At 59.8% G+C, this 57,671-nt stretch carries 44 protein-coding genes, 2 tRNA genes, 1 other RNA gene and 1 pseudogene (2 of these 48 running past the window's edge); 12 read left to right on the top strand and 36 right to left on the bottom strand.

Translation table 11 applies throughout. From position 1 onward, the window contains the following. Nucleotides 1–501: the beginning of a diguanylate cyclase gene (locus tag HMPREF1494_RS08745; protein ID WP_034522167.1), read on the bottom strand. It extends 627 nt beyond the left edge of the window; the window shows 501 of its 1,128 coding nt (coding positions 1–501); the start codon lies at nucleotides 499–501; the stop codon falls past the left edge of the window. Between the two features lie 128 nt (nucleotides 502–629). Beyond that, nucleotides 630–1,886 (bottom strand): sensor histidine kinase, encoded by a 1,257-nt coding sequence (locus HMPREF1494_RS08740; protein ID WP_231495387.1) that lies wholly within the window; start codon nucleotides 1,884–1,886, stop codon nucleotides 630–632. A 154-nt stretch (nucleotides 1,887–2,040) separates the two neighbouring features. Between HMPREF1494_RS08740 and HMPREF1494_RS08735 the strand changes: the two genes are divergently transcribed. Next, entirely contained in the window at nucleotides 2,041–2,982 is a 942-nt protein-coding gene (locus HMPREF1494_RS08735) for a response regulator (RefSeq protein ID WP_034522166.1), read from the top strand. A gap of 41 nt (nucleotides 2,983–3,023) precedes the next feature. On the opposite strand, the gene HMPREF1494_RS11810 is transcribed toward HMPREF1494_RS08735, so the two are convergent. The 4 genes and pseudogenes from HMPREF1494_RS11810 to leuC all read right to left on the bottom strand — a co-directional run bounded on the left by HMPREF1494_RS11810 (nucleotide 3,024) and on the right by leuC (nucleotide 5,987). Further along, nucleotides 3,024–3,317, bottom strand: coding sequence for a winged helix-turn-helix domain-containing protein (locus HMPREF1494_RS11810; protein WP_231495389.1), 294 nt, complete (start codon nucleotides 3,315–3,317; stop codon nucleotides 3,024–3,026). Nucleotides 3,318–3,575: 258 nt separating this feature from the next. Next, a pseudogene (locus HMPREF1494_RS12010) lies at nucleotides 3,576–3,695 on the bottom strand (ATP-binding protein); the annotation flags it as partial. A 161-nt stretch (nucleotides 3,696–3,856) separates the two neighbouring features. Continuing rightward, nucleotides 3,857–4,546: a 3-isopropylmalate dehydratase small subunit gene (gene leuD, locus HMPREF1494_RS08725; RefSeq protein WP_003837653.1), complete on the bottom strand. Its 690-nt coding sequence runs from the start codon at nucleotides 4,544–4,546 to the stop codon at nucleotides 3,857–3,859. A gap of 37 nt (nucleotides 4,547–4,583) precedes the next feature. Beyond that, nucleotides 4,584–5,987, bottom strand: a complete 1,404-nt coding sequence (gene leuC, locus HMPREF1494_RS08720) for a 3-isopropylmalate dehydratase large subunit (protein ID WP_003837654.1) — start codon at nucleotides 5,985–5,987, stop codon at nucleotides 4,584–4,586. A gap of 311 nt (nucleotides 5,988–6,298) precedes the next feature. Here leuC and HMPREF1494_RS08715 point away from each other — a divergent pair, with 311 nt between their 5' ends. Beyond that, nucleotides 6,299–7,093 (top strand): IclR family transcriptional regulator, encoded by a 795-nt coding sequence (locus tag HMPREF1494_RS08715; protein WP_065467421.1) that lies wholly within the window; start codon nucleotides 6,299–6,301, stop codon nucleotides 7,091–7,093. Between the two features lie 12 nt (nucleotides 7,094–7,105). Here the strand turns inward: HMPREF1494_RS08715 and HMPREF1494_RS08710 are convergent, their stop codons facing one another. From HMPREF1494_RS08710 to gltX, 4 genes are all read right to left on the bottom strand, one after another. Further along, on the bottom strand, nucleotides 7,106–8,542 hold the full coding sequence (locus HMPREF1494_RS08710; RefSeq protein ID WP_034522164.1) for a metallophosphoesterase: 1,437 nt from the start codon (nucleotides 8,540–8,542) through the stop codon (nucleotides 7,106–7,108). 117 nt (nucleotides 8,543–8,659) lie between these two features. Then, a tRNA-Gln gene (locus HMPREF1494_RS08705) sits at nucleotides 8,660–8,734 on the bottom strand. Between the two features lie 38 nt (nucleotides 8,735–8,772). Further along, a tRNA-Glu gene (locus HMPREF1494_RS08700) sits at nucleotides 8,773–8,845 on the bottom strand. 162 nt (nucleotides 8,846–9,007) lie between these two features. Continuing rightward, complete coding sequence (gene gltX, locus HMPREF1494_RS08695; protein ID WP_034522161.1) at nucleotides 9,008–10,528, bottom strand: glutamate--tRNA ligase; 1,521 nt, start codon at nucleotides 10,526–10,528, stop codon at nucleotides 9,008–9,010. Nucleotides 10,529–10,725: 197 nt separating this feature from the next. On the opposite strand from gltX, the gene HMPREF1494_RS08690 reads away from it, so the two are divergent. Then, entirely contained in the window at nucleotides 10,726–11,727 is a 1,002-nt protein-coding gene (locus tag HMPREF1494_RS08690; RefSeq protein WP_003837660.1) for a DUF805 domain-containing protein, read from the top strand. 116 nt (nucleotides 11,728–11,843) lie between these two features. Here HMPREF1494_RS08690 and HMPREF1494_RS08685 read toward each other — a convergent pair whose 3' ends face one another. Together HMPREF1494_RS08685 and HMPREF1494_RS08680 are read right to left on the bottom strand one after the other, a co-directional pair. Continuing rightward, on the bottom strand, nucleotides 11,844–12,854 hold the full coding sequence (locus HMPREF1494_RS08685) for a hypothetical protein (protein WP_034522160.1): 1,011 nt from the start codon (nucleotides 12,852–12,854) through the stop codon (nucleotides 11,844–11,846). Between the two features lie 108 nt (nucleotides 12,855–12,962). Further along, on the bottom strand, nucleotides 12,963–13,622 hold the full coding sequence (locus HMPREF1494_RS08680) for a histidine phosphatase family protein (protein ID WP_003837663.1): 660 nt from the start codon (nucleotides 13,620–13,622) through the stop codon (nucleotides 12,963–12,965). Nucleotides 13,623–13,962: 340 nt separating this feature from the next. Here HMPREF1494_RS08680 and HMPREF1494_RS08675 point away from each other — a divergent pair, with 340 nt between their 5' ends. Continuing rightward, on the top strand, nucleotides 13,963–15,387 hold the full coding sequence (locus HMPREF1494_RS08675) for an MFS transporter (protein WP_034522159.1): 1,425 nt from the start codon (nucleotides 13,963–13,965) through the stop codon (nucleotides 15,385–15,387). Nucleotides 15,388–15,509: 122 nt separating this feature from the next. Here the strand turns inward: HMPREF1494_RS08675 and HMPREF1494_RS08670 are convergent, their stop codons facing one another. Further along, on the bottom strand, nucleotides 15,510–16,046 hold the full coding sequence (locus HMPREF1494_RS08670; protein ID WP_003837666.1) for a GtrA family protein: 537 nt from the start codon (nucleotides 16,044–16,046) through the stop codon (nucleotides 15,510–15,512). A gap of 107 nt (nucleotides 16,047–16,153) precedes the next feature. Here HMPREF1494_RS08670 and HMPREF1494_RS08665 point away from each other — a divergent pair, with 107 nt between their 5' ends. Continuing rightward, nucleotides 16,154–16,501 carry a phenylpyruvate tautomerase MIF-related protein gene (locus HMPREF1494_RS08665; protein WP_003837669.1) on the top strand — a complete coding sequence of 116 codons (348 nt, stop codon included), beginning with the start codon at nucleotides 16,154–16,156 and terminating at the stop codon, nucleotides 16,499–16,501. Nucleotides 16,502–16,661: 160 nt separating this feature from the next. Here HMPREF1494_RS08665 and HMPREF1494_RS08660 read toward each other — a convergent pair whose 3' ends face one another. The 4 genes from HMPREF1494_RS08660 to ptsP all read right to left on the bottom strand — a co-directional run bounded on the left by HMPREF1494_RS08660 (nucleotide 16,662) and on the right by ptsP (nucleotide 22,471). Next, nucleotides 16,662–18,179 (bottom strand): formate--tetrahydrofolate ligase, encoded by a 1,518-nt coding sequence (locus HMPREF1494_RS08660; protein WP_034522156.1) that lies wholly within the window; start codon nucleotides 18,177–18,179, stop codon nucleotides 16,662–16,664. Between the two features lie 90 nt (nucleotides 18,180–18,269). Then, entirely contained in the window at nucleotides 18,270–19,868 is a 1,599-nt protein-coding gene (locus HMPREF1494_RS08655; RefSeq protein WP_003837673.1) for a C69 family dipeptidase, read from the bottom strand. 124 nt (nucleotides 19,869–19,992) lie between these two features. Next, nucleotides 19,993–20,550 carry a YbhB/YbcL family Raf kinase inhibitor-like protein gene (locus HMPREF1494_RS08650; protein ID WP_012901831.1) on the bottom strand — a complete coding sequence of 186 codons (558 nt, stop codon included), beginning with the start codon at nucleotides 20,548–20,550 and terminating at the stop codon, nucleotides 19,993–19,995. 268 nt (nucleotides 20,551–20,818) lie between these two features. Then, nucleotides 20,819–22,471, bottom strand: coding sequence for a phosphoenolpyruvate--protein phosphotransferase (ptsP, locus tag HMPREF1494_RS08645; RefSeq protein WP_012901830.1), 1,653 nt, complete (start codon nucleotides 22,469–22,471; stop codon nucleotides 20,819–20,821). A gap of 284 nt (nucleotides 22,472–22,755) precedes the next feature. Between ptsP and HMPREF1494_RS08640 the strand changes: the two genes are divergently transcribed. Continuing rightward, a complete protein-coding gene (locus HMPREF1494_RS08640) occupies nucleotides 22,756–23,016 on the top strand; it encodes an HPr family phosphocarrier protein (RefSeq protein WP_003837678.1) in 261 nt (86 codons plus the stop codon). A gap of 143 nt (nucleotides 23,017–23,159) precedes the next feature. Further along, nucleotides 23,160–24,173 (top strand): LacI family DNA-binding transcriptional regulator, encoded by a 1,014-nt coding sequence (locus HMPREF1494_RS08635; RefSeq protein WP_012901829.1) that lies wholly within the window; start codon nucleotides 23,160–23,162, stop codon nucleotides 24,171–24,173. 49 nt (nucleotides 24,174–24,222) lie between these two features. Here HMPREF1494_RS08635 and HMPREF1494_RS08630 read toward each other — a convergent pair whose 3' ends face one another. The 5 genes from HMPREF1494_RS08630 to ffs form a co-directional block, all read right to left on the bottom strand. Further along, on the bottom strand, nucleotides 24,223–25,374 hold the full coding sequence (locus tag HMPREF1494_RS08630) for a DNA polymerase III subunit delta' (RefSeq protein ID WP_034522153.1): 1,152 nt from the start codon (nucleotides 25,372–25,374) through the stop codon (nucleotides 24,223–24,225). After that, a complete protein-coding gene (gene tmk, locus HMPREF1494_RS08625; RefSeq protein ID WP_034255860.1) occupies nucleotides 25,371–26,102 on the bottom strand; it encodes a dTMP kinase in 732 nt (243 codons plus the stop codon). The genes HMPREF1494_RS08630 and tmk overlap by 4 nt, the downstream gene beginning before the upstream one ends. A 68-nt stretch (nucleotides 26,103–26,170) precedes the next feature. After that, the gene (gene topA, locus HMPREF1494_RS08620; RefSeq protein ID WP_034522148.1) at nucleotides 26,171–29,185 is read right to left on the bottom strand and encodes a type I DNA topoisomerase; all 3,015 of its coding nucleotides are present in this window, start codon (nucleotides 29,183–29,185) and stop codon (nucleotides 26,171–26,173) included. Between the two features lie 100 nt (nucleotides 29,186–29,285). Then, complete coding sequence (locus HMPREF1494_RS08615; RefSeq protein ID WP_231495388.1) at nucleotides 29,286–30,371, bottom strand: phosphatase PAP2 family protein; 1,086 nt, start codon at nucleotides 30,369–30,371, stop codon at nucleotides 29,286–29,288. Between the two features lie 73 nt (nucleotides 30,372–30,444). After that, nucleotides 30,445–30,535: signal recognition particle sRNA small type (gene ffs / locus HMPREF1494_RS11315), an RNA gene on the bottom strand. Between the two features lie 157 nt (nucleotides 30,536–30,692). Here ffs and glf point away from each other — a divergent pair. Next, a complete protein-coding gene (glf, locus tag HMPREF1494_RS08610; RefSeq protein WP_034522139.1) occupies nucleotides 30,693–31,871 on the top strand; it encodes a UDP-galactopyranose mutase in 1,179 nt (392 codons plus the stop codon). Nucleotides 31,872–32,253: 382 nt separating this feature from the next. On the opposite strand, the gene HMPREF1494_RS08605 is transcribed toward glf, so the two are convergent. Continuing rightward, nucleotides 32,254–33,396 carry an inositol-3-phosphate synthase gene (locus tag HMPREF1494_RS08605; RefSeq protein WP_034522134.1) on the bottom strand — a complete coding sequence of 381 codons (1,143 nt, stop codon included), beginning with the start codon at nucleotides 33,394–33,396 and terminating at the stop codon, nucleotides 32,254–32,256. Between the two features lie 230 nt (nucleotides 33,397–33,626). On the opposite strand from HMPREF1494_RS08605, the gene HMPREF1494_RS08600 reads away from it, so the two are divergent. Continuing rightward, entirely contained in the window at nucleotides 33,627–35,888 is a 2,262-nt protein-coding gene (locus HMPREF1494_RS08600) for a transglycosylase domain-containing protein (protein WP_034522130.1), read from the top strand. A gap of 121 nt (nucleotides 35,889–36,009) precedes the next feature. Here the strand turns inward: HMPREF1494_RS08600 and HMPREF1494_RS08595 are convergent, their stop codons facing one another. From HMPREF1494_RS08595 to HMPREF1494_RS08565, 7 genes are all read right to left on the bottom strand, one after another. Then, nucleotides 36,010–37,086, bottom strand: a complete 1,077-nt coding sequence (locus HMPREF1494_RS08595) for a glycoside hydrolase family 43 protein (protein WP_034522127.1) — start codon at nucleotides 37,084–37,086, stop codon at nucleotides 36,010–36,012. 147 nt (nucleotides 37,087–37,233) lie between these two features. Next, entirely contained in the window at nucleotides 37,234–38,187 is a 954-nt protein-coding gene (locus HMPREF1494_RS08590; protein WP_003842807.1) for a carbohydrate ABC transporter permease, read from the bottom strand. A gap of 27 nt (nucleotides 38,188–38,214) precedes the next feature. Next, complete coding sequence (locus tag HMPREF1494_RS08585) at nucleotides 38,215–39,198, bottom strand: ABC transporter permease (protein WP_034522124.1); 984 nt, start codon at nucleotides 39,196–39,198, stop codon at nucleotides 38,215–38,217. Nucleotides 39,199–39,347: 149 nt separating this feature from the next. Then, entirely contained in the window at nucleotides 39,348–40,943 is a 1,596-nt protein-coding gene (locus HMPREF1494_RS08580; RefSeq protein WP_034522119.1) for an extracellular solute-binding protein, read from the bottom strand. Between the two features lie 228 nt (nucleotides 40,944–41,171). After that, nucleotides 41,172–42,194, bottom strand: coding sequence for a glycoside hydrolase family 43 protein (locus HMPREF1494_RS08575; RefSeq protein WP_034522117.1), 1,023 nt, complete (start codon nucleotides 42,192–42,194; stop codon nucleotides 41,172–41,174). A gap of 180 nt (nucleotides 42,195–42,374) precedes the next feature. Then, nucleotides 42,375–43,448 (bottom strand): LacI family DNA-binding transcriptional regulator, encoded by a 1,074-nt coding sequence (locus HMPREF1494_RS08570; protein ID WP_003842810.1) that lies wholly within the window; start codon nucleotides 43,446–43,448, stop codon nucleotides 42,375–42,377. 98 nt (nucleotides 43,449–43,546) lie between these two features. Next, on the bottom strand, nucleotides 43,547–45,661 hold the full coding sequence (locus HMPREF1494_RS08565; protein ID WP_034522111.1) for a family 43 glycosylhydrolase: 2,115 nt from the start codon (nucleotides 45,659–45,661) through the stop codon (nucleotides 43,547–43,549). A 107-nt stretch (nucleotides 45,662–45,768) separates the two neighbouring features. On the opposite strand from HMPREF1494_RS08565, the gene HMPREF1494_RS08560 reads away from it, so the two are divergent. Continuing rightward, nucleotides 45,769–47,313, top strand: a complete 1,545-nt coding sequence (locus tag HMPREF1494_RS08560; protein ID WP_231495386.1) for a glycoside hydrolase family 43 protein — start codon at nucleotides 45,769–45,771, stop codon at nucleotides 47,311–47,313. Nucleotides 47,314–47,437: 124 nt separating this feature from the next. On the opposite strand, the gene leuA is transcribed toward HMPREF1494_RS08560, so the two are convergent. After that, nucleotides 47,438–49,348 carry a 2-isopropylmalate synthase gene (leuA, locus tag HMPREF1494_RS08555; RefSeq protein ID WP_003837714.1) on the bottom strand — a complete coding sequence of 637 codons (1,911 nt, stop codon included), beginning with the start codon at nucleotides 49,346–49,348 and terminating at the stop codon, nucleotides 47,438–47,440. A gap of 184 nt (nucleotides 49,349–49,532) precedes the next feature. Between leuA and HMPREF1494_RS08550 the strand changes: the two genes are divergently transcribed. Next, nucleotides 49,533–51,053 carry a metallophosphoesterase gene (locus HMPREF1494_RS08550; protein WP_171843641.1) on the top strand — a complete coding sequence of 507 codons (1,521 nt, stop codon included), beginning with the start codon at nucleotides 49,533–49,535 and terminating at the stop codon, nucleotides 51,051–51,053. A gap of 237 nt (nucleotides 51,054–51,290) precedes the next feature. On the opposite strand, the gene HMPREF1494_RS08545 is transcribed toward HMPREF1494_RS08550, so the two are convergent. Next, nucleotides 51,291–51,911 (bottom strand): DUF5701 family protein, encoded by a 621-nt coding sequence (locus HMPREF1494_RS08545; protein ID WP_003837717.1) that lies wholly within the window; start codon nucleotides 51,909–51,911, stop codon nucleotides 51,291–51,293. 303 nt (nucleotides 51,912–52,214) lie between these two features. Here HMPREF1494_RS08545 and asd point away from each other — a divergent pair, with 303 nt between their 5' ends. After that, nucleotides 52,215–53,309: an aspartate-semialdehyde dehydrogenase gene (gene asd, locus HMPREF1494_RS08540; RefSeq protein ID WP_003842815.1), complete on the top strand. Its 1,095-nt coding sequence runs from the start codon at nucleotides 52,215–52,217 to the stop codon at nucleotides 53,307–53,309. Nucleotides 53,310–53,726: 417 nt separating this feature from the next. Here the strand turns inward: asd and HMPREF1494_RS08535 are convergent, their stop codons facing one another. The 4 genes from HMPREF1494_RS08535 to dnaX all read right to left on the bottom strand — a co-directional run. Further along, the gene (locus tag HMPREF1494_RS08535; RefSeq protein WP_003837726.1) at nucleotides 53,727–54,290 is read right to left on the bottom strand and encodes an ACT domain-containing protein; all 564 of its coding nucleotides are present in this window, start codon (nucleotides 54,288–54,290) and stop codon (nucleotides 53,727–53,729) included. Nucleotides 54,291–54,334: 44 nt separating this feature from the next. Beyond that, nucleotides 54,335–55,096: an aspartate kinase gene (locus tag HMPREF1494_RS08530; RefSeq protein WP_003837728.1), complete on the bottom strand. Its 762-nt coding sequence runs from the start codon at nucleotides 55,094–55,096 to the stop codon at nucleotides 54,335–54,337. Between the two features lie 182 nt (nucleotides 55,097–55,278). Continuing rightward, nucleotides 55,279–55,881, bottom strand: coding sequence for a recombination mediator RecR (recR, locus tag HMPREF1494_RS08525; protein ID WP_003837730.1), 603 nt, complete (start codon nucleotides 55,879–55,881; stop codon nucleotides 55,279–55,281). A 30-nt stretch (nucleotides 55,882–55,911) separates the two neighbouring features. After that, on the bottom strand, nucleotides 55,912–57,671 hold the 3' portion of the coding sequence (gene dnaX / locus HMPREF1494_RS08520; protein ID WP_034522101.1) for a DNA polymerase III subunit gamma/tau. It continues 796 nt past the right edge of the window; only the last 1,760 of its 2,556 coding nucleotides appear in the window; its start codon lies off the right edge, out of view; its stop codon occupies nucleotides 55,912–55,914.

Below are 57,671 nucleotides of genomic sequence, written 5' to 3'. Positions count from 1 at the left end.
GCTGCCGGCGGCCTCGATCGCCTTCTTCATATCCGGCTGCCATTCATCCGGGTCTCGCGAAGGAACGCCGAAACTGTTGGAAATCGAAATCGGCAGCTCGTAACGGGTGTCGGCCAGCACACCCTCATCCAGCTCGGCGCTGCCGGGAATCAGCGATCCGTCGGCATTTTTCGGATGCACGGCGAGCACGTTCGGAAAGGCGTTGCAGCCCCACGCACGCGAGCGCACGGTCTTGTAAACGGCCAGATCGAAGCCCATGCGGAAGGCGGCGGTCGTGAACCTCTCATTGAGCAGCGGCCCGGCGGGGATGCCGAACGGCAGGTTCACGTGGAAGCCGAGGAAATCCTCACCCGAAGCGGTCTGGACGGGTGCGGAAGACTGTGCGGCCGAAGGACCGCGATCCTCCTGCAGCACTTTGGCGAACGCACCGAACGGCCCTTGCAGATAATTGTCTTCATACGTGCGATTGACGTCATAGAACGGCGCGAATCCTTGGCTCATATCTCTCCCCGAATGCTCTTTCGAATGCGCGGCAAAACATAACCACCTTACCGCGCGGGACGGTCCAAGCCAGACTCGGTCTCATTCGCGCCGCAAACGTCGTCGCAGGGAATTCAGGAAATCGGAAATCATATTCCTTTGGGAATGGAGATGATGACCGTGGTGCCCCTGCCTGGCTGGCTGGACACGGCGAGGGTGCCATGCGACATCAGCCGCAAACGTTCACGCACGTTCGTAAGGCCGACATGGCTGCAGCCATCGCCCTCCGGCCGGTCGACGCTTTCGGCGGTCTGCAGGATGCTGCCGGTCAGACCGTACAACGTGCGCTCATCCATGCCGACGCCATTGTCAGCGATTTCAATACGCACCACGCCCTGCCTTTCGCGAGCGCTCAGCCTGACGAAGCCGCCGTTCTCCTTCTTGCCGATGCCATGTTTGATCGCGTTCTCGATGATCGGCTGCACGGTCAGGGCGGGAAGCCGGAAATCCGTGGTGTCGATGTCATACATCACGGCGAGTTTGTCGCCGAACCGCATCTGTTCCAACGAGACGTACCGTTTGACATGCTGCAGTTCCATTGCGAACGGGACCGGTTCCGTTCGGGCCACGGCGTCCGTATTGTCGCGCATGTATGCGGAGAACAGGCCGAGCGCCTCTTTGGCTTTGTCCACATCCGTGTCGCACATGGCCTGGATGGTGGCAAGTACGTTGCAGACGAAATGCGGATTGATCTGACTGACCATGATCTGCACGCGTGCGGCATGTTGCAACGCTTTGAGCTCTTTGTCGTTTGCCAGCAGCTGGCCGAAGTGGCTGCGGGATTTGTACCATGAGATGCACAGTCCCAGCAGTACGGAAACCGCCATGTTGAATAGGTTCGAGACAAGCGACGGACCGGATTCGGCGAGCGCAATCGCGTATAGCACGGCCAGGCCGATGGCATATGCGATGAGATTGTCGATTGGGCGGCTGTCGAACAACGAGCCGACGCACAGCAACGCCATGCAGGTCATGACGGCAATTGAACCGGGAGCGGCGATGAAGTCGTAAAAGCCGGCCAGGACGACTAGGGTCACCGAAAACACCGCCGTCTGCGCATACGAGTGGAACAGTACGTTTTTGGTGTCGTCAAGCCGGTTATTGGTGACGAGAATGATCGTAACGATGACGCTGGCAATGACGAACGGCCATAGATTGATCCACTCGCAGCCCACCAGTGCCAGGCGGGTGATGCACATGACCATCAGGAACAGCTGACAGAACATGCAGCATCGACGCACCATGTCGAGATTGTCGCATGCGAGCCTACGGATGTAATGGGGGCTGTTGATTTCGGGGTAGCCGAATGTGTACCAGTACGTCAACGCACGTCGAATATGATTCATGCTTTTGCTCCGAGCTCTTTCGGGGGATACCCCCTGTTTATGAAGTATGTCAGATGGCACGGATGTGATGCGGGGGACTCCCCTTCCATCTTCCGAGAGCGCCTTCCGGGGGTGCCTTGCGGACCACCTTCCGATTGTGGGTTAGAGTGTGAGCATGTATGTGATTGCGGCGGACGACGAACCTTTGATCCTCAACAGCATGACGAGACTGCTGCACGCAGTGTTTCCCGACGCACAGGTCAGGGGATTCGGCACCGCCCAGGAAGTCGAATCGTTTGCGCACGAGGCGGTCGCCTCCTGCGCGAATATCGCCTATGCGTTTCTGGACCTGCGATTGCGGGGCGAGAACGGACTACGGCTGGCGAAGGCGATCAAAGATATCAGTCCGCATACGAAAATCGTGTTTTCAACGGCTTATGCCGATTATTCCTTCGGATTGCGGGGCGATAGCAACACCGGATTCGTCATGAAACCCGCCACGGAGGGCGATATTCGTGATTGCGTAGCTGTACTTGATGATGTGTTGCGGCGCGAACCGTCGTATCGCGGCGAATTTCCGACCGACGCCGCGAATGGCAGGCACGAGCAGCTGATGATTCGCACATTCGGCGATTTTGAAGCGTTTCATCATCATGAACCGCTTCCGTGGGAATCCCAGGAGGCCAAGGATCTGTTGGCCTTGCTGATTCATGCGCGAACCGCGCCGCTTACCGACGCACGGATCGCGGATGCATTATGGCCGGTTGATGCCGATTCCACGGATGCGCGCGATGCAGGCGCCACTCGCGTGGAACGGCAATCAGGTTATGCAGGCCGCCCCAAGCATGCGTTCGCGTTATCACTGCGGATTCGTGGCCTTGTCAAGTCGCTGCGGCGCACATTGCAGACGGTGCACCCGCAGGCCGACAAGCTGATTTGCCACTCTCATAACACCACCAGTGTTTCGACGGATCCGATTGATGGCTTGACCGTGCATTGCGATCTATTCGACATGTTGCATGGCAGTGCCTACGCCGTCAACACCTACTATGGTGAATACCTGCCCGCCTATCCGTGGGCCAGTTTTCCCACCGCCGACCTCGATCCGGACCTGTGACTCGCGGTCTGTGACCCATGGCCTCAGCCCGGACCCGTAGGTCATGCGGCCTTGTCGGAGACAATCTGGTATTTGCGACCGCGCCCTACTCCTACGGGTTCGATGACGCCTTCACCCACCATGGAACCCAGAATCTCACGGGTACGGGTAAGCCCCAAACCGAGCACCTTCGCCAATTGCGAGGTAGGCAGTGGGCCGCCAGCCGTCAATGCCTGTGTGATTTTCTCCACGTTGGATTGTGGCTCCATGGGCTGCGCCACCAAGGATGCCCCACCCAGATTGAACCGTATTGAGGATCGCTGACCACCCCCGGCATCTTCTTCGACTTCAGCCATCCGACGGCCGTTCGGAGCATATGCCGCATTTGCTCCCGTTGCGGTGATAGGAGCGGCGGTGCCTGCGGATGCGATGGCCATTGAACCCGCAGGAATCGAAGAACCCGAAACCGCAAAGTCCGAAACCGCAGAACCCGAAGGAGTTGAGATTCCGCCGCCCTCAACGGCACCATAATCCTGAATCTTGCGTGGATACAACGTAAGCGTCACCCTGTCCGGATGCTCGCCAACCTCCAACTCGGGGTATGCGGTTCCCGCGAAATCGCAACCAGCCCGCATAACATCAAAACCGCTGCCAGCCTTCTCCCCTATGCCGATAAGGTTGAACATTTTCATCAGTATGGGATTGCGGGCATCGGAAATGCCTCCGTGTATCACCTCATCCGCGGAGAGCCGAAGCCCACCGGGGTTGGAGAATACTATCCGATCATAATACGGACCGCGCTACGCGCGGACCCATCATCACCTTCGCTCGGCTCTCGCCTCGCTCAGGCAGGGCCCTGCCGGCAGTGCACCGCACTACCAGCCGGCCACCGCGGCTAAATAATGCCGCGATCGGCCAACGGACCCTGCCAATCAGGGTATTCGCCTTCGCGGGCGGATTCGATGGGCTGCTCCGGTTCGCGCCTGACCGGCAGGGTCTTCGGCTTGAACGGGAACTTTTCGGCACGCATCTTCTCGTAGGCAAGAATGTCGTCCTCATGCTGCAGCGTCAGATCGATATCGTCATAGCCGTTCATCAGGCGCCAACGGGTGTAATCGTTCACTTCGAACGGCAACGTCACGTCACCGCAGGTCACGGTACGATCCTCCAGGCTCACGGTCATATCACGGCCCGGCTCCTCATCGAGCAGCTTCCACAGTAGCTCGACGGATTCCTGCGGCATGATCGCGGCAAGCACACCGTTCTTGGCGGTGTTGCCATAGAAGATGTCAGCGAAACGAGAGGCGATGACCACGCGGAAACCGTAATCATGCAACGCCCATACGGCATGTTCGCGAGAGGAACCGATGCCGAAATCGGGGCCGGCGACCAGAATCTTGCCCTGCTTGTACTCCGGCTGGTTGAGCACGAATTCCGGATCGCGACGCCATGCATAGAAGAGAGCGTCATCGAAACCGGTCTTCTTGACGCGCTTGAGGAACACGGCCGGGATGATCTGGTCGGTATCGACATTGGAACGGCGAAGCGGCACGGCCACGCCGGTAAGAGTGGTGAGTTTTTCCATATTTGAAAGTCCTTACGATTCGCGGGTTCGCGCAGGTTTACAGATCGGCCGGGGAGCAGATGGTACCGCGGATCGCAGTGGCGGCGGCCACGGCTGGCGACGCCAGATGCGTGCGGGAACCCTTGCCCTGACGACCTTCGAAGTTACGGTTCGACGTAGAGATGGAACGCTCGCGGGCCACCATCTTATCCGGGTTCATGCCCAGGCACATGGAGCAACCGGCGTTACGCCATTCGGCACCGAAATCCTTGAAGATCTTGTCGAGCCCTTCCTTCTCCGCCTGCAGACGCACGCGGGAGGAAGCCGGCACCACGAGTACGCGGTGGATGTTTTCGGCCTTGTGATGTCCCTTCATGATGGCGGCGGCCACACGCAGATCCTCAAGACGGCCATTCGTGCAGGAACCGATGAACACGGTGTCGACAGCAATGTCCTTGATCGGCATGCCCGGCTTCAACCCCATGTATTCGATGGCACGTTCGGCGGCGGTGCGCTCCGTCTCGTCGTTGAAGGATTCCGGATCCGGCACGTTGCCGGAAATCCTGATGCCCTGACCCGGGTTGGTGCCCCACGTCACATATGGCTCGAGATCCTCGGCCTTGATCGTCACTTCCGTATCGAACACGGCGTCATCATCGGTCTTGAGCGTCTTCCAATACTCGACCGCCTTGTCCCACATCTCACCTTCCGGTGCGTGCGGACGGCCCTTCAGATATTCGAACGTCACCTCATCCGGCGCAATCATGCCGGCTCGGGCACCCGCCTCGATCGACATGTTGCAAATCGTCATGCGGGCATCCATCGACAGCTTCCTGATCGCCTCGCCGCGGTACTCGATGACATGACCCTGGCCACCGCCGGTGCCGATCTTCGCGATAATCGCAAGAATGATGTCTTTGGCCGTAACGCCCTTCGGCAGTTCGCCTTCGATATTGATGGCCATGGTCTTGAACGGCTTGAGGCTCAGCGTCTGCGTGGCCATGACGTGCTCGACCTCGGAAGTGCCGATGCCAAGCGCCATCGCACCGAACGCACCGTGCGTAGAGGTGTGCGAATCGCCGCACACGATGGTCATGCCCGGCTGCGTAAGGCCCAGTACCGGAGCGAACGCATGCACCACGCCCTGATCCGCATCGCCGAGCGGACACAGGCGAACACCGAACTCCTTGCAGTTCTTCTCCAGCGTGCTCAGCTGCAGCGCGGAGGTTTCGTCCGGATTCGGGCGATCGATGTCGACCGTGGGGGTGTTGTGGTCCTCCGTGGCGATCAACTGATCGATATGACGCGGCTTGCGACCAGCCAGACGCAGGCCCTCGAACGCCTGCGGACTGGTGACCTCATGCATGAGCATCAGGTCGATGTACAGCAGGTCGGGAGCCCCATCGCTACCTTTGCGCACCAGATGATCGGCCCAGACTTTCTCGGCCAATGTCGTTCCCATACGGGACCTCCTCGAATTTTTCCTCATGATTTTCCGCGCGGGTATTGCCTTCACGCGCTGTTCGTGCTATAAGCCTATGGGTTTTGGGTTGGGTTATAGACGCAGTATGCCGGTATATGAGATACGTGCCGGACGGCCCGTTGTCGCCTAGCCCGTAATCCTTGCCATTGCAACGATTTTCCACTTGTTCGATTGCCAACCGCGGATTGAAATGATCCGCAATACCTCAGTACGACATCACGCGCGTTTTGCATTTCAATATGTGAGATGGCATAATCCGTCTTATGACTTCTTCGAACACGCGCATCACCATGCCCGAATCGCAGCAGGATGACGCTGCGACCCCGGCGGAGAACCCCTATCAGACCACTACGGAAAACAATGAAATCCACTCCGGGGTGGGCGTGCTCGACAAGACCGTAAAGATTCTCGACGCACTCGAGTCCGGCCCGGCCACACTCGGCCAGCTTGTCGCAGCCACCGGCTTGGCCCGTCCGACCGCCCATCGCCTTGCGATTGCGCTGGAACGCCATCGTTTCGTGCTACGCGACCAGCATGGCCGTTTCGTATTGGGATCACGATTCGCCGAGCTGGCCGCCGCCGCAGGCGAAGACCGGCTGCTCACCGCCGCCGGCCCGATTTTGCAGACCTTACTGGATCGCACCGGTGAATCCGCCCAAATCTACCGCCGTCAGGGCGATCAGCGTGTGTGCATCGCAGCCGTGGAGCGCGCTTCCGGTTTGCGCGATTCGATTCCGGTCGGCGCCATGCTGTCGATGGAAGCCGGTTCCGCCGCGCAGATCCTCTTGGCCTGGGAGGATTCCGAGCGCCTGCATCAGGGACTTCGCCACGCCAAGTTCACTGCGGCCAAGTTGTCCGCCGTGCGTAAGCGCGGCTGGGCCGAGTCCGTCAACGAACGCGACGAAGGCGTATGCTCCATCTCCGCACCGATTCGCAACGCTTCCGGACAGGTAATCGCCGCAATCTCCATTTCGGGCCCCAACGGTCGGATGGGCGTCAATCCAGGGCGCCGCTATGCGCCGCTGGTCATGGCCGCCGGCAAGTATCTCACCGAAGCCCTGATCAAGGCCTCCGCAGGCCGCTGAATCTTAACGCGATTATTTCCTGAACCGTGAGAGGAGCTTGCTCCACCAAGTCGGGCGATGCAGCAGATCCATACCTTCGCTATCCGGCCTGGACTCGCTCGTCATACCGTATGCATAGGCCTTGCCCGTGCTTGGCTTGCCCACCAGCTCACCATATTCAAGCAATTGCGTACGCGGCTCGTACGGATGACGAATATCGAATTCGAACAGCCTCGCGGCACGCTTTTCCGGCACCGGACCGTATGAGCCGAATCCGCTGGTCGGCGAGGCGATCATCATCAGGCCATGAGCCCCTGCAGACGCCTCGCTTTCGGCCGAGCATTCACCAGCGGTCTGTTCAGCGGCCTGAGTGCCGGGAATCGCGACCGTGCCGACGAAACCATTGCGATGGTCATGACCTGCGGAAATGGCAAAGTAACCGTTGTCGCACAGCATCGCATACTCGCCGCTGTCGGCATCGGGGCAGCTGATGCCCTCCCCCAGATAGCTGCCGGACTGCGTCTTGCTCTCGTCCAACACGTAATGGTTGCCCGCAAAGTTACGATAGCCTTCGATCGCACGCGCCGCATTGGCCGCAACCGGCTTCAGCAGGTCATAATACTGCGGAATCGCAAAATGCTGGAATACCATGCACGGCAACGCCTCCTGCGAAGCCTGCGTCTCCCGAGGCGCCGCAATCGCCTGCGATTGCGTGACCAACGCATGCGGCGCATCGGCAAGAAAACGCAATGCGGCCACGGACGGGCTTCCATAGCCGCCCGAACGCGCATAATCGCCCGAATCGACCAGCACCAATCCCAGTACGTTACATGTGCGATCAACATTCATCACGGGCAAGGCGAATGTGCCCGGTTCGCATCCGTACACGCGCTGTTCCGGCAACATTCCCGCCTTTTCGCCGGCACTCGTCTCAGTAGGGGCAGGATTGAGGCAGCCGGGGAATTCCTGGCAGATCCGTTCAACCTCGGCATTATCCAAACCGCATTGAAAATCATGATTCCCGAAAGTCACCACCCAGGGAACGCTACGATCGGCGAGCGGTCGCACCAGCTGTTCGATCGTGGAGCGGACCATCGAACGCGTTTGCCTGAGAGCCTCCTCATACCGTTCGGCAGAGGACTGCACGGCGGCCTGTGCCTTGTTCCAGCGGCGCTTACGCATGGTCTGGGAGTACGCGGCATCATAGCCGGCGATCTGGTTGCCGGTGAAGATGACGATATCGGGGCGCGTGGCGTCAAGTGACGCTTCGATCAGTTTGACGGTGTCGTTGCTGACCCTCGGACCATCCTGAATGTCGGTGAACTGCAGCACGCGAAACTTGCCGGATTGATGAAACTGCAGACGGCCGAGACGTGCCGATACGGACAAGGGACGACCATCCCCCTCTTCCGCGGGTTGGATACGCGGGCGCGTGGACGCGGCTTTGACGGTATGCTGCAATTCAGTCATAATCCCTAGGGTAGTGCAATTATGCACACAATTGAACGCACAAAACAGCACCGACGAATTCCAAACGTCATCATAGGTTAAGAAAACAAAAAACCCTCGCATTCCGCGAGGGCTCATTGGCTGGGATGCCTGGACTCGAACCAAGAATGGCTGAACCAGAATCAGCTGTGTTGCCAATTACACCACATCCCAATTTGGCTGGCGTGGCAACTTCAAGAAGTTGTCCGTCGTACCCCCGACCGGATTTGAACCGGTGTTGGCGCCGTGAGAGGGCGTAGTCCTAGACCGCTAGACGACGGGGGCTTGAGTTATTGCTGTGATTCTCAGCTAGGCCGCGAACCGCAACGAGTGATTAATATACGCGAGTTAGTGGGTAAGCGCAAGTCACGGCGTGTCGCGCCATTTTTCAACGATTTGAAAATGCCGCCCCTTCATCGGAAGGAGCGGCATGGGAACGGCATCACATCACAGATGCTCGCGCAAACCCTGAAGACGGGCGAGGCTGATTTCCTTGCCGACGATCTCCATGGACTCGAACAGCGGCGGGGATACGCGGCGGCCGGACATGGCCACGCGCACCGGGCCGAACGCCAGACGCGGCTTGTAGCCGCCATCCTCCACGAGCGCCTTGTTGAGCGTCTCATGCAGGATGTCGGTCTTCCAATCATCATCAGCCACAGCGGAAAGCGCGGCAATGGCCGCATCAAGCACAGCCGATGCGGAATCCTTGAGCTGCTTGCGCGCATCGGCATCCGGCTCGATATAGCCTTCGGCGGAAAGCAGGGAACCGACCATGCCGGACACCTCGCCAAGCAGACGCACGCGCGGCTGCACGAGTTCCACGGAAGCGGAGAGGATCTCACGTTCGCGATCGGTCAGCGCATCCCAGGAATCGGCGGACACGACGCCGTCACGGTTCAGGTACGGTACGGCACGGTTCAGGAAATCCTGCGGTTCGAGCATGCGGATGTGCTCGGCGTTGATGGAGATGGCCTTGTCGATGTCGAAACGGGCCGGATTGGCCTTGACGTCACGCACGTCGAACTTCTCGATCATCTCGTCCATGGAGAACACGTCACGATCCGGAGCGATGGACCAGCCCAGCAGTGCCAGATAGTTCAGCAGACCTTCACGGATGAAACCGTTGTCGCGATGCAGGAACAGGTTGGATTCAGGATCGCGCTTGGACAGCTTCTTGTTGCCCTGGCCCATCACATACGGCATGTGGCCGAACAGCGGCATCTCCTTGGCGATGCCCAGCTCGATCAGATACCGATACAACACGATCTGACGCGGGGTGGAGCTCAGCAGATCCTCACCGCGCAACACTACGTTGATGTTCATCATGGCATCGTCGACCGGGTTGGTCAGCGTGTACAGCGGATCACCGTTCGGACGCACGATCACGTAATCCGGTACGGAACCGGCCTTGAATTCGATGCGGCCACGGATCAGATCGTCGAAGGCGACATCATCATCGGGCATACGGATGCGCAAAGCCGGCTTACGGCCTTCTGCGCGGAAGGCCGCCTTCTGCTCTTCGGTGAGATTGCGATCGTAGCCATCGTAGCCAAAGGCCTTCGGACGGCCGGCGGCCACGTTACGGGCCTCGATCTCTTCCGGAGTGGAGAAGGATTCATAGGCATAGCCGGCTTCGAACAGCTTGGCCGCCACATCCTTGTAGATCTGGGTGCGCTCGGACTGGCGGTACGGGCCGTCTGGACCACCCACGTTGATGCCTTCATCCCAGTCGATGCCCAGCCAGTTCAGGGCTTCGATGATCTGGTTATAGCTTTCCTCGGAGTCACGCTGGGCGTCCGTATCCTCGATACGGAACACGAACGTGCCCTTGGTATGGCGGGCTTCGGCCCAGTTGAACAGTGCGGTACGGACCATGCCGACGTGCGGGATGCCGGTCGGAGACGGGCAGAAACGCACGCGGACATTCTCGGGGAGTTCCGGTTTGGTGTTTTCAGCTTCAGTCATAGGCTCCATTGTGCCGCGTTAACCGGACGTGTGCATGAGGGCGGAAATCGTCTTTCCCCTCACCGGAATCCGCCCCCTTAGGCCGCTTATCCGCATAACGATAGGCGGAACAATGAAAAATCAGTAGCACGCTACCGGTAGCATAGCTAACTAGACCCTATGCTCCGAGTTGTTTATTTATCTAGAAAGGGTAAACAATGACGGACCCCAACCAGTATGGCCCACAGGTTCCGCCGCAGTATGGACAGTCCATGCCGCAGCAGAATCAGTACGGCCAGTCCGGGCAAAGCCAGCAAGGCAATGCCTACGGCTCCTACCAGCAACCCCAGCAAGGAGCCCCACAATACGGTGCACCGCAATATGGCGCTCCGCAAGGCCAGCCGGCCCCGCAAGGCTCGAATTTCTTTGCGCTGACCGCACCGCTCGACCAGCCGGCCTATAACTGCACCATGGGCGAATCCTTCATTCGCTTCTGGAAGAAGTACGCCGTATTCAAGGGCCGTGCATCCCGAGGCGAATTCTGGTGGTGGGTGCTGTGCAACATCATCATCGTATTCGCCATCTCCCTGCTGTTCGGCCTCCTCGGCGCGATTGCCGGACATTCCGCAAGCTACGCCACGCTACGCATCTCGAGAGTCGTCACGGGCCTGTGGTCTCTGGCGACGCTCGTTCCGAACCTCGCCCTGAGCGTGCGTCGAATGCACGACACCAATAAGTCGGGCTGGTCAGTCGCCGTCTGCTACGGCGTCTTGCTGGTCGGCTACATCCTGACGATTGCCGGCACCACGATGACCGGCATCGGCGCGGTCAATGCGATCTATAGCGGAGACACCAGCACTGCGGCCACGGGTGCCATCCTGACGATTATCGGCAGCCTCGTGCTGATCGCCGGATGCATCGTCTATATCGTGTTCATGGCACGACGCAGCGATCCGGCCGGCGTGCGCTTCGATGATCCGTCCACCGCGGGCTACGCTCCGACGGCACCGGCCATGCAGAACCAGTACGCGAACTACGCGGCCCCGACGCCCGACATGAACGTTCCTGCCGCACCGACGTCCTCGGCCGCACCGACCGCACAGGCCACTCCGTTCACCCCGACGGTCCCGTCCATCCCGGACGTTCCGCTGCCGGCCGCACCGTCTGACCAATCCGAGACCGGACAGAACCCGTACGGCAACAACACCGACCAGCAGTAAGGCCCATCGGTAGCCGGCACATGGCCAGCACACAACGAAAGTCCCGGCACATCACGCAATGTGAGTGCCGGGACTTCGCTTTGCCTGCTCAGCCGCACCAACTCAGCTCTATCGGCTCACAAATCAATCTGGGGCTTGTCCGGATCGTCTTTGACATGCTTGAACTTTTCAGCGAGCGCTTCCTTGCTTTTCTGCTCGTCCTCTTCCTTGGCCTTTCTTTTGGCCTCCTCCGGATCCCACAGAATCTCACAGCGGTGGTACGCCCATTCCTGAGCGGCCAGCATGCCGACGAACTGCGCGGTGACGCCGAGCGTACCCAAGCTGTTGCCGATGGTCGCAGTCGCGCCGGAATCATCGATCATATGCGCCGTCTTGCGCAAGGAAAGCAGTTCCAGCAATTGCGGGTACGTCATGAAAATGCGCGGAACGGAAAACTGCTCGCGCAGCTCGTTGACGTACAGCAGTACCGGCAGCACACGAATGGCCTGATCGTTCACATCGTCGAAGCCCTCGCACATGATGTTCATCAGCTTGTCGCAGATCATCAGCGCCGAAGCGAACCGGACGGCGACCTCATCGGCATTCGTGCTCGTCGACAGGCATGCTTCGGCGGCGGCGACCGCGTCGAAATCGCCCCCGTCCGTCATGCCATCGGCAGACGCGGAACCCTGCGCCTTCTTCGCGACCTCGGCGGCCACGGTGCTCAGCACCTCCTCCATCGCGGTCTTGGTTTTGTCGTCCAACACGATGCTCAGGTAGTCGGCCGCCTTGAACACCAGCTGAATGTCGCCGGTCGCGGAGTACGCGGACATGCAATCGTAGGCGTCATTGGCCTCAAGCAGCGCGTTGACCACCCATAGCGGGCAGCCGGGAATCACTTCCATACCGTCGTATACGGCTTCGGCGGCGGCTATGTTCACCTTGTCGGAGTTGCGTAGCATGGCAAGGGCCATAAGCAACGAAAACCGCACCTGCAGCCCTTCCGCATAATCGGCGTCGTTCTCCAGTTGCTGGGCATTCTGCAACGGCCATAGTGAAATCAGCGAAACCCCGACGTTCGCCGCATCCATAACGACCGGCAATGCGGAGACGCGAGCCACCAATGAATCGTCAATCTCAAAAGTCATAATGCTCCTTTGCGGTACCGACTTCCGTCAAGCCAATCATCACATGGAAACCCGCCTCAAACAAGCTTCCGCGAGCCCCTCTTTGCAGACCCTCTTCCATTGTGCCACTCACTGTACGTCGGCGGCGGGGTCGACATACGTGATTGACATCACTTTGCGGGTGGCGCAATCGTAAGTGATCGACGTAATCGAGGCGAGCGCGGTGTGACGCAGCAGCATATTGTGTTCCGGATGACCGGTTTCCAGCATGTGACGGTAGCTCCAGATCGGCGATTCGTGGCTGACCACCACGATCTGCTCACCAGGATGTTCGGACACCTTCTCCAATGCGAAATCCTGCACGCGATGCGCGATGGACTGGTAGCTTTCGCCCCAGCTCGGCTTCCACAGGTTGCGCACGAGTTTGTAGTTGCCGTTCCTCCACAGTGCCCCCTCGCCGTGGCCGATGCGCTTGCCGCGGAATTCGTTGCCGGCTTCGATGATGCGTTCGTCGGTGACGAGTTCCAGCGGCTTCTCGCCACGCAGCCCACGCACGGCGTTCAGGGATTCGAGGATTTCGCCGGCCGTCTCACGCGTACGTTCCAGTGGTGACGAGTAGACGGCGGAAACGGTGTTCAGTTGCGGACTGATGGCGATGTAGTGCGCGGTAGCCTGCGCCATACGCACTCCCAATTCGGACAGGTGGAATCCGGGAAGACGTTCGTAGAGCAGATGCTCCGGATTCTCGACCTTGCCGTGACGCACGAAGTGGATGGTTGTTGCATGCATGGATGCCACCTTTCTGCCGGGACGGCTCCGGCATCGGCGTCGATCATTGTGACGACAATATCGCCGGAACTAAAAAATTTACCTGATCGTTTGTTTTCCTAGCCCTAATCTACCGCGTGTTGCGACGGTGCCTACGCATAGAGTTGCCTGTGGTCAACAAAGACCGTGCCGCATCATCATCACGGCACCATAATCCAGAAACCCCTCTTGACGACACACTGCCGGACCCGACTTGCGTTCAAGCCGAGTTGAAGTGGGATATATGAGAGGAACGAATCAGCCCGCAGCGACGCAAAGCCGCGGGGAAACGCGAACCGTGAGCAGAAAGGAGCGGCAGAGCATGACCAATCAGGTTTTCGCCGGCGTCACAAGCGTTGGCCATCGTCTTTTCGGAGGGTATGCGGAACTTCTTCGCATACCGCATACCGCCCGTTTTTCCGTCGGCTCGGTAATCGCATGCATGCCGTTCCCGATGGTCGGCATGACCATTACGATTGCCGTACAGCATTACTACGGCAACTATTCGCTGGCCGGCGCACTCACTGCAGTACAGGCGATCGCATTGGCCGTGGCAAGCCCGGTGCTCGGCAAGCTGGTCGACAAGTTCGGGCAGCGTCAGGTTTCCATTCCGACGATCATCGTGTGGATGGTCGCCGCGACCGCGCTGGTGTCATGCATCACCGCCCGCGTTCCGTCGTGGATCCTGTTCTGCATCGTACCGTTCATGGCCGCGATTCCGCCGTGGGGTGCGATGAGCCGTCAGCGTTGGACCACGCTGCTCAAAGGCGATTCGGAGAAGACGAACCGTGCATTGTCGCTGTCAGGTGTGTTCGACGAATGCATGTGGGTGATCGGCAATCCGCTCGCTTCCACGCTGGCCGTGATTTCCGGTGTGCTCGCCTTCTCGTTCACCGGTATGTGCGTGGTGGTCGGCGCACTGATGTTCCTGACGGAACTGACCACCGAACCGAAGTCACAGACGCAGCTGGCACGCGAGGCCGGCATGACCCGCAAGGAATACCGAGAGCGCGAGACCGCACATTCCAAGGCGTTGCAGGCCGAAGCGGCCGTGGAGTACGCGCGCGACCGCGCACGTTCCGAAGGCAAGACGGCCGCCGAAGTGCAAGCTGCCATGGAACAGGCCGCGGCCGATGTGAAGGCGGGCCGCAAGGAGTCCATCTGGGGTCCGGGCCTGATCGCCGTATGCGTGACGTGGTTCGGTCTGGGCGCGTTCCAATCGGCTGCGGGCATTTCCATTGTGGCTTTCGCCACGGAAGCGAATATGAAGCAGTACACGGGCTTCGTGTTCGCATGCTTCTCGTTCAGCTCGCTGATCGGCGCACTCGTATATGGCGCGAAGAACTGGACCATCCCACTGTGGAAGCGCTTCTACTTCTGCCTGGCGGTAGTGGATCTGGGCATCGGCTCGTTCATGTTCGCCAAGCACCTGTGGGTGATTATGATCATCTACCTGCTCATCGGCGTATGCCAGGCCCCGACCTGGGTGAATGGCAACCAGCTGATGCTGCATCTGGTGCCGCCCACCCGCTTTACCGAAGGCATGGCATGGATGGGTGCGATGAATTCGATCGGCGGATCGATGGGTTCGGCCATTGCAGGTCAGTTCATCGACCGTATGGGTTCGCACGGCGGCTTCCTCGTCGTGACCGTGCTGGCGTTGGCTTCGCTGGCGATCGCCCTGTTCGGATTCAAGCAGATCAAGGACTCCACCGAGCAACCCATGCTCACGTCCGTGAGCGTGTGAACGTGTGCGTGTAAAGGCGTGTAAAGCGGAGACTTTCGTAAGCGAATGATCCGCCGGACAAGCAAACGGTCCTCCCTCTGATGAAGGAGGACCGTTTCATATCGAAGCCACCGCGCGGCGCCCTACTTCGGCCAGCCTTTGGGAGTGTGCTCCAGCGACCAAACGCCCAGCTTGTGCGAGAAACTGTTCTGCCACTTGGCCTCCAGCTCCTCTTCGCTCAAGCGGTTCTCAGCCTTCTTCAGGCGGTTCATGGCGTTGGTATGCGTATCATCAAGCAGCCACTTACGGGTCAGGAAGTTCCACACCATCACCACTGCGGTGGCGAAGAGCTTGCCCACATTGGTGCGAATCAGATATTCGGTATGCTGCGTAACGAACGCATCATGATTCATGCCGTACGTGGAAACCCAAATAAGGGCGTCGTTCATGAGCAGACCGATCACGGCGCCGACCACGAAAATCAGAATCTCCATCCATCGGGCCATGTCATCGCGCGGTTTGAACACCAGTTTCATGCTGGCGGTGTAGTTGAAAATCAAGGAAATAATGAACGAAATCGTCGCGGCGATCACGTTATGCATATGGAAGACGCCAACAAGCAGATTCAGGATGCCCCAGTCGATAACGAAGGCGATCACACCTACAAGACCGAATTTCATAAGCTGTTCAATCAGTTTTCTCACACAGACAATTAAACACACGCACACAGACCGGACTTAGAATGGTGTGAATTGTCCACGAGCATTTCACCGACCAAGGAGGACCAATGCCAGTCATTCACACCCACGTTTCCGTCTCCACCACTCCCGAACAGCGTGAGGCCCTGAAAACGGCCTACGGCAAGGCAATCACCGCCGTTCCAGGCAAGTCCGAAGGCTGGCTGATGTGCCCGTTCGAAGACAATATGCCGATTTATTTCGGCGGTGACGATTCCCAACCGGCCGCGTACGTGGAGGTGAATGTTTTCGGCCGTTCCGTGCCGGGTTCCGCTTGGGAAAAGCTGACCGAACAGATCATGGCCGCGCTGGGCAAGGAGCTCGGCATTCCGGCCGACCGTACTTACATCCGATACACCGCCACCACCGATTGGGGCTGGAACGGCGGCAATTTCTGACGCAATTCCACCGTTCTTCCGAAGGAGCGGCAACTAAACGCTAATCTTTCCGCCGTTTCCTCACACGCCGCAGCATAACATGCGAGGAGCCGCCGACCTCTTGGGATCGGCGGCTCCTCGCGTCCGTCATCGTGCGATCATTACTCGCAATCGTGTGGAATCAGACGATCTTCGGCATTGGCGTAGTCAGGGACGTAGTCAGATTCACATGCACCAAGCCGGCACCGGAATGGACTTCGACCTTCTTCAAGGTCACGGTGCGTTCCTCCTCCGGGGCGGAATCGTTATCGGTCATGGTGGCCGGAGACTTCACCGCCACCAGTGCCATATCACCCAGATCCATGCCCGCGCTGGCGCACAGATTCATGGCCTCGTTAAGGGATTCGGCGAAACCGTCCTTCAGAACCACGCGCTCAGCCGGAACTCCATATGCGTTCTCGGCCACCCAGCGCACGTTCTCCACGAGAGCCATGCCCTTGTGGCTGTGCGGTTCCGCAGGCATGGAACCGTTCACCACGGCATCCACGAAGGCATCCAGCTGCGGGGCGAGCGCGTCGCCGCCGTCACGGTACAGATTGCCGATGATCGGCTCACGGAATTCCAGCTCTTCGGCGGTCGCCTTCAACGCCGGAATCTGATCGTCCTCGCCATCCCACAGGTTGATCAGCGGGAACGTCGGAATGTCAAGGCCTTCCAAGCGCTGCACATGGAACGGATAACGCCAGGCAAGCGCCGGATCATCGCGCCATGTGGAGGCACGGGTCACGACGATGGCGGCGGACGGCCACTGCGCACCGTACTCGCGGCATGCGATGTCGAGCCACTTCTGGGCGCCGGCATCAGCACCATAACCCGCCTCGACGATTACCACGTCGTGCAGGGCGCAGGCCATCTCCACGGAAACGAGCGTCGGAATGCCGATGGACACGTTCGCGAACGGGCCGCCATGCACATACACCGGGGCGCCGTTTACGGTCTCGGTCTTGGCGGGCTTGACGGCGTCGGACAGAATGCCGGTGATGCGCCACAGGTCAACGAATTCGCCGAAGGTGACGGCCTTGCCGTCCTTGGTGCCGGCGATCATCTTGGCCACGCGATCGGCGATTTCGTCCATGGAACGAGACAGCACGACGATCTGCATCAACTCGCAGGTCGGGGTGAGCACCGTACGTTCCGCAACGTTGCCCTTACCACGATCCACGGCGATCTGACGCAGGGAGCGGGACGGCACTTCGGAAACGCGCGGCACCAGAATCTCATCAAGCTTGCCCTCGTCGATCGCTTTCTCCGCAAAGGAGACCAGCAGGTTCTGAGCGGCCTCGATGGCACCCATCTCGCCGCACAGACCCCAGTCGATCAACTCCGGGTGGGTCAGGGATGCCTTGCCACCGCCCGATGCGCCGCCCTTGGAACCGGCCGCGGTAATGCCCATACTTGGCTGACGCAGCACGGCGGTCGCATCGATGCCACGCTCACGCAGGGCGTCGATCAGGGCGATCGTGGTGGTGGTCTTGCCTTCGCCGCGTGACGCCTTCAGCGGAGTGTCGGCGGTGACGAGCACGACCTTGCCATGCTTGCGCGGGGCATCCGGATTGTTCTTCAGATAATCGAGATACCCGAACGCATCAATCTTCTGAACCAGGCCGTACTGGCTGGTGAAATCCTCAATGTTGGTCACTGGGGTTCCTTTCTGGGATTAAAGATGAAGATCATTGTAGTGGCCGCGCGTTACAGAGGGGGTTGGCGTCTCTCCCTATAACACCGCGAATCAGAAGTCGGACATATGGAAGCCGTTCTTCATGTTCATGCTCGCCGTGTAGAGCACGGAGTCGAGCAGCTTGTCGGTCTCCTCCTTGAGCTGGTCGGCCATGGTCCGGTTGGCTGCGGCAAGAATCTCGCGTGCTTCCGCGTTGCGGGTGGCTTCGATGATCTCATCCGGTTCCATCGGCTGCACGTCGGCGCTTTCATCATCTGCATCGAACTCGGCGTCGAAATCGGAATCCTCGCACAGCCTATCGATCTGCTCATCGGCGGCTGCGACCATACGGTGGCCCATTGCGCCGGTCTTTTCCTGATAGCGCTCCACCGCGTTGGCGGTATCGGCGAAGGACGCGTCGCACAGGGCTGCGATGATGCGGTTCTCCCAGTAGAAGTTCTCAGAGGTGACGCGCACAGTGGTGTCTTCCAGGTACTTCGGCGTGGAATCCACGTTCGGGAAGAACGGCACCAACGTGTTGAACGGGTTGGAGCCATAGGCCATCCACTGAATCGCACGGCTGACCTGCGGGCGATACGGACGAATCTGCATGACCGCAAGCTGGCTTTGGCGGTTGATGCCGATCGGGCGGAACATGTGGCGCGTGCGCTGGTCGCCGAGCTTGCCGTACGGATCGTATGGAGTGCCCTGATAATGGGAACTCAGCACGTACTTCACATCTTCGATGGTGATCTTGCGTTCCGGCTGGCGAGCCCACGGAATGTCGTCGGCGGTCGGCTTGTGGTCCGCGTCCGGACCATCCCACTGCTCGTCGTACGGGTTGAGGAAGCGCTGCATGTACCAAGCACGCGGGGTGTTGTACACATGGTCGGAATCGGAGTGGGAACCGAAAGCGTCGCGCGGATTGAACGGCGTGGTGTTCTCCACCGACAGGTCCAGATGGTTACGCGCGATGAACTCGCCTAAATCGGCGGAGCACATATGCTCCTCCTGATCGCCTAGGGCATCCTCAAGGTCGAATTCATCGATGCCAAGCTGGTTCGGCATGGTCACGTAGGCCTCGTCCGGCACGCGCTTGGCAATCCAATGGTGGCCGCCGACGGTCTCCAGCCACCAGATCTCGTCCACGTCGGAAAAGGCAACACCGTTCATCTCATAGGTGCCGAACTCTTCAAGCAGCGCGCCGAGACGCTCCACGCCTTCACGGGCGGTCTTGATGTACGGCAACACGAGGGTGAGGAAATCCTCTTCGCCGATACCGCCGGGCACTTCCGGTTCGTAGCCGTCCTCGCCTTCCCTGCCCTTGGCCGGAGCAAGTTCGACGAACGGATCCGCGCCAAGCACACGCTCATTGGTGGTGAGGGTTTCGGTGGCGCTCATGGCCACGTTCGCCTCATTGACGCCAGCCTCGCCCCAAATGCCTTCCTTCAGATCGGCATTGGGCACGGCCGTGTACTGCAACGGCTCTTCCGGCAGGTCGATTTCCACATGGGAGAGCACGCTGCGATATGTACGCGGCTGCTCCTCCGGCTTGACTACGATGAAACGCTTCGGGCAGAATTCGCCGTTTGCGCTGTCTTCATTGCGGGCGATGATGGTCGAACCGTCATAACTTGCGTTCTTGCCGACCAGAATCGTGGTGCACGCCATGTTGCTGTGTATTCCTTTCGATGATTGTTCTCCCCTTACGGGAACGTGTCAGGCTTCTGCGCCTCCCTGTTTCGCCAGCGGGGAAGACGACATGGTTCGGATTTCGCCGCTGAGGGGGCAGCGATCAGGCTTTGCCGGTAAGGAAGATGCCGCCTTGATCAATGGGATTGCCGCCATTGCGCAGGGCACGCTCCATTTCGTTCAGCCAGAAGCCCTGATTGAGGCCGGCCAACGGTGCCGTCGTACCCCACACATGCAGGTAGTAGTCATGATCCCGATCCGGTGGGTACGGGCCGTTGTAACGCATGGTGACCGCGGGATCGGTGCTGCGACCGGTCAGCAGCGGCGAAGCGGCGGACGTGCGGCCTTGCACGGTTTCGGGAATCATCGCGGAAACGGTACGGGAGAAATCGGCCGGAATCGCCAACGCATGGGAATCATTGAAGTCGTACATCAGCGCATCAACCGGCAGATTCGCCAGTGACCAGTGATTCCATTGGAAGCCGCATACCGGAATCGAATCCGGATCAACGAATTCCCAATGCAGGAACTGCACCGACGAGTCAAGCTCATCGATGTAGAAAGGGAAGGAGACGATCGGAGTGCCGTCGATGCAGTTCTCAGGCGGCGCCGCCTTGGCAAACGCGTCGGGAATGACGGTAAAATCTGCGGAAATCTTCATGTCTCCAGTATCGCGCATACACGTGACGCACGATACCGCCACATCATTGATGCGGCGCGGGGGCTTGACCTGCGAGAGCCAGTTTGTTACTCAACGGCAAAGGCCCCAAAGACGAGGATTTGGAGCCCTGACCTGCGAGCAAGTCCGCGGTAATCGCAGGTCAGGCCCTTACACACATGTGTTGGAGGGCCTAACCTGCGAGGACCAGCCTGTCACCCAACAACAAGTGCACTTTTGCGGCCGAAACCCATAACCGCCGCCATTACCGTCAGCGGTCGGCCGGATTGTAGTAGTCGCCGTTAAGCGCTGCGGCGGCCTTGGCCTTGGCTTCCTCAAGGGTGACCTCGGCGAGCGCGGCGCGCACATCGTCCAGAGCCACCGGGGTCATGGACAGGGAATTGACGCCCAAACCGGCCAGCACCACGGCCAGATCCGGATCGGCGGCGGCCTCGCCGCACACGCCCACCGGCATGCCGTTGGCATTGCCCGCGTCGCAGATCATCTTGATGGCGCGCAGCACAGCCGGATGCCATGCGGTCTGGTAGTTGGCCACGGAACCGAGGGTACGGTCGGCGGCCAGCGTGTACTGGGTCAGGTCGTTGGTGCCGATGGAGACGAAATCGGCCACCTTGGCCACCTTGTCGGCCATCAGGGCGATGGATGGCACTTCGGCCATGGCACCCACGAATTTCAGTCCATGGCTCTTGGCGAGTCTGACGAAGTAGTCGGCCTCATGCTCGTCGGCCACCATCGGGGCCATGACCCACAGATCGGCGTCGGTTGCGGCATCCGCGGCGGCGAGGGCCTTGAGCTGGCCTTCAAGCACGTCCATATGGGCCTTCAAGGTGCGCAGGCCTCGCAGTCCGAGAGCGGGGTTCGGCTCGTCTTCCGGAGTCAGGAACGGCAATGGCTTGTCGGCGCCGGCGTCGAGCATGCGGATCACGACTTTCTTGCCCGGGAACTGGCTGAGCAGCTCGATATAGGCCTTGGTCTGCTCTTCGACGCTTGGCGGTTCGGCGTTGCCGATGAACAGGAATTCGGTGCGGAATAGGCCCACGCCCTCGGCACCATATTCCAATGCGGTGGCGGCATCGGACGGTTTGCCCACATTCGCCAACAGCGGAATGCGGTGGCCGTCTTTGGTGGCACCCGGGTTGCCACGCAGTTCCTTGGCCGCCGCGGCGCGAGACTTGGCCGCTTCTGCCGCGGTGATTTCCTCCTCGGACGGTTCGACGGTGATTTCGCCTTTGGCTGCATTCACGATCACGTTGGTGCCGTCGGTCAGTTCGGTCGCTTCGGTGGCGGAGACCACGGCCACAATGCCGCGGGCGCGAGCCAGGATGGCGGTATGCGAGGTCGGGCCGCCCTGCGAGGTCACGATGGCGAGGGTCTTGCTCATGTCGAGCGCGGCGGTATCAGCCGGGGACAGGTCTTCGGCAACGAGCACGAACGGGGTTTCGCTCACCGGCAGACCCGGCGCCGGAGCGCCCATCAGGTCGGCGATCACACGCTGACCGACATCATGCAGATCGGCCGCACGCTCGGCCTGATAGCCGCCGATGGCACGGAACATGTCTTCCACGGCCGCGAAACCTTCAAGCACGGCCCGCTCGGCAGTCTTGCCTTGGCCAATCAGATTCCGGATGGACTGCGCAAGGGACGGGTCGGAGGCGAACATGGCGATGGCCTGAAGAATCGGAGCGGCCTTTTGGGCGCCTTCGTCACCATTGGCGGCCTCTTCCGCACGACGGTTGAGGTCGGCGTTCACCAATGCCAATGATCGCTCGACGCGGATGATTTCAGTTTCGGCGTCGATGCCTTCGGCACGCGGTGCGTCCGACGGTTCAGGCAGCGGAGCGGCCATGCGAATAACCGGTCCGACCGCAACGCCACGACCGATGCCAACACCCTTGATGTTCATGAGAACTCCTTTTCCTGGTTCCTTGGTTGTCCCGACGAACGCATACGGCGCGACCGTCGAGGAGTACGGGGGTTACTGCAATGATCCCCACCGTCATTGCCGGTAAATCATTTTCAGCCTGCCGTTAGTATACATAAATATTCATTAATACGAAAAAGGAAAACGTTTTCTGCGTTTCGTGAAAAAGTGGTATGCTTTTCGCTGAGCGGCATCATACTGCCGCGTTGTTCCTGCACAATTGAAGAACGCAACCAAGCACTATCACGACTCAAAGGAGTGTCACTATGGCAACCCGCAATCTCGTCATCAACGATCCCGTCGGCATCCACGCACGCCCGGCCGCACAGTTCGCACAGGCCGTCACCGCCTCCAACTGCAACGTGACCATCGCCAAGGAGGGCGGCGACGCTGTCCCGGCAGGCTCCATCCTGTCCATCATGGGCCTGGGCATCAAGCAGGGCGACACCGTGGTCATCAACGTCGAAGGCACCGACGCCGATGCGTGCGCCGACAAGCTGATCGGCATCCTCGCCAACGCCGCGTGAGCCCGATCATCATCGCCGATTCCTTGCAGCCGCCCGCCATGTTCGACGGGCGGCTGTTCTATTCTTGAGAGGTCCCGTCGTTCGCGCATGGCGACCGGGATCGCGCGGCGAATCGCCAACAGGACCGCATGACGGAGGAAAACATGGCAGGCAGGAACGAGAGCAACCGTTCGATTACGAACGTGGCCGCATTGGCGAACGTGTCGATCGCAACCGTTTCCCGCGTATTGTCGGGCAAACGCACCAAGGACGACGACATCGCCCGCCGTGTGCGCGCAGCCGCCGAACAGCTCAACTATTCCGTCAACTATGCGGCAAGCGCACTGCGTAGCACCATCACCAACACCATCGGCCTGGTCATCCCCAGCGCCACCGAAACGTTCAGCGCGCAGCTGCTTGACGAAATCGAGCCGACCATCGACGTGGACTCGCAACAGCTGTTGCTCGGCATAGGCCCCAATCAAGCGGCACAGGGCGAACGCATCGCATCACTCGTCGCACGTCATGTGGACGGACTCATCGTAGTGCCCGCGGCCGGGGCCGATCTCACCGAAATCCTCGAACAATATGCCGGTACCCTGCCGATCGTACAGGTCGGAGGCCGGCAACGTTCCTTCCATACATCGATGGTCGGCATCGACGAAGACGCCGCCATGGAGATGACCATCGGGCATCTGGCCGATCAGGGCATCGAATCCGTGGCCTACATGGCCGGCAAGGAGATCTCCTTCGAATCGGCGGAATTGTTCGCCATGTTCCATACGCAGGTGCGCGCGCATCATCTGAAGACGCAGGCCGACTGGAACCGATTCGGCGAGCGCAGCGTGCAACGTGGTTTCGACTGCGCAATGCGCCTGTTCTCCGAGCCGCTGGTGCAGCCGGAGGCCGTGGTCTGCGCGGATGACACCATCGCGTTCGGCATGATGGTGGCGCTGCACGCTTTGGGACTCCGTGTACCGCAGGATGTGCTGATCGTCGGCTATAACGATTCGCCGATCGCTTCGACCACCATGCCGACGCTCACTTCGGTGCGTCCGCCGTTCCAGCAAATCGTATCGGAGGCGTTGCGTCTGATCGCGCTCGGTCCGGAGCATCCGGCGCATGTGTCGCTGCCGCCGCAGCTTATCGTCCGCGATTCCACCGTGGTCGCACGCTAGGGACGCCGACGATTCCCATACCGGAATGCACGGAACGTACGGATCAACCTTACGGAATCAGGGCGCAGAACAAGGCTTCGAACACCAACGCGGGATTGCCGTTGCCGTTGAGACGCCTGCGGGCCGTAGCGATATCCTCCAGCCGACGTACGGCCGCGGCGCGATCCAGACACACCGACAGTTCGGCGATCGAGGAGCGGTTCTCGAGATTGATCAGGCCGACGGCATCCTCGGCGTTGTTCTGCAACACGGCGACATCACGGTAGATGCTCGCCACCGAGTTGAGTGCGCGGTCAAGCACGTCACGCGTGAGGCGCGTGGCCTGACGCTTGAGCTCGTCTTTTTTGGCGATGGCGTTGTAGGCGCCGCGCAATTTCGGAGGAATGCGGTCCTTCGGACCAAGTCCGTTGATTCTACGGAAGTCGGCTTCCGCGGCGGCGGCTTTGACCTCCACATCCGCCTCGGCCTGCGCTTTCGCATTGTCGATGAGATTGCCGGCCAGCAACACCGCATCGGATGCCTTCGCAAGATTGAGCACACCGACGATCAGCTCATCACGATCCGACATGATCCGCTCGTTGCAGGCGTACAGTCGGGCGATGCCGATATGCCCTTCGGCAAGGCGCGCCGCACGGGCCGCGATTTTCGGCTCGACCTGCGAAGTCTCCTCGAGGAATTTCGCCACGGCCTGGTTCGACGGCACGGCAAGATTCACGATACGGGTGCGCGAACGGATGGTCGGCAGCACATCTTGCGCACTCGGGGCGCACAACAGCCAGATGGTATGTTCGCTCGGCTCCTCAATCTCCTTCAGCAACACATTCGTGGTGCGTTCGAGCATACGGTCCACGTCTTCGATGATGATGATTCGCCACGGCGCGGTGCTCGGCATCTGCTCGGAGGTGGTGATCAGGTCGCGTACCTGATCGATGCCGATGGTCACCTTATTCGTGGCGAGTACGGTCACGTCGGGATGCGTGCCGGCAAGCACCTGCTGGGTGACTTTGGTCGGTTCGTCGCCAAGGCCATGGTCGGGGCTCTCCAACGCCGCCGCGAAGGCACGCGCCACATTGGAACGGCCGGATCCGGGAGGCCCGCAGATCAGCCATGATTGCGCGATCGACTTCGGATCGCCACAGGAGATGGTCTTGAGCTGCTCCACCACCTGACGTTGCCCCACTATGGAATCCCATACGCTCATCGTGCGATTCCTTCCGTATTCTCGCCGGTGGAAACCGTCGACCGTAGGGTTGGCCGCAGGTGGTCGATCGCAGCGAAATCGTGTTCGATCCGCTGCCAGACCTCTTCGATGGATTGGCTGGCATCGATTACGCGGAACCGTTCCGGTTCGTCCCTGGCGAGCTCAAGGAAGGCGTTGCGCGTACGATTCTGGAAATCGTCGCCGGCGGATTCCATGCGATCCTCGCTGTGCCGCAGTCGTGCATGCGAGGCGGCCGGATCCATGTCCAGCAGATATGTGCGTTCCGGCAGTAACCCATTGGTGGCCCACAGGCTGAGATCCCGGATTTCCTTAAGCGTCAGTTCACGCCCGCCCGCCTGATAGGCCAACGACGAATCGAGGTAACGGTCGGTGATCACCACCGCGCCGCGTTCAAGCGCCGGACGAATCACCTCGGCCACATGCTGCGCCCGGTCCGCCGCGAACAACAATGCTTCGGTACGGGGAGCGATGTCGGCAGGCTCCGGCTGCCGTCCCCCATCCGCCTTGTTCGCGGGAACCCCCGCATCGGCAGCGGCGACTCCATGCAGCAACATGCCGCGAATGGCCACACCGAGCGCGGTGCCGCCCGGTTCGCGCGTAACCACGCATTCACGCCCCTGCGCTTCGATATGCGCACGCAATCGCTCGACCTGCGTGGTCTTGCCTACGCCGTCGACGCCTTCGAAAGAAATGAACATGCCCTGCATATCCATCACTGTACCGTGACTCCCCACCGGTCCGCTCCGGTCCTAGACCCTGCACAAATCGACAGGAATCAACGGGCGGGGACCACCTCGGGGCGGGAATATCCCTCATTGGCGGTGAGCCAGTCGATATCGGCCTTGACCGTGGCGGCCGTAGACCCGATCTCCTTCGCAATACGCGTATTCGCCCAGCCCTGATCGGCCAGTTCGCGCACCTTGGCACGGCGATCGGCACGCGCCTTTTCGATTGCGTTCGGCTTACCGGCCTTTGCGCTCTTGGCAGTCGTCTTCTTGGCAGAGGCCTTACGCCCACGGCCACGTTTCGATGGCCCCTGCGCACGCTTCTCGGCCAACAGCCTGAACGCTTCGGCCGGCTCTATCGATTCGGCCGCATACTGCTTCGGCAACGTACGGTTCGTTTCGCCATCGGTGATATACGCGCCGTAGAAACCTTCCTTGATGGTCACATGCTTCTGAGTCTCCGGATCGACGCCCAGATCACGCAGCGGCGGCTTGGCGGTTCCACGGCCGCGACCACGGCCATACTTCGGCTGCGAGAACAGCTCCTTGGCCTTATCGAGGTCAACCGTGAAAATCTCATCCTCCGAGGCGAGCGAACGCGTGTCGGATTTGCCGTCGGCGCCGGTCTTGGTCAGGTACGGGCCGTAGCGGCCGTTGTTCGCCATCACCGTGACCTGCTGCAGTTCGCCTGTTTCGGCATTCGCCTCCTCGTACGTGCCGACCTCGCGAGGCAGGCTCAGCAGTTTCAGCGCATCTTCCAACGTCAACGATTCAGGGCTCATCGTCTTGAACAGCGATGCCATCTTCGGGCGATCCGCCGCGGTCTTCTTGGAGCCACGCTGCGGCTTGGCCTGCGTAGCGGCGGCATCTCCGGCAGCTTCCGACTGTGGCATAATCAGCGCGACATACGGTCCGAAACGGCCGTTGCGCACTTCCACGGTCCCGCCGGAAACCGGATCCTTGCCGAGTTCGCGCGGGCCGCCGGAATGATGTTCGATCAGATCATGGCCGACTTCCACCGTCAGCTCATCCGGAGCAAGGGTATCCGGCAACGACGCGCGCTTCGGATTGCCCTCGCCATCCAAATCGTTCACATCTTCCAAATACGGGCCGTAACGACCGACACGCACATGCAGACCGTCGCCGATCTCAATCGTATTGATGGCGCGAGCATCGATTTCGCCAAGCTGCGCGACCTGCTGCTGCAGACCGGCATGCGCCTCATCCTGAGACTGCGCCGCGCCTTCTCCGGAACCGAAGTAGAAGCTGGTCAGCCAATCCTTGCCGGTTTCCATGCCGTGGGCAATCTGGTCCAGACCATTCTCCATATCGGCGGTGAACTGGTAGTCCACATACTTCGGAAACTTCGTCTCCAGCAACTTGACCACGGAGAAAGCCAGCCAGGACGGAATCAGCGCACGACCGCGCTCATACACGTACCCGCGATCGATGATGGTGGAGATGATGCTCGCATATGTGGACGGGCGACCAATCTCCTTGGCTTCAAGCGTCTTGACGAGCGAGGCTTCGGTGTATCGCGCCGGAGGCTGGGTTTCATGCCCGTCGGCGGCGACTTCCGTCGCGGCAAGCTCGTCGCCCGGCTTCATCGGCGGCAGGGAAGCGTTATCATCGTTCGCTTTGACGGACTGCTCGGCGGTTTTGTCGGTGGCCCTGTCGGAGGAGGCGTGACGTCCCTCCCCTGTGGCCTTCATAAAGCCCGGGAACTCGATGACCGTACCGGAAGCCTGGAACACGGCCTCACCTTGGTCTCCAGCCGATGCGGACAAACGTACGGTGGCGGTGGAACCGGTGGCATCGGCCATCTGCGAGGCAAGCGTACGTTGCCAAATCAACGCATACAGACGGGCCTGATCGGCAGGCACCTTCTTGGCGACTTCGCCCGGATCACGGAACTGCGCGCCGGCCGGACGAATACATTCGTGGGCCTCCTGCGCACCGGCGGTCTTGGTGGCATACTGCTTCGGCGCATCTGACAGGAACGTGTCGCCGAAATGCGACTTCACCGCCGAACGGGCGGCCGCGATGGCCTCCTGCGACAGTGTCACCGAATCGGTACGCATATACGTGATATAGCCGTTCTCATACAATCCCTGCGCCGCACGCATGGTCTGACGCGAGCTCATCGACAGGCGATTGCCTGCGGTCTGCTGCAACGTCGACGTGGTGAAAGGCGGAAGCGGACGGCGACGGTACGGCTTCGATTCCATCGACGTGACGGTGAACGTCGCGAATTCCAGCGACTGCGCAAGCGCACGGGCCTGCGTCTCGTCAAGCTGAACGACATTATCCTTGGCACCGGCGGCGGTCAGCAGACCGTCCTCACCGAAATCCTTGGAACCGGCCAAACGACGGCCGTCAAGCGACACCATGCGCGAATCGAAGGCCACATTGTCACCTTCGGCGCCCATCGCCTCCAACGTAGCGGTCACGTCCCAATACGGGGCACGCACGAACGCCATGCGCTCACGCTCACGCTCGACGATCAGACGGGTGGCGACGGACTGCACGCGGCCTGCGGAAAGGCCCGGCCCCACCTTGCGCCACAGCACCGGAGACAGCTCGTAGCCGTACAGGCGGTCCAGGATACGGCGAGTCTCCTGCGCGTCGACCATGGCGCCGTCCACATCGCGGGTGTTATTCAGCGATGCCTTGATCGCCTCCGGCGTGATCTCGTGGAACACCATGCGCTTGATCGGCACCTTCGGCTTGAGCGTCTGCACCAGATGCCATGCGATGGCCTCCCCCTCGCGATCCTCATCGGTTGCGAGATAGAGGGTATCGGCCTTTTTCAGTGCGCTTTTCAGTTCGGAGACGGTTTTCTTCTTATCACCGTCCACGATGTAGTACGGCTTGAAGCCGTCTTCCACATCGACGCCGAACTTGCCGAACTTGGCCTTGTCGGCGGACGGCACCTGGCTGGGCTGCGCAAGGTCGCGAATGTGGCCCACCGATGCCATGACCGTATAGTCGGAGCCGAGATATCCTCCGATTTTCCTGGCCTTGGTGGGAGACTCCACAATAACGAGCTTGCTGCCGGTAGCCATTGCCACTCCTTATTACTAGCGTTTGCAACGCAATAATACGCACGAACTATAGAGGATTGGCAAACTCCCGTGTGCCGTAGGAGCGGCAGGCACCTCGCCCTTACTGCTTCGGTGGGGCCGGCGGAGCACCGACCAGACCGAGCTTCGTCAGCGGCGATGCGGTCAGTTGGCGCATGACCAGCACCAGCCCGAACACCAATGCGCAGACCGATGCCGTGAGAATCGCGGTGGAGGCGCATGCACCGGCATTCGTCCATTCCGCACTGAGATCAAGTCCAGGCTGGATCTGCCAGATGATGTAGGCGCCGTACAGGGTTCCCAGCGTTCCGAACGTCAGCATCACGCTGCCGACGATCTGCACCGACGGCGAGGATGTGCGTTTGCCGGGCTCATCCATGCCATTGGCGAAACTCACGGCGAGCATCAGCAGCGCAAGACCGCCGACGATCAGCAATGCCATGATCACATCGATCGGCCGATGCCATTGGGCGGCGATCACCGACAGTCCGACGAGCACGGCGTAGAGCCAGCCGATTGCCGCCGCCAGCGCCCGCAGGACGCGCGGCACCGCACATACCAGCATCACACCGGCTGCGGCGGCAAGGATGGTATGGCCGGAAGGTGCGGAATTGGCGGGATTCGAATCAAGATTAATCAGATAAGGTCGCGGAAGCACGCTTTTAAGCACCTTCGCCGCCGTAAAGCACAGTCCACCGAAAACGGCCAACTGCATAATCAACAGCCATCGCTTACGCACAATCAGCACAATCAATGCGATGATCGCCATGGCGACGCTGACCCCTTGCACCAGCAGTGAAATCGCGAAGATATGTGCCACCGGACCAAGCCATGCCGGCAGCACATGGGGGAATCTCGACCAGACCATGTCCTCATAGCTCTGGCCGCTCAACGTGTATACGCCCAGCCACCACACACCGACGGAAGCGGCCAGCAATATCAGTCCGAATGCCACGCACTGCACGATGCTGGAGATACGGGGATGGCGGGTCAACGGGTCGGCTTTGGCGAGCCCCCTACGCACTTCGTCCGCCGACAGCACGTCGACGACCGGGTCAGTGGAAGTGTTCGATCCCGTGGATCCCAACGCTTCGGAAGAGGCGTTCTGCTGCAGCATATTCGCGGACTTCTGCGGATCTCGGATGATGGGCTTGAATTCGTCGGTCATACTCATCGAGAATACGCCACCCATGTCATTTCGAAGCGGAACGTACGTAGCCGGACATATCGGGCCGCATATACGAAAACCTCCACGTACCCGGAAGAGGCCACTTACCCTTGCTGCATTCCTGCCCTGGGGGAGTTGGGTGACATACCGCCACGCGGAGGCAAGGACCAGTGTACACCATGCCCGGACCAGAGGCCATACATGCGAATTTTCCGTTGACGTAGTGCGCTGGAATACGCGTAGAGCATAGGCATGGGTACTATGGGCATGGAATCGCACACGTGTGATGTGTGTTTGCAAACCATTTGGAGGGTTGTTCTTATGACTGAGAAGGTGCAGTATCCGGATCTGGTGGTCGTGGGCGCGGGCCTGTTCGGCCTGACCGTGGCCCAGCAGGCCGTCGAGCATCTCGGCGTGAGGGTGGAGATCATCGACGTGCGCGACCATATCGGCGGCAACGCGTACAGCTACATGGACGAGGAGACCGGCGCGGAGATCCACAAGTACGGCGCCCACCTGTTCCACACGTCCAACAGGCGCGTATGGGATTATGTGAACAGGTTCACCTCCTTCACCGACTACGTGCACCGCGTGTACGCGACCCACGACGGCGAGGTGTACCCGCTGCCGATCAATCTGGGGACCGTCAACCAGTTCTTCCGCGCGCACTACACGCCGGCCGAGGCCAAGGCCCTGATCGCCGAACAGGCCGGCGAATTGGCCGGTACCGACCCGCAGAACCTCAACGACAAGGGCATCTCGCTGATCGGCCGCCCGCTGTACGAGGCGTTCATCAAGAACTACACGGGCAAGCAGTGGCAGACCGATCCGAAGGACCTGCCCGCGGGCATCATCAACCGTCTGCCGGTGCGTTTCAACTATGACAACCGGTATTTCATGGACACGTGGGAGGGTCTGCCGGTCGACGGATACACCGCGTGGATGGAGCGTATGATCGACGATCCGCGCATCCATGTGACCTTGGAGACGGACTTCTTCGACGAATCCCAGCCGTACAACAAGGCCGCCCTGGCCGCCGCCGGCGTGCCGGTGGTGTACACGGGTCCGGTCGACCGCTATTTCGACTATTCGCTCGGCGAGCTCAAGTGGCGCACGGTGGACTTCAAGGAGGTCCGCTACGACGAGGGCGACCATTTCGGCTGCCCGGTGATGAACTTCTCGGATGCGGACGTGCCGTACACGCGTGCGATCGAGTTCAAGAACTTCAATCCGGAGCGTGCCGACCGGCAGAATCCGGACAGGACCGTGGTGTGGGAGGAGTACTCCCGTTTCGCCGAACGTGGCGACGAGCCGTACTATCCGATCAACACGGAATCCGACAAGGCGCTGTACGCGCGCTATGAGGAGCTCGCGAAGGCCGAGCCGAGGACCGTGTTCGGCGGCCGTCTGGGTACGTACAAGTATTACGACATGCACAATGTGATCGACACGGCCCTGACCGCCTACGAACAGCAGGTCGAACCCCTCCTCAAGAAGTAGTCCGTCCTTCCTCAAACTGCCGACGCTGAGCCCCCGCTCACCGTCGGCAGTTTGGGTATTTCCCCAATCCACCGACACCTACAACGTCTCAGTGTCGGTAGTCTGAGGAACGAACCAATCTACCGATGCCTACAACGCCTCACCGTCGGTAGATTGGGTATTGCCCCAAACCGCCGACGCTCAGCCGCCGTCAGTGTCGGTAGATTGAGTAGCTGTCCAAACTGCCGACGATGACGGCGGCTGAGCGTCGATAGATGAAGGGGCGGGCCCACGGAGTGTACAATCCGCGGGCCCGCCCCTTACGCATCACTCACATGCGCCACTCACACGTATTACCCATACGTACTCATACGCACATCACGCATGCGCGTCACGCAGCGGCTCAGGCCTTCCAGACATCCTTGCCCGCGGCCTTGGCGGCGGCGACATCGGCATCGAGCTGCTCCTCAGTGCCTTCGACGTTGCCCTTGATGAACTCTTCGACGAGACGACGAGCCTCGCCATCCTCATGCTGTACGGCCGGGGATTTCATGAAATAGGAGCTCGGAGCCAGAATCGGGCCCGCCAGATGACGGTCAAGAGCGATCTTGGCGGCACGCACGGCATCGATGACGATACCGGCGGAGTTCGGGGAATCCCACACCTGCAACTTGTATTCAAGGCTCAGCGGAACATCACCGAACGTGGTGCCCTCGAGACGCACGAAGGCGAACTTGCGGTCGTCAAGCCAAGCCACGTAGTCGGACGGACCGATATGCACATTATGCGGGTCCATGTCGTGAGGCACCACGGAAGTGACGGCACGGGTCTTGGAAATCTTCTTGGACTCCAGACGGGAACGCTGCAGCATGTTCATGAAGTCCATGTTGCCGCCGACATTGAGCTGGTAGGTGCGATCGAGACGCACGCCGCGATCCTCGAACAGGCGAGCCAGCACACGGTGGGTGATGGTGGCGCCGACCTGAGACTTGATATCGTCGCCGACAATCGGCACACCGGCATCACGGAACTTCTGCGCCCACTCCGGATCGGAGGCGATGAACACCGGCAGGCAGTTCACGAACGCGCAGCCGGCATCCATGGCGGCCTGGGCATAGGCCTTGTCAGCCCGCTCTGAGCCGACCGGCAGATAGGAAACCAGCACGTCGACCTTCTTGTCACGCAACACCTGAGCCACATCGACCGGTTCGGCCGCCGACTCCTCAATCATCTGGCGGTAATACTCGCCCAAACCATCCTCGGTCGGGCCACGAAGCACCTCGACGCCAAGATTCGGCACGTCGGCGAACTTGATGGTGTTGTTCTGCGAAGCCTCAATGGCCTCGGACAGGTCCTTGCCGACCTTCAGCGCGTCAACGTCGAATGCGGTGACGAACTCGATATCGCGCACACGGTATCCGCCGAAATTGTTGTGCATCAATCCCGGAATCTTATCCTCGTCCTTGGTGTCCTTGTAATACTCAACGCCCTGAACCAGCGACGAAGCGCAATTGCCCACACCGGCGATAGCCACGCGAATGCTCATCTGAAACGACTCCTCATATGTATGCGTTGCAGGTATACAACCTTTAAGCATACCTGCGAATCGGCAAGAATCCACCTGTACGACTGAGAAAACCCTGAACAATCGGCGCTATTGCGACACCCGGCGAAATTCTGTCGATTTGTAAAAGAACCGAGGATAAATCACCTAACTTATGCAATCCACCACCCCTTTTCGCCCGTTTTTCAGGACTGGCGGCTACGGTAGAAGGCATGGTTTCACAGACTCGAAGCGTAAGCTCGCGCTCCCATGCCCCGCAGGCAGACGGCACCCGTAGCGCTCGCAGCAACACGCACAACGTGCAGCGCAACAGCCACGGCTCGCACCGCGCCAATGGACCAAAGAAGAATCGTACCAAGCGCAAGCATCTCGTACTCAAATGGGTGCTCGGGATTTTCGCGGCGCTCCTCACGGCAGGCATCGGCCTGTTCGCCTACATGTACGTCACCACGAGCGTTCCGGAGCCGGAGGCGTTCGCGCTCGCGGAAAAAACAACCGTCTACTATTCCGACGGCACCACCGAAATCGGCAGCTACGCCGAGCAGAATCGTGAGATCATCGACTGCTCCGTGCTGCCGGACTACGTCGGCAACGCCATCGTATCTTCCGAGGATCGTTCCTTCTACACCAACAAGGGCATCGATCTGGTGGGCATCGCACGCGCACTGTACAACAACCTGACCACCGGTAGCCGGCAGGGCGGCTCAACCATCACCCAGCAGTACGCGGAGCGCTACTATCTGGGCGAGACCACATCGTATTCCGGCAAGCTCCGAGAAGCGTTCCTGGCCATCAAGATCGCGCAACAGCAAGATAAAAGCCAGGTGCTGTGCAACTACATGAACACCATCTACCTGGGCCGTGGCGCATACGGCATCCAGGCGGCGGCCAAGGCGTACTTCAACAAGGACGCCAAGGATCTGACGCTGTCCGAAGCGGCCACGCTGGCCGGCATCATCCCGGCACCGAGCGCATGGGACCCGGCGGTGGACGAGGCACAGGCCCAGAAGCGCTACAAGCGCGTGCTCAGCATCATGGAGGAAGACGGCTACATCACCGCCAAGCAACGGAAGGAATCGCAATTCCCGCAAGCCATCGAATACCAGCAGAGCAATCAGTTGGAAGGCGCGAACGGATACCTGCTGACCATGGTGCAGAACGAACTCATCGGCACGAAGGCCTTCAGCAAGCAGGACCTCGAAACGGGCGGCTATAAGATCGTGACCACCATCGACAAATCCAAGCAGGATCTGATGTATTCGGTGGTCAGTCCCTCGCAGAACGGCATGCAGGGCGTAGTGCCGGACGGCATGCAGTTCGGCGCGCTGTCGGTCAACCCGAAGGACGGGTCGATTATCGCGCTGTATGCGGGCGACGATTACCTGACCAAGCAGCTCAACAACGTCACGCAGGCCACCTACGAGGTCGGTTCCACCATGAAGCCGTTCGCGTTATTGGCCGCCATAAACGAAGGCGTAAGCCTGAACACGATGTTCAACGGCAACTCGTTCCGCACCTTCCCCGGCATCACCGAAACCGTGAGCAACTACGGCAACGCGAACCTGGGATACGTGAACCTGTATACGGCCACCGAACAGTCGTCGAACACCGTGTACATGGATTTGCAGACCAAGCTGGGCACTAAGAAAATCGCCGATACCGCACGCGAGGCGGGTGTGGAGAACACGTCTCTGGATGGATCCGAACCGTACACCGTACTTGGCAACAACGGCCTGAGCGTTGAGGACATGACGCGCGCATACGCCACGTTGGCCAATCAGGGCAACAAGCCGACGCTGCATATCGTGGCCTCCGTGAAGACGCCGGACGGATCCGACCTGTATAACGCGCCGACCACGGCCGAGCAGGTGTTCGAAGCCAATTCCGCGAATCTGGTAACCAAGGCGCTCACCGGCGTGGTGCAGCGCGGCACCGCCACCGAGGCGCGCGCCACCGGTCATACCATCGCGGGCAAGTCCGGCACGGCGAATGATTCCAGGGCGGCCAGTTTCATCGGTTACACCCCTTCGGTGGTAACGACGGTGGCTATGTGGTACCCGGATGCGAACGGCAATCCGCAGGAAATCCCGGCCTTCGGTAGCTGGACCGGCGGCAGCGACTACCCGGTGCATCTGTTCACCGAATATATGACGCAGGCCTTGGCCGATACCCCGAACGAGACATTCCCGACCGCGACCGACAGCGGCAAGGTCGGCGGATCGGATGGCACGTGGGGTACAGGCGCGCAGAAGTCATACACCTCGCAGGCCACGCCGAAGGCTGAGGAAAGCACGCAGCCGACCACGCCGTCCCCGGCCGAAACCACCACGCCGGACAGCGGATCGGGCAGCGGCAGCGGTGATGGTGATGCGGACTCCGGCAGCGGCGACAACGGTGGCAGCGGTTCATCCACTGACCAGAGCAGCCAGGGGCAGAGCGACCAAGGTCAGTCGACACAATCGCCGCAACAATAGCGGTACCAGTGGCAATGACGCGTAATCGCCGTCATTGAGGTGACCGTCATGCAGCCGGATATGGTGAGGGCCGCCCACAAGAAGACGTGGGCGGCCCTCACCATATCCGTAAAAATTGTGTTCAGCCCCGCAGGTCGGCCAGTGCGGCCAATGGGCGCAGACGTTCGTATTCGGCACGTGTCAGCGAAGCCACACCGCCATGCTTCGTATGCTCGGTCAGGAAATAGTCTTGACTTTCCAGCTTGACCCAGCCTTTATCAAGATCATGGCTGATCATTGGCTGGTAGCCGATTGACGGAATCACGTCCACGAACAGATACCATTCGTCGTCGGCACCGCCGTCGTTATGGTGGTTGGCGAACACGGCCGGCCCTTCCACTCCGCCGGGATTGCCGTCCGGCACGTATTCGGCGCCGATTCGGTCCTGCACCAAGGTCCACTGAGTATCGGGCTCCCACCAGCGTTTCGCATCGGTGGAATCCATCCAGATGCCGTTGCCGTGCGCATTGTCCTTGGTGATGCGGTACGTGCGCATTCCGCCGTCAGGCAGCGGTCGTTGGATCATGGTGGTGTCGATGGCATCCCCGTCGTTGTCGATGAACACGCCACCGTATTCGAAGGTGTCTTGCGTGAAGTCGGTGGTAGCTCCCCACAGTACGGTGCAGTAGACGTCCTTGTCGTCATGCCGCGTGTCTTCATTGTTGAAGATGGTGCTGGACCAGTACATCACGAATGCGCCGCGACCACCTTCATGTTCCGCCGGATAGTAGTCCGGCACCCACAGGCATTCGCACGCCCATGCCATGCCAAGCTCGAGGTGGGAACCGTCCGGCTTACGGGATACGTCGAGCATACGCGGTCCGCTCCAATGCAACAGGTCATCGGATTCCCAGATGATCAGATTCGTACTGGCATGGCGCGTCCATTCGAACCAGCCGGCATCGTCTCCTCCGAACACGCGCAAATCGGTGGCGATGACGTACCATGTGCCGGTTTCGGGATTGCGGATGATATGCGGGTCACGCACCCCCGTGGTACCGATGGCGGAGGTCAACACCGGCTTTCCATCGTTGATAGGCAACCATCGACGTGGATTGTCGCCATCGGATACATTCATGTAAATCTTCTCGGCGTAGCCGTCCGGATCCTCGATGAAGTGGACGAGCAGATAGCCGTATGCGTCGGTCGCTTCGGTCATAGGTGTCACCTTACTACTTGATTGGTTTCATACGATGTCTTGCCCTCATACGAAAAGGCCGCCGCCACTACGAGCGACAGCCTTTTCGGAAGGAGGAGAATGAGATGAAGTGCCATATCGGCAATTTCGGACTGCTCGTGTCGCGTATCAGCCCTTGACGGCTCCGATCATGACGCCCTTGTTGAAATACTTCTGCAGGAACGGGTAGACGACCAGCAGAGGCAGGGTGGACACGATGATGATGCCGTACTTGATCTGATCCGCGGCCTGCTGGCGTTCCAGCATGGAACGGCCATCCGAACCGCCACCGGAAGTGGTCATCTGGTTGGCGAGCAGAATGTTCTGCAGCACGTTCTGCAACGGTTGCTTCTCCTGGTTGCGGATGTAGATAAGGCCGGTGAAGAAGTCGTTCCAGTGACCCACGAAGTAGTACAGTGCGATTACGGCGATGATGGCCGAGCTCAGCGGCAGCACGATCTTCATGAAGTAGCGGAAGTAACCAAGACCGTCCACCTGGGCCGCGTCATGCAGTTCCTCCGGAATGGAGGTCTCGAAGAACGAACGTGCAATGATCACGTTGAATACGTTCACGGCACCCGGCAGGATGAACACCCACATGGAGTTGAGGATGCCCAAGTCCTTGAAGAGCAGGTAGCTCGGAATCAGACCACCGGCGAAGAACATGGTGAAGGTGAACAGGAACAGGATGATGCGGCGGGCCTTGAACTCGCGGCGGGACAGGGAGAACGCCACCGGCAGGGTGACCAGCATGTTGACCGCGGTTCCGATCACGGAGTAGATGATGGTGTTTTTGTAGCCGGTCCAGATTCGGGAGTCCTCGAGAATCTTGGTGTAGCCGGAGAAGTTGATGTCCTTGGGGTAGAGGGTCACCGCGCCCTGGGACACCAGAGCGGAGTTGGAGAAGCTGGCGATCACGATGAACCACAGCGGGTACAGGACCACCACGACGACCGCCACCACCAACAGGCCGATCAGGAAGTCGACCACGTAATCGGACGGCTGCTTCTTCTGGCGTACCTTCGGATTCCACGGAATCTCATTATTCGCCGTCTTGATGGCGGGTGCAACGGAATTGCTCATTTGAATGTCCTTTCCTTGTACCGACCGTTAGAAGATGCTGGTATCGGACACGCGCTTGGAAATCGCGTTGGCCATGACGAGGAACACGAAGTTGATCAACGTGTTGAACAGGCCGATTGCCGTCGAATAGCTGTACTGGTTACTGACGAAGCCCATCTTGTACACGAAGGTCGAGATGACTTCGGAGGAGCTCAGATTCAGCGAGTTCTGCATCAGGAAGACCTTTTCGAAGCCGACGTTCAGTACGGAGCCCATGTTGAGGATGAGCAGCACGCCGCAGGTAGGCAGGATGGCCGGGATGTCGACGTAGCGGATGAGCTGCAGACGACTCGCGCCATCCATCTTGGCGGCCTCATACAGAGCGGTGTCGACGCCGGCCAGTGCGGCCAGGTAAATGATGGAATTCCAGCCGCAATGCTGCCAGACTTCGGTGATCCAGTAAATCGGAGTGAACAGATTCGGATCACCCAGGATGCTCTTGCCGTCCTCGTTGAGGAAGCGGCCGATGAAGCCGGAAGTCGGGTTCAGGAAGATGCTGATCATCGAGACGATGACCACGGTGGAGATGAAGTGCGGCATGTAGGTGATGGTCTGCACGAAGCCCTTGATCTTCTTGGAACCGAGCTGGTTGATGAGCAGGGCCAGGATGATCGGGCAGATGAAACCCATCACGAGGGTCCACAGGCTGATGCTGATGGTGTTGCGCATCAGGTTGGCGAACTGCGGGGACTGGAAGAACTTGTTGAAATATTTCAGGCCGACGAAAGTGCCGCCGGTCAGGCCTTTGCGCGGAACGAACTCGCGGAAGGCCAGCTGGATGCCATACATTGGAATGTAGGCGAAGATGAACACGAATACCATTGCCGGCAGGGCCATGAGCCACAGCTGCCAGTAGCGACGAAGATGAGTACCGATGCGGATCGGCAGGGGCTTGTGCTTGGCGATGTAGTCGTTGTCCGGGACGTCTGCGTTCGACGCGGATACTGCGATTTGCGAAACAGCCATATCCATCCCTCTCTTGGGTTGTCCGGACAATCGCCGGAAATGAAGTTTGAAGATACGAAACGTGAACAATGTATGGCCCTCCCCCGCTGGCTTGCGGATTGATGCTCACCGCGAGGGAGGGCTGGTTATGTGGGAATGTCGGTAGGGAACCTGGCTTACTCTTCGGCCATGGTCTTGTCGTACCACTTCTGCCAGAGCTTGACGTTCTCATCGACGCCCTGCTGCTTCATGGTGTCAACGTACTCGTTCCACTTCGCGTCGGTCAGGCCGCCATCCTGAATCCAGGTGGAGATCAACGGCATGGCGTAGTTGAAGATGTTGGAGTTGTTGTTGGACACAGTGGTGTTGTCTTCAGCGGACAGGCGGACGTAGGCCGGGATGAGGTCCTTGTCGCCGATGTGGGACTGCTGGGTCTCGTAGGTCTTGCCGTCCTTCTCGGCGAGAGCCTTGTCCTCGTCGCCTTCGACGGACATGTCATCGGACACGTAGGTCAGGCCACGGTCTGCCAGACCGTAGGTGGACAGATCCTTCTGGAATTCGATGACCTTGTACTTGCCGTCGCCCTCGTTGGAGATGTACTTGTCGAGATCGCCGTAATAGGACTCCATGGAGGTATCCGGCTCAATCCACTTGTTGATGATCTTCAGAGCGGCCGCCTTGTGTTCGTCATCCAGGCCGGCCTTGACGCAGGCACCGTTGTAGATATCTTCGAACTGCGGTTCCCAGGTGGTCTCCTCATAGGAGACGCCCGGGGCGGCCGGCACCTCGATGGACTCGTACTGGTCCTTCAGGTCGCCGAAGTTGCCGGTGTTCCAGCCGAAGATCAGGCCGACCTTTGCGGTCTTGCCGTCGTTGGAGATGTCGGCGCTGTTCTGGGAGCTGTCACGGGTCAGGATGTCCTTCGGCATGAGGCCCTGCTCGATCAGGGAGTGGTAGTATTCGATGACCTGACGGAAGTTGTCGGTGATCATGAAGTTGCCGATCTTGCCGTCCTTGATGTAGATGCCCTGATTGCCGTTGGCGATCATCTGGGTGTTCAGGCCGGTACCGTTGAGCAGCAGGAACGGATCCCACCAGTTGAATCCGGCGGTGCCGAGCTGGTTGATCAGCATCGGGATTTCGTCGGCTTCGCCGTTGCCGTTCGGATCGTCGTTCTTGAAGGCGGTGAGGACCTTGGTCAGGTCATCCCAGGTCTTCGGAACCTCGAGGCCGAGCTTCTCGAGCCAGGACTTGTTGATCATGAGGTTCTGGCCGGAAGACCACTTGGCGCCGGAGGCGTTGCCGTAGTCGGACGGGACCTGCCACACGTGTCCATCGATGTCGGAGCCGAACTTCTTGGCGTTCGGGACCTCCTTGAAGTACGCCTGAACGTTCGGCATCTGGTCGAGATCGTCGCTCAGGTCCTCCCAGTAGTCGTACTGGGCGAAGTTGGAAGAGTTGTAGCCCCACACGGTGATGTCGGCGACGTCGCCGGACGCCAGCACGGTGGAGGCCTGCTGGGACCACTGGGTGTCGAGAATCTCATCCCACTTGATGGTGCAGTCGCAGGCGGCCTCGAGATCCTTCTGAAGCTTCATTTCCTTGGCTTCGATCTGGGTGCTGCGCTTGATCAGCGCGACGCGGATGATCGGCTTGCCGTTGGAGTCGGTCTCGCCGGAATCGGAGCCACCGCAGGCGGACAGGCCAACGGTGGACAGCATGGCCAGGGAGGCCGCCGCCGCGAGAGCCTTGGTGCTCTTCTTGATCTTCATGGATTTCTCCTTATCTCTTGGTCTCCCAAGATTCCTTATCCTCAAACATTGCATGTGGCGGCGGACCCGACTTCGTTGTTCACCGTTCCCGTCCGCGCGCCATGTTCAGCTGCGATGCCATTTGCAACGTTGTAATTTTGATTATACAGCTTTTTCTATCGTTGTACAAATTGATGACACACCGGACGACAAGCCATTTCCCCATGCCCCCATCCAGTTATGGGTGCCCTATGATCGGCGCACCGCAGGAGTTCCCGCGAGCGCTCCGCCATCGGCGGGCAGCACGTCGGTCGTGGTCGGGGTCCACAGATTGTCGGGCTCCGGAACGCCGAAGTCAGGGCCATCCTCGGTCCATTTCACCACGCCGACGCGGGCGTGACGGTTCGGGTCGAACAGCGGATCCCCGGCGATCTCCGTGTAGTTGCGGCAGTGGTAGACCATCAGATCATCGGCACCATCCTCCGACTTGGTGAAGGAGTTATGCCCCGGACCGTACTGACCGTGCTCGGCGCAGGTCTTGAACACCGGCACCGGGCTCTTGGTCCAGGAGGCCTTGTCCAGCAAATCGGAGCCACGCTCGGCGGTCAGCAGGCCCACGGCGTACGGAACGCCCGTGCCGGAAGCGGAATAGGTGATGTAGATCTTGTTCTCATGGAACAGGAAGGCCGGACCTTCGTTGACGAGGAAGTCGATGCACTCCCAATCGTATTCCGGCTTGGTGAGCATCACCGGTTCGCTTTCCAACGTCCAAGGATTGGTCATCTTGGCGATATACAGGTTGGAATTGCCCTCGATCGCCGGATCCTTCTGAGCCCATACCAGATACTGCACGCCATCGATCACTTCGGTGGTGGCATCAAGGGAGAAGGAGTCGACCGGAGTGACGATCTGCCCCTTCTCGACCCAGTTGTCGGAAGTGGGGTCGTCATCGGTGTTCTCCAGCACGAACATACGATGCGTCGGCAGTCCCGAGGTCTCGAAATCCGTTGCCGCACCAGCGAAATAGATATACCATGCACCATTGATGCGATGCAGTTCCGGCGCCCAGATGTAGATGCTGGCCGGACCGGATTCATGCTTGCGCCATACCACGGTCTCCGGCGCCTTCTGCAGGTCGTTGATGGTCGACGCATGACGAATGGCGATGCAGTTGTATTCCGGATCGGAGCCGGTGAAGTAATACTCGCCGTCAACCTTAAGCACCCAGGGATCTGCGCGCTGAAGCACGATCGGATTGTTGTAAACAGCCATGTTTATTCCTTTTCAATCCGCTGTTCCAGTAATTTACAACGTTGAATATACCACTATTACATCGTTGTACAAAATCGCGTCGTTGTCGTGGAGTGTTGCGGTACCTATTCCTCCCAAACAACAAAGCCGGCCCGCACATGACATTCGATCATGCACAGGCCGGCCCTTACCGAAAAAGGCTCAGACCACCAACGATTCCTGCGGAAGCTTGGTGGACTGGCGCATCACCAGGGACGAGGACACCTTGCGGAACACCTTGCGCCCCGGGTGTTCGCCGTTCGGTTCACGTCCGTCGATGCGTTCCTTCAACACTTTGACGGAAAGTCTCGCAACCGCCTCAAGTCCCGGGTCAATCGACGTCAACGCCGGCGAAAGATACTGGGAATCGTCGGAATTATCGAAACCGATCACGGAAATATCCTCAGGAATCCGATAATCGTGCATCTGAATGGCATGCATCACGCCGGAGGCAAGCATATCGTTCAATGCAACAACGCCGTCGGGAATCACACCGGAATCGAACAGTGAGTTCATGGCCTTCACGCCGTCACTACGGTGCCACATACCGGACGAGACCACGAGCCGCTCATCGAATTCCACGCCGGCCTCTTCCAACGCCTCACGATAACCTCGGTAACGTAGTGCGGCGGAGCCGACCTTCTCCCCCGGATGAACGCCGACCACGGCCACACGCCTGCACCCGGTCTGCAACAGGTAGGAAGTGGCACGCTTGGCACCCTCCACGTTCTCAGTGGCGATATGATCGACCAAATCCGTGAAGATGCGTTCTCCGATCAGCACCAGCGGATAATCCACCTTCAATTGGTCGACGTCATCCTGATCGAGTTCGAGCGGGCTGTAGATCAGACCGTCAATCATGGTCTGCTGGGAGCCGTGCAACGCATCGATCTCACCTTCGCGCGAATACAGCGTAGGCTCCACGATCACACGCAAGCCAAGTTTCTTGGCTTCCTCTATGACCAATGACGAAAGCTGTGCGAAATACGGCATCTGCAGATCCGGAATGGCCAGACCGATGATGCCCGTCTGCCCCGTACGCAAATTACGTGCGGACACATTGACGGTATAGCCAAGCTCATCGATGGCCCTGTTCACCTTGTCGCGAGTGGCCTGAGAGACGAACTCATAGTCGTTGACCACATTCGACACGGTCTTGATGGACACGCCGGCCGCCTTGGCCACTTCACGCATGGTTACGACATGCTCGCCGTTGGACCCAGTCTGCCTCGACATACGTTCCCCTTTTTCAAATGTTCTAGCCAACCGGCCACCGCCCCGACAGGCTTCGTCACTCCGCCCGCCAAACGATGTACCCCTTGTGGCGGATGGAATCAGTCAGCGTCGGAAACGTTGATTTGCATCGTTACATAAGCATAATCCGGATTAAGCTCTTCCGCAGAATCCATATCCAAGATCGGCATTCCCTCCGCGGACCAGTGCACCCGACGCACCTGGGCGTCACGGCCACCGTACCGACCGTGCTCATATTCCGCGTTATGGAACACATAGATGAGATTGCCGTCCTCATCATGCGACCACATGCCGTGACCGGTGCCGAGCTGCCACTGGCCGTTATACGGACCGGACTTCTGCAGCGGATAGTCGAGCTTCGTCCAATTGGCGGGGTCGGTCAGGTCAATGCGCTGCCCCGCCGGAGCAGTCGCCAGACCGGTCGTATAGTCGATGCCGACAAGCGATCCCGAGTAGATCAGGTAGATCTTGCCGTCATGCACGAAGGCGTTCGGCCCTTCGGCGATCATGTTGTCCCACGCGAATTCCGGCACGATGATCTGCGTCGGACGGCTGGTGAGCCTGGTCGGATTCGACGGGTCGAAGCTTGCGATCCAGATGCTGCCGACCTGCTGCCACGCGTAATACCAACGCCCGGAATCGACGATGACGGTCATGTCAAGCGAAATGCGCTGGATTGGGTTGAGCGTTGCGCCATCCGGATCGAGAATCGGCTGCGGAACAGTCCAGTTCTCCGGCTCGCGTGGGTCGAAATCCGTGCCATCGGAATGCTGTTTGAGCTGCATGATGTGGCAACTTCCCGTCCACATGTCCGGCTTACCTGCACGGTCGTTCGGCGTACCGTCCGGATTGACGGAAGGTCCGTCGAAACACGGCATGAACAGAATGGACAGCTTGCCGCCGATGACATGCAATTCCGGCGCCCAGAAGCAACCGGTCATCTCGCGACCTTCGGAATTCAGATCGCCGCATGTGAGCAGATCGATCTCCTTGGCGCGTCCGCCCGCCACGTCGGACAGTTCCTCGATGGAGTCGGCGACGCGTAGCGGCATGTGGGTGGCGCCATTATTCGGGTCTATGCAATTGCCGTCGGTATCGTCGGTAGCGATGAACATGAACATTGGCTTGCCATTGAAATTCCACGCGAACACTGACGGGTCGGCACGTTCCACGGCGAAAGGCACCGGGTAGACGGTCTGACGGATCTTGCCTTCCACAGTACGGGATTCGCCGGCGCGTAGCTTGCCTTCCGAAGCTTCCCTCGCAATGGTCTCAAGCTGTTCCCGGTTCCAGTTCACTGCGCGGGTAGCGGTGGAACCGTCGCTGTAGACGAGTTCGGCACGAGTACGGGTCAATGCCATGACGGCGCCACGGGCATCTTCGCCGCCGCTCAGGGCGTTGATATGTTGCGGTGGCACAGTGGCCGCAACATTGTATACACGGCCAAACCGCGCAATCAGGTGCTTGGCTTCGTCCTCGGTAACCGAGATGACGTTGCCGGGCACGGCGTCCGGAATGTCGCAATCGAAGGAATGGTGGCGTTCCGACGCCTGCACATTTTCCGTAACGTCTAAAGGCTCACCGGAACGCGCGGACGCGACGATATCCTCCGTCTGCGCGGAATACGAACGGCCATCATCGCCCGTAAAGGTGATCACATAGCGTGCGGCGGTCTCGTCGAACGTGACGGATGGGTGATTGACGCCGTTCTCCGTGCGCAACAGCACCAGCCCCGGCTGGATGAAGGATGTCAGGTCGCCGCTGACGGCCAACAGAAACGCCGACTTTTCCGATCCGTCGGGCGTTCCTTCGCGATTGGTACGCGTGGCTGCGATGGCGAAGCGTCCATCCTGCAGACGGAACAGGTACGGGTCACACAGGGATTTGAGGGTGATGTCGACACCGGGCATCACCGCGTCATATCTTACGGCGTCGCTGGCGGGCCGCGGGCCATCGAATGGTTCGGTGCCGAAGCGTACGGCGGCTCTGCACGCGCGGCGCGAGCTCTCAGTGGCTGCCGCAATCGGTACGCCGGCGGGGAAGAAGATGCCATAGTTTTCGTTCAGAGGTTCCCATTTGCCAGTGATCTGGGAACGCAGCGCAAGGTGCACGCTATAGGCGATGTCCTCGTTGTTCGCCTCTTCACGACTGGTGGCTGCACGCGTGTAACACAGCAGAGCATAGTTGGCCGACATGGGACACCCCTTCAGTGGACAATTCATTTACAACGATGTACTATAGCGCATATTACAACGTTGTACAAATTGACATCGTCACCGCTATCAAGAAGGGAACATCCCAGATGATCCGCAAAACCATAGCTGCGATCATTGCCGCAGCGATGCTGTTGGGCACCGCGGCGGGCTGCTCGGGAACCAGCTCCGGAGAGAAGCCAATCGTGAACACAACATCCGACATCAAACGAGGCTCGTCACACGACCCATCCATCGTCGAAGCGGACGGCAAATACTATATCTTCGGCTCACATCGCGCCTGGCTGAAAAGCGACGATCTGGTGAACTGGGAATCGTTCACCAACAATCTGAGCACCGACTACAAGAAGATCCTCGGAGATTTCTGGGAGGAATGGCCCAAGCAACCGGCCAACTCCGACCTGACCGGCAACATGTGGGCGCCGGACGTCATCTACAACAAGGCCATGAAGAAATGGTACATGTACATGTCAGTCAACGGCATCAACTACAAATCCGCAATCGTGCTGCTCACCGCCGACACGATCGAAGGAGACTGGACGCTCGTCGGACCAGTCGTCTATTCCGGTTTCCGAGACGACACCGTAGCCAAAACCGACGTGCCGAAAGTACTCGGCAGTAGCGAAGTGCCGACACGATACCTCTCCCCCGGAGATACGGAAATCAACGCCATCGATCCAAGCGTCAAATATGACGACGACGGCAGTCTCTGGATGACGTTCGGCTCTTGGTTCGGCGGACTGTGGGCACTGAAACTCGACGCATCGACCGGCCTTCGCGACTACACCACCACTTACGAAACCGCCAAAGACGAAACCGATCAGTATTACGGCATCAAAATCGCAGGAGGCCATGGCAACTCCGGCGAAGGCTCCTACATCATGAAGCAGGGCGACTACTGGTACCTGTTCGTCTCCTACGGCGCGCTGCAACAACAGGGCGGCTATCAGATCCGCGAATTCCGCTCGAAGAACATCACCGGCCCATACGTGGACGAAGACGGCAACAATGCGGTCTCCACCGAAACCATCGGCAGCAACTGGACCCTCAAGACCGGAATCAGGCTCATGGGCTCAGTGGAATGGAGCGGCAACGACAACGCCAACATCGAAGTGGCGCAGGGGCACAACTCTGCGTTCGTGGACGAGGACGGCACCGCATATGTCGTATACCACACTCGCTTCTCCAACCGCAACGAGGAGCATGAGGTACGCGTACGCGAACTGCTGACCACCGCTGACGGCTGGCTCGTGGCCGCACCATACGAATACACCGGGGTGAAGGCCAACGCCAAAGGCTACCAGGAAAGCCAGCTCACCGGTGAATACGAATTCGTGGTGCACGATCCGACCACGTTCTTCCAAGGCTCCAACGGCACCGCGAAAGACGGCAAGTACCCGTACAAGGGCGTCGACGAGCCCATCACCATCAAGCTGGAAAGCGGCGGCAAGGTGAGCGGCGACAAAACCGGCACCTGGAGCTTCAACAAGGACTCCAACCAGATGACCATCACCATCGACGGCACCGAATACCAAGGCGACTTCGCCCAGCTACCGCGCGAAACCGACCTCAAATCGGTCATGACGTTCACCGCAATCGGCGGCAACACATGCGTATGGGGTTCACAGGTCTGATTCCCCGCATCAAACCGGCCACAATCAAAGCCGATCAACGAACAGTGGGGGCTTCCGGAGTGTTTCCGGAAGCCCCCACCTGCATTGCGAGCCTTAAGCCCGGCCTGGCCTATACCGTCGGAACTCAGCGCTCGGAACGGTTGATGGCCGAGATGATGGCCTTCAGCGAGCTGGTCACGATGGAAGTGTCGATGCCGACGCCCCACACGATCTGCGTGTCCTCTTCCTCACCGATCTGGCACTCCACGTAGGAGGCGGCCATGGCGTCGGTGCCGACGGACATGGTGTGCTCGACGTAGTCCATGATGGAGGCGGTGATGCCGAAGTTGCTCACGGCATTGAGGAACGCGGCGATCGGACCGTTGCCCATGCCGGACACCTCGCGCTCAATGGGCTCGTCGACGCCGACGTTCACGCCACGGTCGAGAATCCTGGCCTTGAGCACGGTATCGGAGCCATCCTCACCGGAGGAGACGGACACCTTGAGCAGCTTCAGACGGCCCCACTGCTCGAGGGACTCATCCTTGCTGTCGCCGACCACAACGCCCGCGGCGGTGGCACCGGACTCTTCGACCGGCAGGTACTCGTCCTTGAACAGACGCCAGATGTCCTCGTCCTTGACTTCCTTCTTGGTCTCATCGGCATAGGCCTGCACGACCTTGTCGAACTCAACCTGCAGGCGCTTCGGCAGATCAAGGTTATGGTTGGCCTTGAGCAAGTAGGCCATGCCGCCCTTGCCGGACTGGGAATTCACACGAATGATGGCCTCATAGGTACGGCCGATATCCTTCGGATCAATCGGCAGGTACGGCACGAGCCACACGAAGCTGTCCAGATCGGCGCCAGCACGGTCGGCCGCCATCTGACGGGCTTCGAGACCCTTCTTGATGGCGTCCTGATGCGAACCGGAGAATGCGGTGAACACGAAATTACCGGCGTACGGATGACGCTCGGAAATCTTCAGCTGGTTGCAGTATTCGACCGTCTTGCGGATTTCCGGCACGTTGGAGTAGTCGATCTGCGGATCGATGCCCTGGGTCAGGAAGTTCAGACCCAAAGTGACCAGATCGACGTTGCCGGTGCGCTCACCGTTGCCGAGCAGGCAACCCTCCACACGGTCAGCGCCGGCCAGCACGGCCAGTTCGGTGGCGGCCACGCCCATGCCCCCGTCGTTATGCGGGTGCAGGGAGAGCACCACGGCATCGCGCGGCACGAGGTTGTTGGACACGTACTCCACTTCGTCGGCGAATACGTTCGGAGTGGTCATCTCCACCGTTGCCGGCAGATTGATGATCATCGGATGTTCCGGCGTCGGCTTGATCACGTCGATCACCGCATTGCACACCTCGACGGCATATTCCGGCTCGGTGCCGGTGAAGGATTCCGGCGAGTACTCATAGTACAGGTCGATGCCCTCGGCCTCGCCTTCGAGCTCCTTGCACAGGGTGGCCGCATCGGTGGCGAGCTTCTTGATGCCGGCCTTGTCCTTGCGGAACACGACCTCACGCTGCAACACGGATACGGAATTGTAGAAGTGCACGACGGCGCGCCTGGCGCCCTTAAGGCATTCATAAGTCTTGCGAATCAGGTGCTCTCGAGCCTGGGTGAGCACGACGATGGTCACATCGTCCGGAATGAGCTCACGCTCGATGAGCATGCGGATGAAGTCATAATCGGTTTCGGAAGCCGACGGGAAGCCGACCTCAATCTCTTTGAACCCCATCGACACGAGCAGATTCCAGAAACGCAGCTTACGCTCGGAATCCATCGGGTTGACGAGGGCCTGATTGCCGTCACGAAGATCGACGGAGCACCAACGCGGTGCACGCTGCAGTCGCTTGCCCGGCCACGTACGCTCCGGGAAATCAAACGGCACCTGCTTATCGTATGCAACGTACTTGTTGTACGGCATCTTGCTGGGCTTTTGCGGAGCTCCAATGAAACGCGCCGGAGGCAGCAGCGGGTCGTTGTTCCCTCCGTTGGACGCTGCGGCGATCGCCGCGAGATCAAACACTGAAGATTGACCCTGACCCATCACTCCTCCTTATCTTTGATGTCGCCGGCTCCCTGCCGGCTTAATTGTTACGTGCGTGTAACTTTTTCGCACTGCGGCTAATCCTAGCGGCAACGGGCCCCATAAATCATCGTCATTTCGGGATATGACAGCGTTTTTGAATCCACTTTCACCCCATATCCAGATTTGCCGCATTACAGTGAGCATCATGACACTGCGTTTCAACAGCGACGGCAGCTTCCGCGTGCTGCAACTGGCCGATATCCAGGATGGCCCGAACGTGCGCAAAGACACGATTCGGCTCATCGAAGCCGCCATCCACGAAGCGCATCCCGACCTCATCGTGTTCACCGGCGACCAGATCCGCGGATATGACCCGGCCTACATCGACACGTTTCTCCGCCGACGTGACGAAAAACCGGGAACGCATGTGCGTGCGGTGACCGAATTCGAAGCGAAGCTACGCGGCATCAAACGTCACCCGCTGTCAAAAGCGCTACTCAACACGCAGCCGACCGACGACAACTGGACCATCGACGGCATAGGCACCGACTCGCCGAAACTCGTGAGACGCAATGGCAACGGCACGAAATCAAAGCTGGAATCATGGGCGCAATCCATCAACAGCGCCACCATGGACGCACTGATCGAAGAGGCCCGGCAGAAAGTGCGCGACACCTTCGCCGCTTTTCTGGGGCCTGCGCTGGAGGCACGGATTCCGTTCGCGGCGACCTACGGCAACCACGATTTCCAGTGCGGCGTGCTCGCCGATGACCAAGATGACATCTACCGTGAATTTTCCGGATGCATGAACCCCGTTGCCGGATCTTCCCCGCTGGCGTTGGAGCCAGGTACATTCGCGCTGCCGATCGAGGCCTCCGATGGATCGGGGCGCATCGCAATGAGCGTGATGATGGTCAATTCCGGGGATTACGCGGAACAGCCCGCCAACGACGCCAACAATGCCGGTCATGAATCAATCGCCTCATACGCGAAATACGCCTCGAACTCGCGAGGTTGGGACCTGGCCGATTCCGACGGTTATGGCACGCCTTCCCCGGAGGCGATCGAGTGGCTGCGCACCGTGCAATGCGAGTTCGGGGCGCGCAACGGCGACGGTCGCGCGGTGCCGGCGATCGCGTTCCAGCACATTCCGCCGCAGGAGTTCTACGATTGCCTGAGGGAGGTGCCGGCATACACGCCTAACGCCGTGGAAGGCGCGCGCAAGTTCGCAGGGCACTGCTACGTGCTGGATCACGACCTATGCCGGCCAGGTTCACGTCTCGGCGAAGCAATCGGCTGCGCGGACGACAACGTCGGCGAAGTGCAGGCCCTGCGCGAGGCCGGCGGCTATTTTGCACTGTTCTGCGGGCATGACCATAAAAACGCGTTCGTCGGGCACGTGCATGACCTCGACTTGGGATATGCACCGACCTGCGGATTCGAATCCTACGGCCCGAAGTCGAGACTGCGCGGCATTCGCCTGTTCGAATTCAACGAACGCAATCCGCAAGGTTATGTGACCCGCATGCTCACATGGGGCGATCTGGTTGGCCGCTATTCCAGCAACGAAGTCCGCGTGTTCTTCGAAGACCACTGCGTGACCGATCTGATCGGCATCCGCAACGAGTTGCGCCGCCCACAGGTATTTGCCACCCTGATCGGCGTGGGCTCGATGGGACTTGCCGCGCTGGCTCATGCCACGCTTAAGCTGTTTCGGCGGTAGCAAGCCTTTACTTCCCCATATGAAATACCCCCCTAAATTGCTATCCGGCAGCGATGTTTGCAATCTCATCCTGACTGGCACCTTTGGCATCGACGCCTTATAAAGGGCGACGGTTTGCCCGCCGGACGGCTGGCCGCCGGGCCGGGTTCGGATCCGGAGATTTTGCGATCGGTCTGCCGCAGCCGTACAGCATTTCGCCTCCGGCATATTCCGTGCCCCGCGGCGAACGGAATCATCTCAGTGGAACAGGCTCACGCCTCGACGGGCCACACAGTAGGCGTTGCCCAACCAGGTGTGGCGGGAATTCGGCCAGACCGCACCCAGTCGCGGAGCGTTCTGGCTCATCCAGATGCTGGGCACGCGGCCGTCGGCACTGCGCGAGCCGAGCAGGTTAAAGCCGTTCTTTTCCAACAACCATTCCGGATGCTGGGTGGCGATCGCAAGACCTTCCTCCAACGTAAGGGGCAGGCGTTCATCGGAATCGATAAGTTTGCGCGCCACATCCGGCTCACGGTTGATATAGCAGGTGCCGGTATGCGGTTCAAGCACTAGGTAGAACGGTCCCTCCGGCGGCTCGAAGCCGTCCTGCGGCAGGAAGCTGGCGATATCACGCGGAGGCATGGTGGTGAAGCCCGCCATACGGTTGATTGACGTACGGGCGATCAACGATTCGGGCGAAACCAGCTCGCGCGTAGGAACCAGCAGAATGTCGGAACCCAGATCGGAATCCTCCAGTGCACGGATGAGCGGACGGGCCAGTGCACGGAACGCCCCTGCCGACATATCGGCCACGTCTGGGTAGCCCAATGCCACGATACGATCCAGCTGCTTCTGCGCTTCTTCTGATGCCTTCGACATGCTTACCAGTGTACGCAAGGCGCACGAGCGGTTATATCCGTGACGCAGGCCTCAACTTGTCCGATTCTCCAGAATCGGACACACAGACATCTTGAACCGCTTCGCAGTTGTCCGATTCTCCAGAATCGGACAAACCGGGCGACGGACCAGCATACGGAAGGCGGAAGGGTGTTGTTCCGGCGATTTCGTAAGATTAAACAACGCGTGTGGCCGCCCACGACGTCGTTTGGGGCCGGCTGGTCGACCTCAAGCGTACATCAATCGAAATTGCAGAACCGTTCCATCATCAAGCGAGAGGTTGTTATGTCCGAAAAGATTAAGGTCGGCATTCTCGGAGCTACGGGCATGGTCGGGCAGCGCTTCGTCACGCTGCTCGAGAACCATCCGTGGTTCGAAGTGGTCACCCTTGCCGCGTCCGCGCACAGTGCCGGCAAGACCTACGAAGAAGCCATCGGCGGTCGCTGGAAGATGGAAACCCCGATGCCGGAATTCGTCAAGAACATGGTCGTCAAGAACGTGGCCGACGTCGAGGATGTGGTCAAGGACGTCGATTTCGTATTCTCCGCGGTGAACATGCCGAAGGACGAGATCCGCGCGATCGAAGAGGAATACGCGAAGACCGAGACCCCGGTCGTGTCCAACAACAGCGCCCACCGTTGGACGCCGGACGTGCCGATGGTCGTACCGGAGATCAACCCCGAGCATTACGACGTGATCGCCCACCAGCGCAAGCGCCTCGGCACCAAGCACGGCTTCATCGCGGTCAAGCCGAACTGTTCGATCCAAGCCTATACGCCGGCTCTCGCCGCGTGGAAGGAATTCGAACCGCGCGAAGTCGTCGTGAGCACCTATCAGGCCATCTCCGGCGCAGGCAAGACATTCAACGATTGGCCGGAAATGCTGGGCAACATCATTCCGTTCATCTCCGGCGAGGAAGCGAAATCCGAGAAGGAACCGCTCAAGGTCTTCGGCCATGTGGATGACGAGCAGGGTGAGATCGTACCGTTCGACGGCCCGCTGCGCATCACTTCGCAGTGCATCCGTGTGCCCGTGCTCAACGGCCACACCGCCACCGTGTTCATCAATTTCGGCAAGAATCCGACCAAGGAGGAGCTCGTCGACCGTCTGGTGAGCTATACCAGCAAGGCCGCCGAGCTGGGTCTGCCGCACGCCCCGAAGCAGTTCATCCAGTACCTGACCGAAGACGATCGCCCGCAGGTCAAGAAGGATGTGGATTACGAAGGCGGCATGGGCGTCTCCATCGGCCGTCTGCGTGAGGATTCCATCTTCGATTGGAAGTTCGTGGGACTGGCGCACAACACCTTGCGCGGCGCCGCCGGCGGAGCGTTGGAAAGCGCCGAAATGCTCAAAGCGCTGGGCTACATCACCAAGAAGTGATTCCATGACTGCGCATCTCTAGCGGAAGACCGTCAGAGATGCTGGCTGGGGTCTCTTTATCGGATGCATCCGATAAAGAGACCCCAGTTGCATATTCAGATGGCATGACAGGCCTTGCGATCCGGCGTGCAGCCGCAACGAACGCCATAATCGGTGAAGCCGTTGTGCAATGCATGATTCGCAGAACAAGGGGTTTGAAGGGATCGTGCGTAAGCGGTACGACGATTTGAGGCTCTTCATCCACGCCCAATACCCCCTAAGGACGAATCGATCTCTTTGGAGTGACCCCACAGAATAGTTAGGGGGCTTTCACATTGGGGTTCGGAAAACACGACCTACAAAAAAGTGGGCTTTCGCGAATCGTGCGCGAAAACCCACCTCATAAAGAAACCAAAGAGGCCAAAACAGCCACTCGGTTCAGCGGCCGGTACCGCCGTACACCACGGCTTCCACCTGATCGGAATCCAAGCCGTACGCGGTATGCAATGCCCTGACGGCGTCGTTGAGCTGCCCGAGCGGCACGAGTGCGGCGATGCGGATCTCGGAAGTGGAGATCATCAGCACGTTCACACCTTCGTCGCTCAGCGCGTTGAAGAACTTGGCAGCCAGGCCGGAATGGGTTTTCATGCCCACGCCCACCACGGCGACCTTACCTACATTGGCGTCGACGTCGAAGGACTGGTAGCCCAGCTCGTCCTGCTTCTCCTGCAGCACTTCCTGCACCTTGGCCGCGGCGGTGCCCGGCACGGTGAAGGAGATGTCGGCGGTGCCCGTGGAGGCGGAGGCCTGCACGATCATGTCGACGTTCACGCCGGCTTCGGCCAGCATGGTGAACACCTTGGCGGCCATGCCCGGCTCGTTCGGTACACGACGCACAGTGGCCAGCGACTCGGTGCTGTCATGCGCGACACCGGAGATGATCGGCACTTCCGGTCCCAGATCGGGGAACAGGTCGCCCAGGGACTTGTTGTTTTCGCTCATTGTTCTTACCTTTGATTCAAGTGATTTCGAAGCTTTACTGGTGTTCAGATATTCGGCAGGTTGCGCGGGTCGACGCCTTCCGGCACAATCAGCGTGCCACGGCGATGTGAGAAGGAGCTACGCACATGCAACGGCATGTTGAAGCGCTGCGCGTATTCCACGCAACGCAAGGCAAGCACCTTGGATCCACAGGATGACATCTCCAGCATCGACTCGTAATCAATGACCGGAATGCGGCGGGCGGCCGGGACGATACGCGGGTCGGCGGTGAATACGCCGTCGACATCGGTGTAGATCTCGCACACGTCGGCGTCCAGCGCCACCGCCAGCGCCACCGCGGAGGTGTCGGAACCGCCACGGCCGAGCGTGGTGGCGTCACCACCCTCGTTCACGCCTTGGAAACCGGCCACGATGGCCACGGAACCAAGGTCGAGCGCGCGGCGCACACGATCGGGCTTCACGGCCTTGATGTGTGCGGTGCCGAATTGGGCATCGGTCATGAAACCGGCCTGGGAACCGGTGAAGGAGTATGCATGTGAACCGGCCGCATGAATCGCCATCGCGAGCAAACTCATCGAAATACGTTCGCCTGCGGTCATCAGCATGTCCATCTCGCGTGCCGGCGGGTTGGAATCGATGCTGAGCGCCTGATCGATCAGGTCATCGGTGGTGTCGCCCATGGCGGAGACCACGACGGCCACATCATTGCCGGCGTTCTTCGTTTCGATGATGCGTCGGGCCACGCGCTTGATCGATTCTGGGTCGGCCACGGAGGAGCCGCCATACTTCTGCACGATAAGAGCCACAACTATCCAATCTTCTCAGTGTGTTGCCTGCTTGTGATTCTAGACAAGCGGCACGATTATAGAAAAATTCCGATTTGTCAAGCCCCTCTACGCCCAGCATACGGAATTGCGAGACTCCACGAATGGGCCTCTGCCATCTTCATTCCGCAACGTCGGCGCCTTCGTTGGAGGGCATGCGACGGTCAGACATTGCGGCGGCCGGCGAGGGCACGCCCCAAGGTGATTTCGTCGGCATACTCGAGGTCGCCGCCCACCGGCAGGCCGCTGGCCAGACGCGTCACCTTGATGTCGGTCTGCGAGAGCAGCTGTGCGAGGAAGCTGGTGGTGGCCTCGCCTTCCACGTTCGGATTGAGTGCGAGAATCACCTCCTTGACTTCGCTGTCCTTCAACCGCTCGATGAGTTTGGCGATGTTCAGATCGCTCGGCTGCACGTTCGCCATCGGATTGATCGCCCCGCCGAGCACATGGTACAGGCCACGGTATTCGCGCGTGCGCTCGATGCTCATCACGTCCTTCGGCTCCTCCACCACGCAAATCACGCTACGATCGCGACGAGGGTCCACACACACCGGGCAGGGGCTGGTCTCGCACACATTGCCGCAGATTTCGCAGAATCGCACCTTTTCCTTGACTTCGGTGATGGCGTCAATCAGGCCCTGCGACTCCTCATCGGAGGCGTTAAGCATGTAGAAGGCGATACGTTGCGCTCCTTTCGGCCCGATGCCGGGCAGGTGCGCGAATGCGTCGATGAGGCGCTGGATGGCGCCGTCATAGGCCAATGCCATGGAAATTGTTACCTTTCAGTGGTTGCGTGACTAGTCGTCGAGGCTCTTCTTCGTCTGCATGTTACGCGGATTCTTCGGATCGTCCGCCGTGAAATCCTCGATTTTCTTGACTTCGAAAATACGGCTCAATTCGTCCACATCCAGCGCGGTCGCAGTGCCCAGCGACTCGTCACTCATCGAGTACTCGTCATCTTCCGCGGCAACTTGCGGCTTTGCCGGTTCCGGGGCGGCGAAATGCTGGCTCCACGGATCATTGGCAGCCGATACCGCCTCATGACGCAGATCGCGATGCTGCCTCGCCGACGGTGCTTGAGATTGCTGGGATGGCTGGGATTGCGATTGCTGCACCGGCTGCGGCAACGGCTGATTCCACGGATCATCGTCATCCTGCGGCATGGCTTGTACGGAATCGGCCGCCTGCATCGGATCGGGTGCCCGCATGGAATCGGACATGCCTTGCGGGGTAGGAACCGAGGCGGCCCACGGATCCACGTCGTCACTGATATCCGGCACGGCGACATGCTTCCGATGCCGTTCCGGCGCCTTCACGTCGTTGACGTTCACCGCAACGGGAGACTGCATGGGCGCACCCCACGGATCATCGTCGGCGGGTGCGGCGGACTGCGCCGGAGCACTCCACGGATCAGCTTCCGCCGAAGCGGTTGCGGACCCGCCTCGGTGGCTCTCCCCGTCCGTCGGATCCGCGGCAGACTCGGCTTTTTCGCCGTCTTTCGGCTCCTTGCCGGCGGCGGAATCGGAACCCAGATTCTGCGTCAGCAGGGTTGCCGCCTTGAGCTGTTCCTGTACGAGCTGCGCGTTGATCTTGCGCTGTTCCTCGGGGCTGAGTTTGCTCCACGGCACGGCCACTTCCCCATCGGCCAGCTTCTTGGCAGGCGCAAGCGTGACGCTCGGGCCGAACACCTTATGCACTTCGGCACGCACGATGCTCACCACGTTGTTGGTGCCATTCAGCGATTCGGAGGCGACGGCCTTGGCGAAGGCGTACTTGCTCAGGGACCTGTCGAATTTGATCCACAGTTTGGGACCGCCTTGGGCCTGCTCGTCGAGCATGATGCGCGGCACCTTCTCACGATTGATGTAGCGTCGTACGTCGTCCGGCAGACTTGCCACCAGAGCGTCCCACTTCTGATCGGGCGTGCGGTTGTCGTTTGCCGGCAAAGGCGCGGCCGTCTGCGACGGTGCCTTGGCTTCCCCATCTCCCAGCGGCGCGTTCATGGCCTGTTCGAAGGCGGCCATGGTGGATGCCATGCCGGAAGTCACGGCATCCGCCGAACTTTTCGGTGCCGTGGAAGCCTGCACGGATTGTTGCGGCACGCTTGGCGCAGGTTGCGATGGCTGGGTCTCGGCCTGTGCCGGACGGCGGCGCGATCCGGCCATGCCGTAACGCGCGGAACCGCCGGATGGTTGCGCTGCCGCATCGGGGGCCGTGGTATCACCGGCCACTCCGGACGAGCCGTTGGTCTCACGTCCGGCGAGCAGGCGCGCGGCAAGCAGCTCCAAACGCATGCGCGGCGAAATCGCACCGGTCATACCGCCCAACGTGGCGTTGATGGTATCGGCCATCGTCGTCAACGCGGCCAAGCCCAACGCGGAAGCCTGACGGCGCAAATCGTCCATGTCTTCGGCGGCGGAATCGTCGGAGAGCACGCTTTCCGCACGTTCCCCGCCCAACGTGAGCACAAGCAGATCACGTACGCGAGCGAGCAGATCCTCCACAAAACGACGAGGATCGAATCCTCCGACCACGACCTTCTGCACCACGCCGTACA

Origin of the sequence: Bifidobacterium sp. MSTE12 (genome assembly GCF_000513015.1) — a bacterium.
GTDB classification, from domain to species: domain Bacteria; phylum Actinomycetota; class Actinomycetes; order Actinomycetales; family Bifidobacteriaceae; genus Bifidobacterium; species Bifidobacterium dentium.
This window is presented reverse-complemented; position numbering and strand designations above follow the sequence as displayed.

Bases quoted from the DNA above. Each gene is read 5' to 3' on its own strand.
- HMPREF1494_RS08740 (WP_231495387.1), bottom strand. From the start codon at position 1,886: ATGAATCATATTCGACGTGCGTTGACGTACTGGTACACATTCGGCTAC.
- HMPREF1494_RS08735 (WP_034522166.1), top strand. From the start codon at position 2,041: ATGTATGTGATTGCGGCGGACGACGAACCTTTGATCCTCAACAGCATG.
- HMPREF1494_RS11810 (WP_231495389.1), bottom strand. From the start codon at position 3,317: ATGGCTGAAGTCGAAGAAGATGCCGGGGGTGGTCAGCGATCCTCAATA.
- leuD (WP_003837653.1), bottom strand. From the start codon at position 4,546: ATGGAAAAACTCACCACTCTTACCGGCGTGGCCGTGCCGCTTCGCCGT.
- leuC (WP_003837654.1), bottom strand. From the start codon at position 5,987: ATGGGAACGACATTGGCCGAGAAAGTCTGGGCCGATCATCTGGTGCGC.
- HMPREF1494_RS08715 (WP_065467421.1), top strand. From the start codon at position 6,299: ATGCCCGAATCGCAGCAGGATGACGCTGCGACCCCGGCGGAGAACCCC.
- HMPREF1494_RS08710 (WP_034522164.1), bottom strand. From the start codon at position 8,542: ATGACTGAATTGCAGCATACCGTCAAAGCCGCGTCCACGCGCCCGCGT.
- gltX (WP_034522161.1), bottom strand. From the start codon at position 10,528: ATGACTGAAGCTGAAAACACCAAACCGGAACTCCCCGAGAATGTCCGC.
- HMPREF1494_RS08690 (WP_003837660.1), top strand. From the start codon at position 10,726: ATGACGGACCCCAACCAGTATGGCCCACAGGTTCCGCCGCAGTATGGA.
- HMPREF1494_RS08685 (WP_034522160.1), bottom strand. From the start codon at position 12,854: ATGACTTTTGAGATTGACGATTCATTGGTGGCTCGCGTCTCCGCATTG.
- HMPREF1494_RS08680 (WP_003837663.1), bottom strand. From the start codon at position 13,622: ATGCATGCAACAACCATCCACTTCGTGCGTCACGGCAAGGTCGAGAAT.
- HMPREF1494_RS08675 (WP_034522159.1), top strand. From the start codon at position 13,963: ATGACCAATCAGGTTTTCGCCGGCGTCACAAGCGTTGGCCATCGTCTT.
- HMPREF1494_RS08670 (WP_003837666.1), bottom strand. From the start codon at position 16,046: ATGAAATTCGGTCTTGTAGGTGTGATCGCCTTCGTTATCGACTGGGGC.
- HMPREF1494_RS08665 (WP_003837669.1), top strand. From the start codon at position 16,154: ATGCCAGTCATTCACACCCACGTTTCCGTCTCCACCACTCCCGAACAG.
- HMPREF1494_RS08655 (WP_003837673.1), bottom strand. From the start codon at position 19,868: ATGGCGTGCACCACGATTCTGGTCGGCAAGAACGCAAGTTATGACGGT.
- HMPREF1494_RS08650 (WP_012901831.1), bottom strand. From the start codon at position 20,550: ATGAAGATTTCCGCAGATTTTACCGTCATTCCCGACGCGTTTGCCAAG.
- ptsP (WP_012901830.1), bottom strand. From the start codon at position 22,471: ATGAACATCAAGGGTGTTGGCATCGGTCGTGGCGTTGCGGTCGGACCG.
- HMPREF1494_RS08640 (WP_003837678.1), top strand. From the start codon at position 22,756: ATGGCAACCCGCAATCTCGTCATCAACGATCCCGTCGGCATCCACGCA.
- HMPREF1494_RS08635 (WP_012901829.1), top strand. From the start codon at position 23,160: ATGGCAGGCAGGAACGAGAGCAACCGTTCGATTACGAACGTGGCCGCA.
- HMPREF1494_RS08630 (WP_034522153.1), bottom strand. From the start codon at position 25,374: ATGAGCGTATGGGATTCCATAGTGGGGCAACGTCAGGTGGTGGAGCAG.
- tmk (WP_034255860.1), bottom strand. From the start codon at position 26,102: ATGCAGGGCATGTTCATTTCTTTCGAAGGCGTCGACGGCGTAGGCAAG.
- topA (WP_034522148.1), bottom strand. From the start codon at position 29,185: ATGGCTACCGGCAGCAAGCTCGTTATTGTGGAGTCTCCCACCAAGGCC.
- HMPREF1494_RS08615 (WP_231495388.1), bottom strand. From the start codon at position 30,371: ATGACCGACGAATTCAAGCCCATCATCCGAGATCCGCAGAAGTCCGCG.
- glf (WP_034522139.1), top strand. From the start codon at position 30,693: ATGACTGAGAAGGTGCAGTATCCGGATCTGGTGGTCGTGGGCGCGGGC.
- HMPREF1494_RS08605 (WP_034522134.1), bottom strand. From the start codon at position 33,396: ATGAGCATTCGCGTGGCTATCGCCGGTGTGGGCAATTGCGCTTCGTCG.
- HMPREF1494_RS08600 (WP_034522130.1), top strand. From the start codon at position 33,627: ATGGTTTCACAGACTCGAAGCGTAAGCTCGCGCTCCCATGCCCCGCAG.
- HMPREF1494_RS08595 (WP_034522127.1), bottom strand. From the start codon at position 37,086: ATGACCGAAGCGACCGACGCATACGGCTATCTGCTCGTCCACTTCATC.
- HMPREF1494_RS08590 (WP_003842807.1), bottom strand. From the start codon at position 38,187: ATGAGCAATTCCGTTGCACCCGCCATCAAGACGGCGAATAATGAGATT.
- HMPREF1494_RS08585 (WP_034522124.1), bottom strand. From the start codon at position 39,198: ATGGATATGGCTGTTTCGCAAATCGCAGTATCCGCGTCGAACGCAGAC.
- HMPREF1494_RS08580 (WP_034522119.1), bottom strand. From the start codon at position 40,943: ATGAAGATCAAGAAGAGCACCAAGGCTCTCGCGGCGGCGGCCTCCCTG.
- HMPREF1494_RS08575 (WP_034522117.1), bottom strand. From the start codon at position 42,194: ATGGCTGTTTACAACAATCCGATCGTGCTTCAGCGCGCAGATCCCTGG.
- HMPREF1494_RS08570 (WP_003842810.1), bottom strand. From the start codon at position 43,448: ATGTCGAGGCAGACTGGGTCCAACGGCGAGCATGTCGTAACCATGCGT.
- HMPREF1494_RS08565 (WP_034522111.1), bottom strand. From the start codon at position 45,661: ATGTCGGCCAACTATGCTCTGCTGTGTTACACGCGTGCAGCCACCAGT.
- HMPREF1494_RS08560 (WP_231495386.1), top strand. From the start codon at position 45,769: ATGATCCGCAAAACCATAGCTGCGATCATTGCCGCAGCGATGCTGTTG.
- leuA (WP_003837714.1), bottom strand. From the start codon at position 49,348: ATGGGTCAGGGTCAATCTTCAGTGTTTGATCTCGCGGCGATCGCCGCA.
- HMPREF1494_RS08545 (WP_003837717.1), bottom strand. From the start codon at position 51,911: ATGTCGAAGGCATCAGAAGAAGCGCAGAAGCAGCTGGATCGTATCGTG.
- asd (WP_003842815.1), top strand. From the start codon at position 52,215: ATGTCCGAAAAGATTAAGGTCGGCATTCTCGGAGCTACGGGCATGGTC.
- HMPREF1494_RS08535 (WP_003837726.1), bottom strand. From the start codon at position 54,290: ATGAGCGAAAACAACAAGTCCCTGGGCGACCTGTTCCCCGATCTGGGA.
- recR (WP_003837730.1), bottom strand. From the start codon at position 55,881: ATGGCATTGGCCTATGACGGCGCCATCCAGCGCCTCATCGACGCATTC.